This window comes from Sporosarcina jiandibaonis (genome assembly GCF_013184495.1).
Lineage (GTDB): Bacteria > Bacillota > Bacilli > Bacillales_A > Planococcaceae > Sporosarcina > Sporosarcina jiandibaonis.
Map to the genome: position 1 here is coordinate 115,343 of NZ_JAAOIY010000006.1, position 57,671 is coordinate 173,013.

General features: G+C 40.6%; 57 protein-coding genes and 2 riboswitches (2 of these 59 running past the window's edge). Of the genes, 17 read left to right on the top strand and 40 right to left on the bottom strand.

What is annotated here, in order from left to right; genetic code table 11:
* The 4 genes from G8782_RS14910 to rpoN all read left to right on the top strand — a co-directional run.
* A protein-coding gene (locus tag G8782_RS14910; RefSeq protein WP_172372629.1) for a carbonic anhydrase crosses the window boundary here: on the top strand, positions 1 to 402 show its 3' end. Its footprint begins 432 nt before the window's first position; 402 of the gene's 834 nt are visible here — the last part of the coding sequence; the start codon falls outside the window, past its left edge; its stop codon occupies positions 400 to 402.
* 449 nt (positions 403 to 851) lie between these two features.
* A complete protein-coding gene (locus G8782_RS14915) occupies positions 852 to 2,036 on the top strand; it encodes a glycerate kinase family protein (RefSeq protein ID WP_172372631.1) in 1,185 nt (394 codons plus the stop codon).
* A gap of 13 nt (positions 2,037 to 2,049) precedes the next feature.
* A complete protein-coding gene (locus G8782_RS14920; RefSeq protein ID WP_246231708.1) occupies positions 2,050 to 3,489 on the top strand; it encodes an SLC13 family permease in 1,440 nt (479 codons plus the stop codon).
* Positions 3,490 to 3,717: 228 nt separating this feature from the next.
* Positions 3,718 to 5,010 (top strand): RNA polymerase factor sigma-54, encoded by a 1,293-nt coding sequence (gene rpoN / locus G8782_RS14925; RefSeq protein ID WP_172372635.1) that lies wholly within the window; start codon positions 3,718 to 3,720, stop codon positions 5,008 to 5,010.
* A 131-nt stretch (positions 5,011 to 5,141) separates the two neighbouring features.
* Here rpoN and G8782_RS14930 read toward each other — a convergent pair whose 3' ends face one another.
* The 6 genes from G8782_RS14930 to G8782_RS14955 form a co-directional block, all read right to left on the bottom strand.
* Complete coding sequence (locus G8782_RS14930; RefSeq protein WP_172372637.1) at positions 5,142 to 6,773, bottom strand: BCCT family transporter; 1,632 nt, start codon at positions 6,771 to 6,773, stop codon at positions 5,142 to 5,144.
* A 112-nt stretch (positions 6,774 to 6,885) separates the two neighbouring features.
* Complete coding sequence (locus G8782_RS14935; protein WP_216667897.1) at positions 6,886 to 7,968, bottom strand: tartrate dehydrogenase; 1,083 nt, start codon at positions 7,966 to 7,968, stop codon at positions 6,886 to 6,888.
* A gap of 11 nt (positions 7,969 to 7,979) precedes the next feature.
* Positions 7,980 to 9,431 carry an aldehyde dehydrogenase family protein gene (locus G8782_RS14940; RefSeq protein ID WP_172372639.1) on the bottom strand — a complete coding sequence of 484 codons (1,452 nt, stop codon included), beginning with the start codon at positions 9,429 to 9,431 and terminating at the stop codon, positions 7,980 to 7,982.
* A complete protein-coding gene (locus G8782_RS14945) occupies positions 9,424 to 10,515 on the bottom strand; it encodes an aromatic ring-hydroxylating oxygenase subunit alpha (RefSeq protein WP_172372641.1) in 1,092 nt (363 codons plus the stop codon). Before G8782_RS14945 ends, G8782_RS14940 begins: the two co-directional genes overlap by 8 nt.
* Positions 10,516 to 10,588: 73 nt before the next feature.
* Positions 10,589 to 10,837 (bottom strand): ferredoxin, encoded by a 249-nt coding sequence (locus G8782_RS14950; RefSeq protein ID WP_172372643.1) that lies wholly within the window; start codon positions 10,835 to 10,837, stop codon positions 10,589 to 10,591.
* Positions 10,838 to 10,915: 78 nt separating this feature from the next.
* Entirely contained in the window at positions 10,916 to 11,959 is a 1,044-nt protein-coding gene (locus tag G8782_RS14955) for an NAD(P)/FAD-dependent oxidoreductase (RefSeq protein ID WP_172372645.1), read from the bottom strand.
* A 435-nt stretch (positions 11,960 to 12,394) separates the two neighbouring features.
* Between G8782_RS14955 and G8782_RS14960 the strand changes: the two genes are divergently transcribed.
* Positions 12,395 to 13,753: a sigma-54 interaction domain-containing protein gene (locus G8782_RS14960; protein WP_172372881.1), complete on the top strand. Its 1,359-nt coding sequence runs from the start codon at positions 12,395 to 12,397 to the stop codon at positions 13,751 to 13,753.
* Positions 13,754 to 13,910: 157 nt separating this feature from the next.
* On the opposite strand, the gene hutH is transcribed toward G8782_RS14960, so the two are convergent.
* The 6 genes from hutH to hutU all read right to left on the bottom strand — a co-directional run bounded on the left by hutH (position 13,911) and on the right by hutU (position 22,632).
* Entirely contained in the window at positions 13,911 to 15,446 is a 1,536-nt protein-coding gene (gene hutH, locus G8782_RS14965) for a histidine ammonia-lyase (RefSeq protein ID WP_172372647.1), read from the bottom strand.
* Positions 15,447 to 15,487: 41 nt separating this feature from the next.
* On the bottom strand, positions 15,488 to 16,828 hold the full coding sequence (locus G8782_RS14970; RefSeq protein WP_172372649.1) for a Na+/H+ antiporter family protein: 1,341 nt from the start codon (positions 16,826 to 16,828) through the stop codon (positions 15,488 to 15,490).
* Positions 16,829 to 16,962: 134 nt separating this feature from the next.
* The gene (locus tag G8782_RS14975; protein ID WP_172372651.1) at positions 16,963 to 18,132 is read right to left on the bottom strand and encodes a M20/M25/M40 family metallo-hydrolase; all 1,170 of its coding nucleotides are present in this window, start codon (positions 18,130 to 18,132) and stop codon (positions 16,963 to 16,965) included.
* Positions 18,133 to 18,168: 36 nt separating this feature from the next.
* Positions 18,169 to 19,419, bottom strand: coding sequence for an imidazolonepropionase (gene hutI / locus G8782_RS14980; RefSeq protein ID WP_172372653.1), 1,251 nt, complete (start codon positions 19,417 to 19,419; stop codon positions 18,169 to 18,171).
* 36 nt (positions 19,420 to 19,455) lie between these two features.
* Complete coding sequence (locus G8782_RS14985; RefSeq protein ID WP_172372655.1) at positions 19,456 to 20,805, bottom strand: YjiH family protein; 1,350 nt, start codon at positions 20,803 to 20,805, stop codon at positions 19,456 to 19,458.
* 105 nt (positions 20,806 to 20,910) lie between these two features.
* On the bottom strand, positions 20,911 to 22,632 hold the full coding sequence (hutU, locus tag G8782_RS14990; RefSeq protein ID WP_172372657.1) for a urocanate hydratase: 1,722 nt from the start codon (positions 22,630 to 22,632) through the stop codon (positions 20,911 to 20,913).
* A 372-nt stretch (positions 22,633 to 23,004) separates the two neighbouring features.
* Here hutU and G8782_RS14995 point away from each other — a divergent pair, with 372 nt between their 5' ends.
* The 4 genes from G8782_RS14995 to G8782_RS15010 all read left to right on the top strand — a co-directional run bounded on the left by G8782_RS14995 (position 23,005) and on the right by G8782_RS15010 (position 27,402).
* Positions 23,005 to 24,717, top strand: coding sequence for a sigma-54 interaction domain-containing protein (locus tag G8782_RS14995; protein WP_172372659.1), 1,713 nt, complete (start codon positions 23,005 to 23,007; stop codon positions 24,715 to 24,717).
* Between the two features lie 238 nt (positions 24,718 to 24,955).
* Positions 24,956 to 25,000: riboswitch (PreQ1 riboswitch) on the top strand.
* A 7-nt stretch (positions 25,001 to 25,007) separates the two neighbouring features.
* On the top strand, positions 25,008 to 25,508 hold the full coding sequence (locus tag G8782_RS15000) for a QueT transporter family protein (protein ID WP_172372661.1): 501 nt from the start codon (positions 25,008 to 25,010) through the stop codon (positions 25,506 to 25,508).
* 69 nt (positions 25,509 to 25,577) lie between these two features.
* Entirely contained in the window at positions 25,578 to 25,808 is a 231-nt protein-coding gene (locus tag G8782_RS15005) for an excisionase family DNA-binding protein (RefSeq protein WP_172372663.1), read from the top strand.
* A gap of 100 nt (positions 25,809 to 25,908) precedes the next feature.
* The gene (locus tag G8782_RS15010; RefSeq protein ID WP_172372665.1) at positions 25,909 to 27,402 is read left to right on the top strand and encodes a glycine betaine uptake BCCT transporter; all 1,494 of its coding nucleotides are present in this window, start codon (positions 25,909 to 25,911) and stop codon (positions 27,400 to 27,402) included.
* A 48-nt stretch (positions 27,403 to 27,450) separates the two neighbouring features.
* Here G8782_RS15010 and G8782_RS15015 read toward each other — a convergent pair whose 3' ends face one another.
* Genes G8782_RS15015 through G8782_RS15025 form a run of 3 tightly spaced genes read right to left on the bottom strand, consistent with a single transcriptional unit; the run spans position 27,451 to position 30,788 of the window.
* Positions 27,451 to 28,437, bottom strand: coding sequence for a homoserine dehydrogenase (locus G8782_RS15015; protein ID WP_172372667.1), 987 nt, complete (start codon positions 28,435 to 28,437; stop codon positions 27,451 to 27,453).
* The gene (gene metX / locus G8782_RS15020; RefSeq protein WP_172372669.1) at positions 28,395 to 29,468 is read right to left on the bottom strand and encodes a homoserine O-acetyltransferase MetX; all 1,074 of its coding nucleotides are present in this window, start codon (positions 29,466 to 29,468) and stop codon (positions 28,395 to 28,397) included. Before metX ends, G8782_RS15015 begins: the two co-directional genes overlap by 43 nt.
* Positions 29,469 to 29,495: 27 nt before the next feature.
* Positions 29,496 to 30,788, bottom strand: a complete 1,293-nt coding sequence (locus G8782_RS15025) for an O-acetylhomoserine aminocarboxypropyltransferase/cysteine synthase family protein (RefSeq protein ID WP_172372671.1) — start codon at positions 30,786 to 30,788, stop codon at positions 29,496 to 29,498.
* A gap of 117 nt (positions 30,789 to 30,905) precedes the next feature.
* A riboswitch (SAM riboswitch) is annotated at positions 30,906 to 31,021 on the bottom strand.
* 299 nt (positions 31,022 to 31,320) lie between these two features.
* Here G8782_RS15025 and G8782_RS15030 point away from each other — a divergent pair.
* The 3 genes from G8782_RS15030 (at position 31,321) to G8782_RS15040 (ending at position 33,877) form a co-directional block, all read left to right on the top strand.
* On the top strand, positions 31,321 to 31,542 hold the full coding sequence (locus tag G8782_RS15030) for a DUF2187 family protein (protein WP_172372673.1): 222 nt from the start codon (positions 31,321 to 31,323) through the stop codon (positions 31,540 to 31,542).
* A 145-nt stretch (positions 31,543 to 31,687) separates the two neighbouring features.
* A complete protein-coding gene (gene pepT / locus G8782_RS15035) occupies positions 31,688 to 32,914 on the top strand; it encodes a peptidase T (protein WP_172372675.1) in 1,227 nt (408 codons plus the stop codon).
* A 12-nt stretch (positions 32,915 to 32,926) separates the two neighbouring features.
* Positions 32,927 to 33,877: a DMT family transporter gene (locus G8782_RS15040; protein ID WP_172372677.1), complete on the top strand. Its 951-nt coding sequence runs from the start codon at positions 32,927 to 32,929 to the stop codon at positions 33,875 to 33,877.
* A 58-nt stretch (positions 33,878 to 33,935) separates the two neighbouring features.
* On the opposite strand, the gene G8782_RS15045 is transcribed toward G8782_RS15040, so the two are convergent.
* The 4 genes from G8782_RS15045 to G8782_RS15060 all read right to left on the bottom strand — a co-directional run bounded on the left by G8782_RS15045 (position 33,936) and on the right by G8782_RS15060 (position 38,060).
* Positions 33,936 to 35,045: an ABC transporter substrate-binding protein gene (locus tag G8782_RS15045; protein WP_172372679.1), complete on the bottom strand. Its 1,110-nt coding sequence runs from the start codon at positions 35,043 to 35,045 to the stop codon at positions 33,936 to 33,938.
* Positions 35,046 to 35,060: 15 nt separating this feature from the next.
* Positions 35,061 to 35,849 (bottom strand): ABC transporter ATP-binding protein, encoded by a 789-nt coding sequence (locus tag G8782_RS15050; protein ID WP_172372681.1) that lies wholly within the window; start codon positions 35,847 to 35,849, stop codon positions 35,061 to 35,063.
* 4 nt (positions 35,850 to 35,853) lie between these two features.
* Positions 35,854 to 36,591: an ABC transporter permease gene (locus tag G8782_RS15055; protein ID WP_425505498.1), complete on the bottom strand. Its 738-nt coding sequence runs from the start codon at positions 36,589 to 36,591 to the stop codon at positions 35,854 to 35,856.
* Between the two features lie 200 nt (positions 36,592 to 36,791).
* On the bottom strand, positions 36,792 to 38,060 hold the full coding sequence (locus G8782_RS15060; RefSeq protein WP_172372685.1) for an acetyl-CoA hydrolase/transferase family protein: 1,269 nt from the start codon (positions 38,058 to 38,060) through the stop codon (positions 36,792 to 36,794).
* 114 nt (positions 38,061 to 38,174) lie between these two features.
* On the opposite strand from G8782_RS15060, the gene G8782_RS15065 reads away from it, so the two are divergent.
* Entirely contained in the window at positions 38,175 to 38,888 is a 714-nt protein-coding gene (locus G8782_RS15065) for a hypothetical protein (protein ID WP_172372687.1), read from the top strand.
* Here the strand turns inward: G8782_RS15065 and G8782_RS15070 are convergent.
* Entirely contained in the window at positions 38,885 to 39,163 is a 279-nt protein-coding gene (locus G8782_RS15070; RefSeq protein WP_172372689.1) for a hypothetical protein, read from the bottom strand. The genes G8782_RS15065 and G8782_RS15070 overlap by 4 nt on opposite strands.
* Before the next feature lie 69 nt (positions 39,164 to 39,232).
* On the opposite strand from G8782_RS15070, the gene G8782_RS15075 reads away from it, so the two are divergent.
* Positions 39,233 to 39,562, top strand: coding sequence for a CHY zinc finger protein (locus tag G8782_RS15075; RefSeq protein ID WP_172372691.1), 330 nt, complete (start codon positions 39,233 to 39,235; stop codon positions 39,560 to 39,562).
* Positions 39,563 to 39,593: 31 nt separating this feature from the next.
* Here the strand turns inward: G8782_RS15075 and G8782_RS15080 are convergent, their stop codons facing one another.
* A complete protein-coding gene (locus G8782_RS15080; RefSeq protein ID WP_172372693.1) occupies positions 39,594 to 40,673 on the bottom strand; it encodes an AI-2E family transporter in 1,080 nt (359 codons plus the stop codon).
* Between the two features lie 138 nt (positions 40,674 to 40,811).
* Positions 40,812 to 41,648, bottom strand: a complete 837-nt coding sequence (locus tag G8782_RS15085; protein WP_172372695.1) for a VOC family protein — start codon at positions 41,646 to 41,648, stop codon at positions 40,812 to 40,814.
* A gap of 113 nt (positions 41,649 to 41,761) precedes the next feature.
* Here G8782_RS15085 and G8782_RS15090 point away from each other — a divergent pair, with 113 nt between their 5' ends.
* The gene (locus G8782_RS15090; RefSeq protein WP_172372697.1) at positions 41,762 to 42,094 is read left to right on the top strand and encodes a winged helix-turn-helix transcriptional regulator; all 333 of its coding nucleotides are present in this window, start codon (positions 41,762 to 41,764) and stop codon (positions 42,092 to 42,094) included.
* Between the two features lie 26 nt (positions 42,095 to 42,120).
* Here the strand turns inward: G8782_RS15090 and G8782_RS15095 are convergent, their stop codons facing one another.
* From G8782_RS15095 to G8782_RS15155, 13 genes are all read right to left on the bottom strand, one after another.
* Entirely contained in the window at positions 42,121 to 42,639 is a 519-nt protein-coding gene (locus tag G8782_RS15095; protein WP_172372699.1) for a P-loop NTPase family protein, read from the bottom strand.
* Positions 42,640 to 42,705: 66 nt separating this feature from the next.
* Entirely contained in the window at positions 42,706 to 43,110 is a 405-nt protein-coding gene (locus tag G8782_RS15100; RefSeq protein WP_172372701.1) for a Cif family virulence factor, read from the bottom strand.
* Between the two features lie 22 nt (positions 43,111 to 43,132).
* Positions 43,133 to 43,537 carry a flavoprotein gene (locus G8782_RS15105; protein ID WP_172372703.1) on the bottom strand — a complete coding sequence of 135 codons (405 nt, stop codon included), beginning with the start codon at positions 43,535 to 43,537 and terminating at the stop codon, positions 43,133 to 43,135.
* 157 nt (positions 43,538 to 43,694) lie between these two features.
* Positions 43,695 to 44,138, bottom strand: coding sequence for an NUDIX domain-containing protein (locus G8782_RS15110; protein ID WP_172372882.1), 444 nt, complete (start codon positions 44,136 to 44,138; stop codon positions 43,695 to 43,697).
* A gap of 439 nt (positions 44,139 to 44,577) precedes the next feature.
* On the bottom strand, positions 44,578 to 45,777 hold the full coding sequence (locus G8782_RS15115; RefSeq protein ID WP_172372705.1) for a Bcr/CflA family multidrug efflux MFS transporter: 1,200 nt from the start codon (positions 45,775 to 45,777) through the stop codon (positions 44,578 to 44,580).
* Between the two features lie 226 nt (positions 45,778 to 46,003).
* Entirely contained in the window at positions 46,004 to 46,408 is a 405-nt protein-coding gene (locus tag G8782_RS15120; protein WP_172372707.1) for a glycine-rich protein, read from the bottom strand.
* Between the two features lie 38 nt (positions 46,409 to 46,446).
* On the bottom strand, positions 46,447 to 46,902 hold the full coding sequence (locus G8782_RS15125; RefSeq protein WP_172372709.1) for an NUDIX hydrolase: 456 nt from the start codon (positions 46,900 to 46,902) through the stop codon (positions 46,447 to 46,449).
* A gap of 116 nt (positions 46,903 to 47,018) precedes the next feature.
* Positions 47,019 to 47,438 carry a DUF1801 domain-containing protein gene (locus G8782_RS15130; RefSeq protein WP_172372711.1) on the bottom strand — a complete coding sequence of 140 codons (420 nt, stop codon included), beginning with the start codon at positions 47,436 to 47,438 and terminating at the stop codon, positions 47,019 to 47,021.
* Positions 47,439 to 47,582: 144 nt separating this feature from the next.
* A complete protein-coding gene (locus G8782_RS15135; protein ID WP_216667899.1) occupies positions 47,583 to 48,320 on the bottom strand; it encodes an ABC transporter ATP-binding protein in 738 nt (245 codons plus the stop codon).
* Positions 48,321 to 48,338: 18 nt separating this feature from the next.
* The gene (locus G8782_RS15140; protein ID WP_172372713.1) at positions 48,339 to 49,088 is read right to left on the bottom strand and encodes an ATP-binding cassette domain-containing protein; all 750 of its coding nucleotides are present in this window, start codon (positions 49,086 to 49,088) and stop codon (positions 48,339 to 48,341) included.
* Positions 49,081 to 49,893, bottom strand: a complete 813-nt coding sequence (locus G8782_RS15145) for an ABC transporter permease (protein ID WP_172372715.1) — start codon at positions 49,891 to 49,893, stop codon at positions 49,081 to 49,083. Before G8782_RS15145 ends, G8782_RS15140 begins: the two co-directional genes overlap by 8 nt.
* Entirely contained in the window at positions 49,894 to 50,862 is a 969-nt protein-coding gene (locus G8782_RS15150; protein WP_172372717.1) for an ABC transporter permease, read from the bottom strand.
* The gene (locus tag G8782_RS15155) at positions 50,852 to 52,426 is read right to left on the bottom strand and encodes an ABC transporter substrate-binding protein (protein ID WP_172372719.1); all 1,575 of its coding nucleotides are present in this window, start codon (positions 52,424 to 52,426) and stop codon (positions 50,852 to 50,854) included. Before G8782_RS15155 ends, G8782_RS15150 begins: the two co-directional genes overlap by 11 nt.
* A gap of 172 nt (positions 52,427 to 52,598) precedes the next feature.
* On the opposite strand from G8782_RS15155, the gene G8782_RS15160 reads away from it, so the two are divergent.
* The gene (locus tag G8782_RS15160) at positions 52,599 to 52,745 is read left to right on the top strand and encodes a hypothetical protein (RefSeq protein WP_172372721.1); all 147 of its coding nucleotides are present in this window, start codon (positions 52,599 to 52,601) and stop codon (positions 52,743 to 52,745) included.
* A 75-nt stretch (positions 52,746 to 52,820) separates the two neighbouring features.
* On the opposite strand, the gene tatC is transcribed toward G8782_RS15160, so the two are convergent.
* Genes tatC through G8782_RS15180 form a run of 4 tightly spaced genes read right to left on the bottom strand, consistent with a single transcriptional unit; the run spans position 52,821 to position 56,405 of the window.
* The gene (tatC, locus tag G8782_RS15165; protein ID WP_172372723.1) at positions 52,821 to 53,681 is read right to left on the bottom strand and encodes a twin-arginine translocase subunit TatC; all 861 of its coding nucleotides are present in this window, start codon (positions 53,679 to 53,681) and stop codon (positions 52,821 to 52,823) included.
* A gap of 12 nt (positions 53,682 to 53,693) precedes the next feature.
* Positions 53,694 to 53,897, bottom strand: a complete 204-nt coding sequence (gene tatA / locus G8782_RS15170) for a twin-arginine translocase TatA/TatE family subunit (RefSeq protein ID WP_172372725.1) — start codon at positions 53,895 to 53,897, stop codon at positions 53,694 to 53,696.
* 27 nt (positions 53,898 to 53,924) lie between these two features.
* Positions 53,925 to 55,637 (bottom strand): GMC family oxidoreductase, encoded by a 1,713-nt coding sequence (locus G8782_RS15175; protein ID WP_172372727.1) that lies wholly within the window; start codon positions 55,635 to 55,637, stop codon positions 53,925 to 53,927.
* Between the two features lie 15 nt (positions 55,638 to 55,652).
* Positions 55,653 to 56,405, bottom strand: a complete 753-nt coding sequence (locus G8782_RS15180) for a gluconate 2-dehydrogenase subunit 3 family protein (protein ID WP_172372729.1) — start codon at positions 56,403 to 56,405, stop codon at positions 55,653 to 55,655.
* A 154-nt stretch (positions 56,406 to 56,559) separates the two neighbouring features.
* On the opposite strand from G8782_RS15180, the gene G8782_RS15185 reads away from it, so the two are divergent.
* Complete coding sequence (locus G8782_RS15185) at positions 56,560 to 57,576, top strand: PQQ-dependent sugar dehydrogenase (protein WP_172372731.1); 1,017 nt, start codon at positions 56,560 to 56,562, stop codon at positions 57,574 to 57,576.
* Between the two features lie 72 nt (positions 57,577 to 57,648).
* Here G8782_RS15185 and G8782_RS15190 read toward each other — a convergent pair whose 3' ends face one another.
* Positions 57,649 to 57,671 carry the 3' portion of a hypothetical protein gene (locus tag G8782_RS15190; RefSeq protein WP_172372732.1) on the bottom strand. The gene runs 394 nt beyond the window's last position, so the window shows 23 of its 417 coding nt (coding positions 395-417); its start codon lies beyond the right edge, outside the window — the gene reads right to left on this strand; the stop codon is at positions 57,649 to 57,651.

The window sequence follows — 57,671 nt, forward strand, 5'->3', positions numbered from 1 at the left end:
AGCGAACACCAATTCAATAGTCAATACTTGGATATGGAACTACATCTTGTACACCAAGATGCGAACGGTAAGCTTGCTGTCCTTGGATTAATGATTCAAGAAGGAAAAGAAAATGAAGCGTTGGCATCCATTTGGGGTGAATTACCAAAGAATGAAACAGAAAATGAAATCGCCATAAAAGACCCTGTCGATTTACAAGCTTTACTCCCATCAAATCAAGCGTCATTCCATTATAACGGTTCATTAACGACACCACCTTGCGCAGAAGAAGTAAGATGGATTGTTTTCGAAGAGCCGATTGAAATGTCAAAAGAACAAATTCAAGCATATCAGCAAGTTTTCCCTGATAACCAACGTCCTGTTCAGCCTTTAAATGAACGCGAAATCCTTGGAATAAATTAAGAAAGACTCCGTTCACATTGAGGCATCAAGCGCATATGTAAAGTATGGCCTTTCATCAATTCAGTGAATTGTTGAGAGGCTATTTTTTATCTTCTCTTTAATTAACCATTAATCCCATCTAAATTAAATGAGATTTTATAATCTTTAAGAAATATTCAGATATATTTTTATCACCCTCAAAAAAAGACCGCAATACGGATAACTGCTATGTCCACGTAATGACAAAAGAACAACTAGGTAGGTAATCATGCAAAAATGGAAATAAACTCGATCTTCATGAAGCAATAAACGAAAAACAATTGCTTTCTCGGATTTACATAGTAGTTCTTTTTTCCTCAAATGGAAGTTTCCTCATATCCTACCTAATTTTTAATGATTCTCTCAGTATCTTCTAATTTTTGGATAGTATATTTGAAAGTAAGAAAAGTATTTTTTGGAGGAATGTTTAGATGAAAATTGTAATAGTGCCGTCAGGATTTAAAGAGTGTCTAGATGCTGAGGAGGTAGCTTTAGCAATGGAACGCGGAGTGAGACGTGTTGATCAAGCTATCGATATGGATGTTATACCGATGATTGATGGCGGAGAAGGTTTTGCGAAGACAATCGTTAACATAAAAGGTGGAGAATTAATATATAAAAAAGTGACAGGGCCTGTCGGCAAAAAGATTGAAAGTCATTTCGGGATTATTGTTGAGAACGGCAAACGGACTGCCGTCATTGAAATGGCAGCTGTGTCTGGATTAAAACTAGTACCGCGTAATCAAAGAAACCCTTTAAAAACAACTACCTATGGTGTAGGAGAGTTGATTGTCGCTGCGCTTGATTTAGGTGTTGACAATATACTGATCGGCTGCGGCGATTCGGGCACATCGGACGGCGGAGCAGGAATGGCGCAAGCATTAGGGGTTCATTTTTTTGATAAAGAGCGACAAATCGTCGATATCTATGGCGGAGAAGATTTAATGAAGGTGGATTCTATCGTGACGACTCATATAGATAGACGATTAAAGGAAGTTTCTATTAATGTTGCGTGTAACTGGAAGAATATTTTATGCGGAGAAGAAGGTGTTGCCCGCATATTTGGTCCTCAAAAAGGAGCGTCTCCGAAACAAGTTGAACAACTATCATCAGCGTTAGAACACTATGCATCTTTAATTCAAGAAGCGCTTGGGATAGATGTCCGTTCCCTGCCAGGCAGCGGGGCATCTGGCGGATTAGGCGCAGGACTCATTGCATTTACGGGAGCTATGTTACATCCGCGATTCGATATTATTATGGACTACATAAGTATAGAGGAAAAAATTTCAACAGCTGATCTTGTATTCACCGCAGAAGGTAGTTTGGACTTTCAAACGCCAAATGGGAAAATCCCGGCGGAAGTTGCTCGTATTGCCAAAAAAAATAACATCCCGGTCATTGCTATTACCGGAACCATAGGTTTAGGGGCAGATTTAAACTATCATGCAGGTATAGATGCCTATTGCAGTATTATTCAAAAACCGACTTCTTTGGACGAGGCAATAAAAAATGCGCCAAAATGGATTGAAGAGAGCACGGAGTCAGTATTACGGCAAGTCTCGATTGGTTTAGGAATTGCACAAAAAAAGAGAATCTTAGAGAAAGCGTTGATCTAACATGAGGACCAGAATGGAAAAACAACTTGAAAAACAAACTCGAAGCCGCACCTGGATACAACAATTATCGATAAAGTCGTTAGTGATTATTAGTATACATATCCTATTCATGATCGCAGTCTTATTAATTGATGCGCTAGACTACCGTGCAAAGATATCTTTATTTGCATTTTTATCAGCGATGACATTATGGATTGCAACTAAAATTCCAGCTGGTTTTGTAGCAATCGCCCTGATCGCGTTCATCATTTTAATGAATGCGGCAGAACCGGATTTGTTATACCATTCACTTTCTGAAGAAGTTGTATGGCTCATGATAGGCGCTTTTATCATTGGTGAAGCAGTTAAAATCTCCGGTTTAGCAGAACGTTTAACCGATTCAATATTAAGAAAGTCCAACAAAAAAAACAATTTGCTCTTTGGGTTAAGTTCAGTGTTATTTACATCAGCATTTTTCATTCCTTCTACATCTGGCAGAGCAGCTTTATCGATGCCGATCATTGATCAGATGAGTCAAAGGTTTTCGACTAAGGAACGAAGTATTTTAGCAATTCTAGCACCCGTTATCATATTAATGAGTACGTCAGCTACTTTAATCGGGGCAGGCTCTCATTTAATCGGAATAGGTTTACTTGAAAGTACGGTTGATCAAACCATTTCCTATATCCAATGGTTTATATGGGGAGTGCCATTTGCTATTATCATCACATTTCTATCAGTTCTCATAATAAAATGGACATTGTGGCCAAGGGATGGATTAAAGGAAATAGTAAACGTGCAGCCTGAGGAAAAAATCAAAAGTAAAAAACAGTTTAATGGAAAAGAGAAAAAGACAATCATCTTGATTTTGTTTTTAATAGCGGGTTGGATGACAGAGAGCATCCACGGCTATGATATAGCGTTTATTACTATGATAGGCGCGATCTTACTGATGATACCGAATTACGGAATCATTAGTTGGAAACAAGGAATTAGTTCAGTATCCTGGAATTTGATTATATTTGTTGCCGCAGCAACTGCACTTGGAAAGGTGTTAGTTGATACTGGCATAGTCAAATGGATTGAAAAAGAAATGCTAAATGTATTGCATTTGTTTATAGGCGCTCCAGAATGGCTCATTGTGTTGATTATTTTGCTTGTGACCGTGACAAGTCATTTGTATATAACATCGCACACAACACGTGCAATCGTCTTTATTCCAGGTTTATTATTATTTAGTGAAACAATAGGAGTTAATCCTTCAACAGTTGTTTTTTTAAGCTTAATAGGTATGAACTATTGCGTTACAGTTCCGGTCAGCTCTAAAGCATTGCTCCTCTTTTATGAGGAAGGAGAAATTTCATATGATGCTAGTCATCTATTAAAAATTAGCGCAATACTGATGCCTCTTTATATACTAGTCATCATGTTATTTTATTTTACTTATTGGCAGTGGACGGGAATGCATTTATAAATCCCGTGATGAAATGATTCCTGAAGAAAAGCGCCTCCAATTGTTAGATTTCCGTCTAATAATTGAGGCGCTTTTTTGGTTTTGTTGATGAATTACGATTGAATAGCAAACAACATTTCTAAACATTCCTATTTTTCATCGAAAGTTTATAGAAAATATAGTATACTTATATACACCTGCAAAGTAAGCGGTTACAAAAAAAGATTTGGCAATGAAGGAGGAAACATTATGGAACTTGTGCTCAATCAAAAACAGGAACTTGGTTTAGTCATGACTTTTCAGTTAAGACAAGCCATTGAATTACTACAATATTCTACCTATGATCTTTACCAGTATATAAAAGAGCAAGAGTTGGAAAATCCATTAATAGAATTAGAAGAACCGTATAGTTTCCGTGATGAAAAATCGACAGGTAACGCCTCTTCTACTAATTCATACGAAGACCTGATTGAATATGTCAAAAGCCATGATGCTTGTATGAGAGAGGAATTATTCTCTCAAGCAAAATTTTTATATAAAAATGAACAGGACCAACAACTGCTGAACTATCTCATACACAACTTGAAAGACAACGGGTACCTAAGCTTAACTGAAAATGAATACTATACGGAATCGGAGATCGATAGAGGGATTCAACTTCTTCAACAAGTCGGCCCTATTGGAATCGGCGCAAGAAGTTTGCAAGAATGTCTACTCTTGCAAATTACGTATAACTATCCAGAAGAAAGCTTAGCAGCAAGCCTCATTGAAAATCATTTAGACCTACTAGCAAATAGAAAATGGAATGAGATTGCCAGGTGCATGAAGCTCTCATTGGCAGAAGTGAAAAATATTTATGACTTTATTAAAACACTGAATCCAAACCCTTGCACTCTTTTTTCCGACTCTTCAGTCGAGTACTTAAACCCGGATATCATTGTCGAGTTTAAAGATGAAAAACTAGTTCATTACTTAAATGAAGGGTATTTACCTGAAATCCATTTCAACAAGGAATACTCGGGACTTCTAAATGCCAAGGACGAAACATCAAAATACATTAACAATCAGTATAACAGTTACAAATGGTTGCTAAGTAGCATTGAACAGAGACGTCTAACAATCTTGAAAATTGTCGGTGTGCTTGTGGAGAAACAAGAGACGTTTTTCAAAGAAGGATTTCAGTCACTTAAACCGTTAACCTTAAAAGAAGTTGCAGATGAAATCGATATGCATGAGTCTACGGTGAGTCGCGCGACGATGAATAAAGTTCTTCAAACCCCTCAAGGGTCGTTTGATCTACGGATGCTCTTTACATCGAAACTAGATACGAGTGATGGCAGTGCCATCTCACAAACAAAAGTAAAAACTCTTTTAGAGAATTTCATTGAGAATGAAGACAAGTACAAACCGCTTTCAGATCAAAAAATTGCTGATTACTTCAACAAGGAGAAAGGAATCAGGATATCAAGACGGACGATTAGCAAGTACCGGGAAGAACTAAACATTCCTCCTTCTAGTAGACGCAGAGAAATCAGCGTTTGAAAAGGGATAGAGGAAAAAGGCTCCGCGTCCTTCGGACACGGAGCCTTTTCTATGTGGCTTGAACTTAAAATGGAAGCGTTTGCAAACACTATTATAGAACGAGCTACGTTTTTTCACTTCTATTAATCACTTTAGTGGCTGTTAACATTTTTATTTTTAATCGTGACAAGTTGTTCTTTCGATTTTTTACTTTTTTTCGGAATCGACAGTATCAAGTCTTTTCCTTCATCTTTACTCTTTTTATTGACCACTTCTTTTGTCTCCTCATTTTTTTGCAATGGAGATAATGCGAGTTCTTCTACCAATCCTTTATATGTGGAAAAACACATTACAAGCAGCAATACCGCCAACGGTATGGATGTCGCCACGAGGATCGACTGTAATCCTATCAAACCGCCTGTCATGATTAATATGGCAGAAATGATCGCAATAATGACTCCCCAAACAATTTTTGTGAAATGAGTAGGATTAGGATTTCCATTTTCACTAATCATCCCTAATACAAAAACCGCCGAGTTTGCTGAGGTGATAAAGAAAATGAGCACCAGTAGCATTGCTAAAACACTTAAAAATGCACCCATTGGGAAATACTCAAAAAACATGAATAAAGCAGAGGTGACGTCTGCTGAAACAGCTGTTGCAAGCGCTGTTTGACCTGCATTCTGTATAAGATCGATTGCTGAACCACCCATGACTGCAAACCAAAAGAAAGACCCAAGGACAGGTATAAAAATTGCACCCATCATGAACTCTTTAATCGTTCTACCCTTCGAAATTCGAGCTACAAAACTTCCAACAAGCGGGGCCCAGGCAATCCACCAACCAAAATAGAACAATGTCCAACTTGCTATCCAAGATCCATCACTATACGGTTCCGTTCGAAAGGACATACTTACAAAATTTTGTGTGTAATCGCTAATGCCTTGCAGGAATATTTTCATGATCATTTGGGTCGGGCCGAGAAAGAACACAAAACCTAACAATGCAAAAGCTAACAACATATTTAGATTAGATAAATGTTTCATCGCCCCTTGCAGCCCTGAAACAGTAGAGCCTACATAAATTAAACTCACGATGATTATAATTATCGCTTGAGTAGAATAACTTATCGGGATCCCCCAAAGGTGATTCATGCCACTATTCACTTGCAATGTTCCAAAGCCAAGGGACGTTGCAATTCCAATGACAATCGAAAGGATGACAATAACATCGATAAATTTTCCAAAGGATCCCCTAACTTTGTCTCCCAGTAAAGGATAAAAAACGGAACTCAACGAAGCTGGAAGCTTCCTTCTAAACTGAAAAAATGCCAAAGAAACACCTACAACTGCGTAACACGCCCAAGCAGACACTCCCCAATGCAGGTAAACGAACTGCATGGCTAGCTTGGCTGATTCTTCCGAAGATCCTTTTCCGTATGGAGGCGTAATATAGTAAGAGACTGGTTCCGCTACACCCCAAAATACGAGACTAATCCCGATAGAAGCACTAAATAGCATCCCAACCCAAGTACCGGTTTTATATTCTGGACGATCATCATCGTCGCCTAATCGTATATGCCCAAACTTTGAAAGTCCAAGGTACATACAAAAAGCAAAGAAGATGAAAACGCTGCATAGAATAAACCACCCTAAATTATTATAGATAAAACTAAGGGAGGACTCAGAAAAATTCTCTAACTGCTTTGGAGCAAAGATACCAACACTTATTAAGGCTAGGCTAACAGCCAGCGAGGAATAAAACACCGTTTTTTTGCCTTTCATGCACACACTCCTTTTGCCGAATATTGTTCTTGGCTGTTTTTGCCCCTTTATTTCATAGCAAGTACTTTTAAAATTTAATCGGCGTTATGGGAATAACACCGATTAAATTTCCTTATACGTTCAATGTTTGGGAAGTAGCGATAATATCAATGAGTCGATCTCCCACTTCGGATGTTGAAGCTGAACCTCTCATATCGGGGGTCAGTGTATGCCCTTCTATTAAAAGCTGTTCGATCGCGTCAATAATCATTTTACCATATTGCTCATAGCCAAAATGATCGAGCATTTGACTCGCTGACCAGATTGATGCAAGCGGATTCCCTATCCCCTGTCCAGCAATATCAGGTGCAGAGCCGTGTACAGGCTCGAACATTGAAGGAAACTCTCGTTCAGGGTTTATATTCGCGCCTGCAGCTAAACCAATTCCCCCCGCAATTGCTGCGCCTACATCTGTTAATATATCTCCAAACAAATTAGACGTCACGACAACTTCAAATCGCTTAGGATCTGAAATCATGAGCATCGCGGCCGCATCCACGAGATAAGACGACGTTTCCACTTCAGGATACTCTTTACTCACTTCTTCAAATACTTGATCCCAGAAAACCATCGAATAGTTTAATGCGTTTGCTTTACTAATGCTCGTTAAGCTGCGCCCTTGCTTTTTCGCGGTTTCAAATGCATAACGGATGATTCTTTCCGTTCCTTTTCTAGAAAACACGCCATTTTGTAGCACGACTTCATTTTCTTTCCCTTTGAATAACCAGTCCCCTGCGCCGGAATATTCTCCTTCCGTATTTTCCCGGATAAACAACATATCAATGTCTTCGCGATTTACTTCTGATAATGGACAATGGGCGCCTTCTAGTAGCTTGACTGGACGAATATTGACGTATTGGTCGAATTCTTTACGGATAATTAATAATAAATCCCATAATGAAATGTGGTCTGGAACGCCCGGGAAGCCTACAGCTCCTAAATATATTGCGTCAAATGCTTTTAGCAGTTCCATCCCGTCGTCTGCCATCATTTTCCCATGTTCACTATAAAACTCACATCCCCATGGAAAATACGTAAAGTCAAATTCAAAATTACCGGCCAGCGCGGCAACCTTATTTAATACCTTGACACCTTCATCAATCACTTCAGGCCCAATGCCATCGCCTGCGATAACCGCAATTTTATACTTTTTCATGATAATCCCCTTTACCCTTGATTCCAGACGACCAGCTTTAATTCCGTCATATCTTCCACGGCATATTTAATACCTTCCCGGCCCGTCCCACTGTCTTTTACGCCTCCATATGGCATTTGGTCGACTCTAAACGTTGGAACATCATTAATAATAACGCCGCCGACTTGCAGATTTTTTGACGCATACAGAGCGTTTTTAACGTGATTCGTATAAATACCAGCTTGAAGACCAAAGCGCGAATCATTCACCTGCTCTATCGCTTCCTCTATCGACTTAACTTTGTTCACAATGACGAGTGGAGCGAAAACTTCTTGGCATGAAACTTTCAGGTCAGAAGCCGCATTCGCAATAATTGTCGGTTCAAGCACATTCCCCTGTACCTTGCCACCCGCGAGAATCTCTGCTTGACCTTGCTTTGTTTCCTCGATCCAACTAAGCGTTCTATCTAATTCTTCTTTTGCAATGAGGGAAGATACATAAGTATCCGGATTAAGTGGGTCACCCAGCTTTAACTGTTTTGTCGCTTCTACAAATTTAGTGATAAACTCTTCATACACATCTTCATGGGCATAAATCCGCTGTAAAGAAATACACACTTGGCCCTGGTTAGAAAATGCACCCATCGTACAACGTTCAATAATCTCATCGATTTCTACATCTTTATCAATAATCAGTGCCGAGTTCGACCCTAATTCTAACGTTGTCTTTTTCAATCCTGATTTGTTATTAATGCCAATCCCGACACTTGGACTTCCTGTAAATGTTATCATATTGACTCGGTCATCTGCTACGATCGTTTCTCCAACAATGCGACCCGACCCAGTCACAACGTTTAAGACACCCGCTGGAAGACCCGCTTCTGCAAAAATCTCAGCAATAAAGAGAGCTGAAAGAGGTGTTTGCGATGCAGGTTTTAAAACAATTGTATTTCCCGCCGCAATCGCAGGACCTACTTTATGTGCAACAAGATTCAATGGAAAGTTGAACGGAGTAATGGCTCCAATGACGCCAATCGGTTCTCTTAACGTATAACCAATTCGGCCAACACCGCCAGTTGCGGCATCAAAAGGAATCATTTCACCGTGAATTCTTTTAGCCTCTTCAGCTGCAAACTTATACGTTTCAATTGTTCTTGCAACTTCCGCTTTCGCAAACATAATAGGTTTAGCAGATTCAAGTGAAACAATCGTCGCTGCCTCTTCCGCTTTCTCTTTTAACAATTCGACAACCTTTTCTAAAATTTCTGCTCGCTCATGCGCTGGCATATCGCCAATTCGTTGCCGCGCTTCATATGCAGCCTGAATTGCTTGTTTCGTTAAGTCTTCATTCGCCATCGCAATCTCTGCAATTTTCTCTTCCGAATAAGGAGCGTACAGGGGGGCATAATGATCTGCCCCTACCCGTTCCCCATTAATGATTAAATACTTTTTCTCCACTTTTACTTCATTCGCTACTTTACTCATCGAGAGCCTCCAATACCATTTCATGAAATTGTACAATTGCTTGTTCCGAAGAAGCGTAATGCCCTTTGTTGAACGCACGGGAACGGAACCCGATTTGCTCAAGTTCAACAAGTTCTATATCTTCAGCCCGAACCTGCTCGGCAAACGTCATTAAATCTATTTCGTCTTGGCTCAAGTCCTCCAAACTATCCTCACGGAAATAGTATGTATAAACAGCCAACGTCGTTTCGTGATCAATCGGAATCATTTCGATGGATGCCATATTCCCTGGACCCGGGTAAATCGTCAACATCAGATTCGGCCAGAGCCAAAAGAAGGTGCCGCCTTTCATTTCCGCTTCGTTTAAGTCTACCTCTCCGTATTGCTTGTCAGCTTTAACAACCGTTCCTTGAATGGAATAATTTTCACACATCGTAATTTGATAATCTTTCATATCAAGCGTGTCCACAAAACTCGGATGCGCGATATGACAATGGTCGCATTCCAAATAGTTATCGATATACGCTTTCCAATTCGCCTTAATAACACGTGATTTTCTATGAGTTCGTTTCAATTCGCTCAAGAACTCAAACTGGCTCAACCTGTCGAAAAAATCGCCATACGACTCGGCTAGCGGCGTCGCGTCATCATCAATGTTAACAAAAATCAAGGACTCTTGTACTTCCATTCGTACAGGTCTTAGACAAGCGTCTTGTACGCAAGCTGCATCTTCACCGCGAAAGTTCGGCGCTCTGTTTAATGCTCCATCTGTTTTGAATGTCCAGCCGTGATACATGCATTGCAAAATTTTCTTTTGACCTGAATCATTTCTTTCAAGCTTCGTTGCGCGGTGCGGACAAACATTATAAAATGCGCGAAGTACTTCATCCGTGCCTCTGATTACAATAATTGGCTCATTCGCGACATCAGCCGTAAAGAAAGCACCTGCTTTTTCTACCTGGCTTACATGTCCTACGAGTTGCCATGACTTCGAGAAAACCAACTCCATTTCCTTTTCCAATACTTTTGGATCTGTGTACTTGTCATACGTCAATGTTCTTTCAAATGTTTTCTCCGTTGCATTCATTACTGTTTTGTAAACCATTTTTATTCTCCCCCAAATTTATCATTATTTTTTAAAATTAAACTAAGAAATCCTATACGGTTTTCAACACTTTTCAACTAGCAGCAACATTCTTACAGCCAAAAGGTTGCTCTGCCACTTTGATTGAGCCAGTTGGACAACTTTCGTAAGCATCCTCCAAGTCATCTGACAAATCCTCCGACACCTCTGTAATTCCTTCATTGTCATCAAGGACTGCAAAGGCAATTCCTTCATCATCATAGTCAAACAGATCAGGTGCAGTTGCCCCGCAAGTACCACAAGCGATACATGTATCCTGATCAACCATCGTATATTTGCCCATCTTGACTCCTCCTCATCTAGGTGCTGATCCACTCTTCTTTTCGATTTCCAAGGAAGAATGCTGTTCAATTCTTCCCTGTCATACTGCACCGGCGGTTGATTTTACTTTTTCTTTCTTCTGCTCTTTTTCTCTATCACCCATTACAGTCGTACTGTGAGGGGCTTGCACCCTTACAGTCGGATCTATATACACTTTCGCGTTACTGACAGCGATAGGCGACTCGCCGAAGCCAGTGGCAATTAACTTCACTTTGCCTTCATATGTGCAAATGTCTCCAGTCGCATAAATCCCTTCAATATTCGTTTCCATTTTGGAATTTACGACAATGGAATTCTTTTCAATCTCGAGTCCCCAATTATTAATAGGCCCAAGTGAAGAAACAAATCCATAATTGACAAGTACATCGTCTACTTCAAGTTCAAGTAATCCGTCACCCTTCGCTTCCTTAACAATTACTTTTTCAATCTTTTCGTCACCTACTAATTCTACCGGTACGTAAGGTGTTAATACTTCGACTGTAGATTGCTTTAACAACTCCACACTATGCTCATGAGCACGGAATTTGTCTCTTCGATGAATGAGCCTAACTTTTTTTGCAATCGGCTCGAGCATTAACGCCCAATCAACCGCTGAATCCCCTCCACCGAATAACACAACATTTTTCCCCGCAAATTCATTTAGATTAGTAACAAAATAATGAAGGTTTTTATCTACAAATTTCTCTTCACCTTCAACATTCATTTTTCGAGGTTGGAAAGCTCCATTGCCTGCGGTAATAATAATTGTTTTTGTATAATGTGTTTCTTTATTTGTCGTTAATTTAAATACGCCGTTTTCTTCTTTTTCAACAGTTTCTACAGACTGTCCAAGACAGATGGTAGATTCAAATTGATTCATTTGTTCCGTTAAATTATCAATGAGCTCTTGCGCTCCAATTTTAGGAAATCCAGCAATGTCGTAAATATGCTTTTCAGGATACAGTGCTGTTAACTGCCCACCTAATTGAGGGAGGCTTTCGATGACTTTTACCGATGCTTGACGCATACCAGCATAAAAAGCGGTAAATAAACCTACAGGTCCGCCACCGATAACCGTTATGTCAAATACTTCAGATTTATCCATATTCATTCCTCCAGAATACTCGTGTATGTTTTACTTGATGTTCCAATTAAACGAACACATGCGGTCAGTCCAAATAACTTCCACTTTGTCCATTTTCCGCCTTAACAACACTCACCTCTTTCTTATATAATCAACATGACAGCACTCAGGATTTAAGTAGGCTATTTGAATACCCTGCAAGCCTGCTAGTCTAGGTTTCCTTAGTCTATTATTAATGCTAGAATTAGTGCTAGACGTTTTTCCGCCTCGTCACTTATATATAATGCAAGTCCCGTGCCAACTTTTAAAAACAGTGAGTTCTAGGCAAGTTTTAAAAAATAATGTATGCCAAGAAGTTGTTCTGAATCATAATTGACTCAAAATAAAAACGGTTTTATTCAAAATTAACTCACTACTCAAAATAGAAAGGAAGGTTTATTTGTGAGAAACAGTCCAATGGAGAAGAAAGTTGAAATAACCTTAGAATCGATTTTGAGGATTCTGGACTATTCTTCGGATGAGATATATGTTCTTGATGGTGAAAGGCAGATTGTTTATGTGAACAGGAATTGTGAAAAACATTATGGCTTAAAACAAGATGAGATCTTGGGAAAATATAATAACGACCTATATGAAAAAGGATATTGGAAACCATCAATCGTACCTGAGGTTTTTGAGCGGAAAGAGCCCGTCCACTTGAAACAACAAACCTATATCGGCGCTGAATTATTAACTTCAGCCATCCCGATTCTTAATGACGAGCAAGAAATTGAATTTGTTGTCATCACCTCTACTGAGCTCAATAGCTTTAAGAGGCTCATTGAGAAAAAAAACACTGAAGAAGAAATAGCACATCAAGATGAACCCCACAGCAAATTCATTACAAATAGCCGCAAGGTCGGCAATATTATAGACTTTTGCAATAAGGTGGCACCCACCGATTCCACAATCCTGATTCAAGGCGAATCAGGAACAGGCAAAGGCGTACTCGCTTATTATTTACATCAAATTAGCAATAGAAAAGATGGCCCTTTCTTAACTGTCAATTGCGCTGCAATTCCCGAAGATTTATTGGAATCAGAACTGTTTGGTTACTCCGGTGGCGCATTTACAGGAGCAAACAAAACAGGTAAATCTGGATTGTTAGAAGCTGCAAATAATGGAACAATTTTTCTAGATGAGATTGGAGAGTTAGCTTTATCTCTACAAGCGAAAGTACTACAAGTTATTCAGGATAAGCGATTTATCCCGATTGGGAGCAGCGAAAGTAAAACAGTAGACATTCGGATTATCGCGGCCACGAATCAGAATTTACTCGAAATGGTTGAAAATAAAAGTTTCCGCGAGGATTTATTTTACCGATTAAACGTAATTGATATCCATATGCCTCCGTTGCGGGAGCGTAAAGAAGATATCATTCCGCTCACATACAGTTTTTTAAATAAATTCAATGAAAAATACAATACAAATAAAGTCGTCTCCCCGGGTTGTTTAGATGCACTGTATTACTATTCTTGGCCCGGCAATATACGCCAACTAGAAAACTTGATCGAACGGTTAGTCATCATTGGTGGTTCTGTTATTCAAATAGATGACTTACCCCAAGTAATCCTTGAACAAGTTAAGGAAATCCCTCAACTAGTTCATCCAAATTCCTTGGACGACGCTTTGGAAAATGCCGCCCGGATGCTGGTCAGAAGATCTTATCGTAACAATCCATCTTCCCGCGGAGTCGCCAAAGACCTTGATATTAGCCAATCCCGGGCATCCAGGTTAATTCGGGAACATTGCCAGGATATCGTTCAAGAAAAATGAGCGAACCAAGATAGGTAAAGAATGAAAAGAAAAAGTTCAGCCAGAGAATCATTGGCTGAACTTTTTCAAGTTTTCGGGATCGGCGCGGTAGCGTTAACTACAGGACGTCCTGTCTTCTATCAGCATACAAGCTGATAGGCTTGATAATTTTGTGCCTTTATCGTAAAACATCTTCGCGTAAAACAAATTGCGCCAGTTCCTCCATTTGATCTGAAATTGCACGATCGCCTTCCAATGGCGGACATATTTCCCTCACTTTTTCCAGATAGCTCTTTGTTGCTGGCGCTAGTTGGTTTTCTGCTTGTTCCAAATAAATCGCTTGTGAGGCGCAAATCAGTTCAATCGCAATCACCCGGGCACTGTTATGGATAATCTCCCTTGCTTGACGCGCGCCAATTGTTCCCATACTTACATGGTCTTCTTGGTTTGCGGATGTTGGAATTGAGTCAACGCTTGCCGGGTGTGCTAATACTTTGTTTTCTGAAACGAGTGCAGCTGCTGCATATTGGACGACCATCAAACCACATTCTAATCCCGGATCTGTCGCTAAGAAAGGTGACAAACCGCTGAGTTGTGGATTGACAAGTCGTTCCGTTCTTCGTTCGGAAATATTTGCCCACTCTGCTGCACCAACTTTCAAAAAGTCCATCGCTAAAGCAATCGGTTGACCGTGGAAATGTCCACCCGAGATAATTTCTCCATTTTCTAAAATAATTGGATTGTCCGTTGCTGAGTTAATTTCAACTTTTAGTCTATCCTCTGCATAATTAAATGCTTGCCAAGATGCTCCATGTACTTGCGGTATACATCGAATGGAATAAGCATCCTGCATTCGAATTTCCCCTTGATGCGTAATCCTTTTGCTGCCTTCTAACCAATTTCTCATTCGCGAAGCGACAAATTCCATTTCAGGATGCGGACGGACAGCTAATAAGTCACTATCAAATGCTGTAATGATTCCTTGCAGTGCTTCCATCGTTAAACACGCCGCCATATCTGCAGCTAATCCAACACGTTCAGCCTCATTCAGCGCAACTACTCCTACCCCAGTCATTGCCTGAGTTCCGTTAATTAAAGCAAGACCTTCTTTTGCCTCTAATACAACCGGTTCTAAACCCGCCCGGTTCAAAGCTTCTCCGCCCGAAATAACTTCTCCCTCGTATTCCGCTTTTCCTTCACCAATTAAGACAATTGCAACGTGAGCAAGCGGCGCCAAATCACCACTTGCACCAACTGAACCTTTACTAGGAACAACTGGGTGAATACCTTTATTAATCATTTCAACTAACAATTGAAGTGTATCTTCTCTAATTCCGGAAAATCCTTTGGCAAGTGCATTGGCGCGTAGCACCATCATCGCCCTGACAACTGATCTTGGCAATGGATCTCCAACCCCTACAGCATCTGCACGCAGTAGATTTAATTGTAATTTAGCGATATCGTCTTTTTCAATTTCAATATCACTTAATTTACCAAATCCCGTGTTCACACCATAGATTACTTTTCCGTCATTCAGTTGCTTTTTAATTCGATCACGACTTGCCCGAACCCGTACTAAGGCTGCTTCAGGCACGACCACTTTTGCATTGCCATAAACAACACTATCTATTTTACGTCTATCCAATGTAAGCCCATCCAGCTCAACTTCTTTAGCTTCTACTTCAATCCGATCCAATAACTTTCCACTTTTCATATATGCCCACTCCTTCTACCTTTTAAGAACTTGAAATCGTCTTATAGAATCATCGCTGCCGCTATTCCAAAGATAAATAATGGAATATTGTAATGTAGGAATGTTGGCACACATGTATCCCAAATATGATTATGTTTGCCATCTGCATTTAGTCCAGACGTTGGTCCAAGTGTACTATCCGACGCAGGTGAACCCGCATCTCCCAAAGCACCTGCTGTTCCGAGCAAAGCAATCGTGGCCAGCGGACTAAAGCCCATTAAGATACATAACGGAACAAATACTGCCGCCAAAATGGGAATTGTTCCAAATGATGTACCAATTCCCATCGTTACTAAAAGTCCAATTGTTAGCAATACTATAGCACCCAATAGTTTATTATCGCCAATAACAGAATCAACGGCAGTTACTAATTCTATGACCGCTCCTGTTTCTTTTAGGATTGTTGCGTAGCCTGATGCGATAAGCATAACAAAGGCAATTGCCCCCATTAGTTTCACACCGTCTTGAACGACAACGTCTCCGTCTTTTAATGTAACAATTCGACCGACAAACATAACGATAATACCACTCATGGCGCCAACGACAAGCGAACCTGCCCAGATTTGGGCTACAAGTGTGACTACAATGGCAAATAACGTAATAAGATCTCTTGCTTCAAACTTTCGTTTAGCGCTACCACTGGTTGCGCTCATCTCGGCTAAAGCACTTGAAAATGTTATTTTTTCTTCCTGCCCCAGTCCACCGTCGTAATCACGCGGCTTACGATATGTGATAAAGACCGCAATAAATAAGCCAACAAACATTCCCACGGCTGGAATTGCCATTGCCACTGGAATCTGAGAAAGAGAAACCGGCATTCCGCTCGCTGTCATTTCGCCTACAATAATCCCATGGAAAATAAGCCCATAACCTGCTGGAATTAAAATGTACGGCATTTTCAATCCAAATGTTAACGCACACGCCACAGCCCTTCTATCAAGCTTCAAATAGTTAAAGAAAAGTAATAACGGTGGAATCAAGATTGGAATAAAAGCAATGTGAACGGGAATTAAGTTCCCTGACAAGCAAGTAAGTCCCGCAATCATTAGCAATAGCACAATTTTACTAGTCTTTTTCATAGCAAGTAACTTATCTATTAAAATCTTTGTAATTCCCGATAATGCAATCATTGCTGCAAAAACCCCAAGTAAAATATAACTTAAGGCCGTTTCTGATTGTCCACCCATGCCGCCAATAAAAGTAGAAACCGTTTCTGTTAATGTTAAATTTGCTACCAGACCAGCGACAACTGCCGCCATTAACAATGCAAAAATAACATGTACCCTCGCCAAACTCAAAATCGTCAATACAATGACAGAAATTAATACTGGGTTTGTTAGCATAGAAAATCTCCTTTGTGTTTGGATAGATTTTTATTACTTATCATGGAATATACATCGAATTAAGATTCATTAAAGACAACTTTTCCCGTCTTAATTTGGTTACCGCCATGCAGCGCTATTTATATTCCCAATAATTATGCTTGTTTGTGGTTTTCATACCATTGTTCAATAAGCGCTGCCGTTAATCTGCCTGTGTTTATTAGGTTCTCCACGCTAATGAACTCTCTAAATGAGTGAATGTTCTGAAATCCATTTCCTAGTGTAATACATGTCAAACCATTTTCATTTAACACATTCGTATCTGCGCCGCCTAATGTTTCTGTTAAATATGGTTTAACTTTTATATTATTGGATGCTTTTTCAACAGTTTTTGTTAAGATATGATCTCTTGGGATATCAAATCCACTGTATTTCTTTTCGAATTTCACAGTCACTCTTCCACCGTTTTTATCGGCGGCGTCTTTCATTGCTTTCGCCATTCGTTCCAATTGTTTATCTAATTTCTCTTTCGAAAAACTGCGAACTTCTCCACCGACTGTTATAGCGCCTGGTATTATCGATGTCAATTCTCCGCCTTCAATAACACCGATGTTAGCAATTGTCTCTTCATCAATTGTCCCAAGTTTCATGTTCAATAATCCCTCGGCTGCTATTAAAAACGCGCTATTTCCTTCTTCCGCATTAAGTGCAATATGTGCGGCATTACCCCCGACCTCCATCCAGATTCGGCTGCTGTATGGTCCTTTCAAAATAATTTGACCAACATCTCCACTACTGTCGAAAATATAACCTGTTTTACTTTTGGCTTTGCTGTAATCCATATACGTTGCACCAACAAGTCCGGGTTGCTCATTAACCGTTAAAATAAATTCTATCGGTCCGTGTGGAACCCCGCTTTCAATCAGCGCCCTAATTGCTTCCAAATATGACGCTAATGCCGCCCTGTCGTCGGCGCCAAGGATAGTTGTACCATCCGAGTAGATGACGCCATCTTTAATAACTGGTTTCAGCCCTTCAGTTGGCAGCACTGTATCCATATGTGTCGAGAAAAACAGCGGTGGAATCGTTGAATCTGTTCCTTCACGCCAAGCAATTAAATTACCAACTTCTCCGTCGAAATTTTTATGTGCTTCATCAAACTCCAGTGTGAAACCAAGTTCAGGTAATACTTTCATTAAATAATCAGCTACGAGTTGTTCTTTTGTACTTGGCCCATTTATTTTTGCGAGTTCAAGAAATAAATCGAGTAAGCGTTCCTCATTTACTTGTTCAGCGGCAGTAATAGAAACTTGATTTTTTGTCATTATAAATTCCTCCATTTTTCTATTTCCCATCCAACATTAACGGCTTACAACGACTTTTCCATTCTTAATAACTGTTTCAACAACATTTGTACCAAACTCATATGCAATATGCGCATATGACGGAATATCCCATATTTGCAAGTCCGCCAATTTCCCTGCTTCAATCACGCCACGATCATCTAAATCGAGCGCTTGTGCACCGCCATACGTAGCAGCTTTAATTGCTTCTTCTACCGAGAATTCATATAAGCGACATGCAAGATTAATAACAAATTGCATGGATTGTGTATAACTTGCAGGACAAAGATCAGTTGCAAGCGCGACTTTGACGCCTAAATCGAGCATTTTTCGCGCATCGAAAGGCTTTTTATGACCAACAGCAAAGTCCAACGCGGGCATTAATACAGCGATAACGTCTGACTTTGCAAGCTTTTCCATAACTTCAACAGGTGTATAATTCATATGATCTACAGACACCATATCCATTTCTACTGCCAAGTCGGAACCGCCAATGTATGAATACGCATCCGCATGTAATTTCGGTTTCATTCCATACTCCAATCCAGCCGTTAAAATTTGTTTCGACTCTTCAGCTGTGAAATAACCGTCATCACACCATGCATCACAAAATTCTGCAAGTTTGAGTTCCCCGACTTTTGGAATCATATCATTAATAATGATGTCAAGGTATTCACTTTTTGACATACCATCTGGAAATCCGTGCGCACCAAGAAAAGTATTTACTACGTCAACTGGCGTTTCTTCTCCAAGTCTTCTGCCGACTTCAAGGATTTTGATTTCACTTTCCGTCGTCAAACCGTAGCCGCTTTTACTTTCAATTGTCGTAATGCCATAATCCAGCATCGTCAACATTCTTTCCTTCGCTTGCTGAAATAACTCTTCTGCTGAAGCGTCGCGTGTTAATTCGATGGTCCGATTAGGACCTGTTGTAATGCCGAGTTCTTTCAATTTCTTAGGATCATTTCCAGTTACCTTAACCGCGTATTCTTCAACTCGCGTGCCATTGAAAACTAAATGTGTATGTGAATCAACAAATCCTGGTGCAACAACTTTTCCAGTCGCGTCAATGATTTTCGATTTACTCGTGTCAAAATTAGCGTTAATTTCTTCTTCGGAACCGACTCCAACAATTGTTTCATCTTTAATCGCAATCCAAGCATTTGTTACAACGGCAATACCCGCCGCGCCTTCACCTGTATTCGTAACCGCTTCAGCAACATTACTAATGAGTAAATCAATTTTAGTTTTCATTTTTATTTCAACCATTATTACAAACCTCCAATGTAACAAGTTTTCCTTACTTTAAATGATTAAAAATGCAAGTGGCGTCATAATGATTAATGATAAAACAGTTCTTATAAACCAGATTGACAGAATATGACTCATCTTGATTGGTATTTCCGTAGAAAGAATACAAGGGATCAACGCAGAAAAGAATAAAATTGTCGAAATTGACAGTGAACCAATAATAAAGCGCGTGTGTAAACTTGCTTCCAAGACGATTAACGAAGGCAAAAACATGTCGATCAAGTTTATTGCGGCTGCTTTTGCTGCAAGAAGTGGTTCTGGGATTTGTAGAATCCATGTTAACGGATAGAAAATGTAAGCAAGGTAATCGAATACTGGCGTATGGTTAGCTAGAATCAAACCAAATAATCCGATTGACATAATCGATGGTAAAATACCCATCGCCATCACTAATCCATCCTTAACGTTTCCACCTATATTCTCCATTAACGTTGGTGCATTCTGGGCCGTAGCCATCGCTTCTTTCCATGCATGTCTAATGCGTTTTCCCTTAATAACTTCCTCCGGAAACCCGACTTCTGTATAGTAATTATCACTCATTTTATTAATGGGGTAAATCCTCACTGTAATCGCTGTCACAATGAATGTAACTAAAAATGTAAGCCAGAAATATAGATTCCATATATGCATAAGGTCTAACGTATTCGCTACAACAATCATAAATGTCGCTGAAACGGTAGAAAAACCTGTCGCAATAATGGTCGCTTCTTTTTTTGTATATTTCCCCTCTTTATAAATACGGTTAGTAATCAATAACCCGATTGAATAACTACCTACAAAAGATGCAACGGCATCAATAGCCGATCGCCCCGGTGTTCGCCAAAGCGGTCGCATAATTGGCTGCATGAAAATCCCAATAAACTCAAGCAATCCATATCCAACGAGCAGCGCTAAAAAAACCGCCCCTATCGGAACGAGAACCCCAATTGGAATGAGCAGACTGTAATACCAATAAGGCCCCATGTCTTCAGCCATTAACCATGCTGGACCGATTTCAAATAAAACAAGAAATGCGGCAATCGCCCCTAATATTTTAAATCCGGACAACGCCATTTCAACTTTATTTTTATTCCAAGTTTTGGTGTAAATTGGATATGCTGCTCCCAATAGGACAATAGCCATCGCATAATAAGCAGCGGCAGCGCCCGCGGATGTCCGCATCCATGTAACTAAATGGTCTAACGGGATTGAACTCCTCCCACCTAATTCAATGGGAATGAAAAACATGAAAATCCCAATAGCACTAAAAAAAACGAACTTAAATACATTACGTAACGAGTAAATATTCTGGTCCTTTTCCTTAGCAAGAAGATTAGTCTCTGGTGACTCCTGAATTTCGTTCAAAGTTTCCACCCCACGAATTTTGGTAGACTATTAAAAGAGAAAAGGAGAGTTCTCTACGTGCAAAACTTCTCCCCCTATACTTAATCTCTTATTTCTTATTGCTCGTTACACTTGCACTTTGTTTTTCTTCAGATCTTTCGGACCAAATGTCGCTTCCGGTGTCCACCAAAGTGGAATTTGAATGCTTTCATCTGTTAGTTTCCCTTTACCATTTGCGACATCTACCGCAGTTTCATACCCCGCTTGTGCGTGACGGACGACACCAATTCCCGAATCGACTGTCATCGCAACTTCAAGTCTCATATTCGCTTCTTCTGTTCCATCCGCAACCATTGTTACGCCTGTATGAACCGCTTCACCCATCGAGTAGTTCGCCTGGATTGCGATTAAATCACACATACCAACTGCGTTTAGAAGACCGTTCAACATCGGCCAGTCAGAAATTAAATCACTGCCATCTTTCATATTTTCTGATTCGAATGTTGGGTTCACGATTGAACCAGAGTCTAAGTTGTCACGTGAGAACGCAACCGGTCCTGCTAATTCTCCGCGTTTAATCATGTCGTTCACTTCAAGTGCGAATGCTTTACGTTGACCGAAGCCCATATAACAAATACGAGCCGGCAACCCTTCAATTGGAATATGTTCTTTCGCAAGTTTAATCCAACGTGTGACAAGCTCGTCTTCACTGAATTTCTTCAAAATCATATCGTCAATTTTGCGTAAGTCTTCTGCTTCACCTGACATGCAGACCCAACGGAATGGTCCGCGACCTTCACAAAATAACGGGCGAATGTATTCAGCGACGAAGCCTGGTAGACGTGTTGCTTCGACTTTATCCATACCCGCATCAACACATTCTTTACGGTGACTTGTCCCATATTCAAATGAGTGAACACCTAGATCCATAAATTTAATCAGTGCTTCTAATTCGCGAATCATCGTCGAACGTGCTTTTTCTAGATACAGATCACGGTCTGAATCACGCAGTGCTTCTGCTTCATCCACTGTATAACCAGATGGCAAGTATGAAATCGGGTCATGTGCAGGCGTCATCGAAGTTGTAATATCCGGCATGAAATCGCTTTCAAGAACCGCTTCGAAAATGTCAGCAGCGTTTCCAACAACCGCAACGCCAAGTGGCTTGCCTTCTTTCGCTGCTTTTTGCGCCATTTCAATTGCTTCATCTAACGAACCTGCAAGGACGTCAATAAATCCTTTATCAATGCGTCGATTAATAATATCTACGTTCGAGTCACAGAGAATCGCAACACCACCGTGCATAGTCATCGCGCGTGTTTGGTTTCCACCCATACCGCCTGCACCCGCAGTGAGTAGAATTTTACCAACAAGTTTATCATCATAATGTAGACGAGCAATCGCGGAGAGCGTTTCAAACGTTCCTTGAATAACCCCTTGCGTTCCAATATATTCCCAAGGTGCTGCTGTATAGTTTGCATAAATCGTTAAGTTTTTATCTTGTAGGTCATAAAACGTCGGCCAATCGGCTTTCATAATGTTTGTCGTTGCCATGACAACAGTCGGTGCATATTTATGTGTTTTGAAAACCGCTACCGGCATTCCGGATTGTACAACGAGTGTTTCATCATCTTCGAGTTCTTTTAACGACTTGACAATCGCATGATACGATTCCCAGTTTCGTGCCGCTTTACCGATTCCGCCGTAAATGACAAGCTCTTCCGGTTTTTCCGCGTTTTCCATATTGTTTTCTAGCATTCTTAGAATCGTCTCTTGTCTCCAACCTTTACAACGGAGTGTGTCGCCTCTTTGTGCTTTTACTGAATATAAAATTTCTGGTGCTGTCATGAATAATTCCTCCTAATATAATATAATTTGTGTTTCTCACTACTCTATATTGCAATTACCATGCCAAGTTTCTTTAATTCGGAAAGATAATCTGGTTTTATATGTAGAAACTGCTTATTGTCGATATTTGTCTGAGTTTTCTACCTCCTTCCTATTAGCTTCTAGTTTGATTTCGATCTATTTATTAATCAATTACCGCAGATAAAATTATTACAACTACTCGGTAAATCATCACTTCAAAATGAGAATGCCCATAGCCACACCATCTAAAGCCTTCTACAAGGTGCAGATAAATTAATCATGCAGTCTATTCGAATTGTTCTGTATATGTTACACTAGTAAAAATTGATAAGTGAAAGTGAGAAGAATACTATGTTTGCTAAGTCAATTGGATCTATCATAAGAAGTTTTGTAGACGGCGTTATCGCTTTAAATGAACAGCATGAAATTGTCTGGCATGATATTGATGTAAAGATTCCATTGGAAATTACAAAAAAAACTACGATCTCTAGTCTTTTAAATTTCAATGATTCAAGTTTTACAAACGACGAAATCTTTCCACTCGTCATAAATGAAAAATTTATTTCTATAGAGGTCAAGGTGTTTTCTGCTGATTGTAAATACATTTTTCTTTGCCTAAAAGATTCGGAACTTGAATCGGCGAATACAGCGACACGCCTTTATAGTTTGGAAAAAATAATTGACTCCCTCGATGAAGGCATAGTGATGAGCAACGCTGAAGGTAAAATTACTTTATATAATAGCGCACAGGAAAAGATGGAAGGCTTAAATAGCCAAGACATTCTCGGCAAACACTTATGGGAAGCTTATAACTACAATCCGCAATACTCTGAGCACAAGCATATATTTAAAACGGGGAAACCAATTTTCTCAAGATATCGGGCACACTCCACGGTTAACGGCGTACCTAGATACGTGAATTATAGTACATTTCCAATTCAAAAAGATGGAAAGACCATTTCCGTCTTCTCGATAAGTACAAATGAATCTAAACTTAAAAATCGTCTTCATCAAACGATTGAGCTAAAAAGACAAGCAAATAATACCGATCAAGAAGAAGTTGCTACAAAGAATGGAACGGTTTTTACCTTTAAAGATATTAAAGGTAAAAGCCTAGTTCTTAAAGAACTAATAGAGGAAGCACAAAATGTTTCTATGTATAACGCGGATACTTTAATCATTGGGGAGACCGGAACAGGTAAAGAGCTATTTGCGCAAAGTATGCATAATCATAGTCCCAGGGCCAATAAACCATTTGTTGCGATCAACTGTGCAGCAATCCCAGAAAACTTGTTAGAAAGCACATTGTTTGGAACAGTAAAAGGGGCATTCACTGGCGCAACGGATCAAATAGGTCTCTTTGAATTCGCACAAGACGGAACACTCTTTTTGGATGAGATTAACTCTATGCCCATCACATTACAATCGAAGTTAATGCGCGTATTACAGGAGCGACTTGTTCGAAAAGTAGGTTCTAATGAGGTAACACCTGTAAATTGTACGGTTATTAGTGCATCCAACGAAGACCCTGAAAAACTAATTGCTGATGGGAAAATGAGAATTGACTTATTTTATAGAATTGCACATACAAGTCTCCACATTCCCCCTCTAAGGGAGCGTACAGAAGATGTCCACTTTTTTATTAATTACTTTCTTAAAACGTATCAAACAAAGTTAGCCAAAGAAGTGCCGGAGTTTTCCGAGACGCTACAAAAAAACTTACTCAGATATCCTTGGCCAGGAAATATACGTGAACTTGAACATTTAATCGAAAACTTAGTTATTCGAGTACCCGAAAATGCTGAAGCAATTGAAGTGGAACATCTCCCCTCGTATATGCGGGGAAAAATAATTACTAAGCATTCCACTGATACACCAACTCAGGAGGACGTGATTCAAAGACCCCTTAAGAAAATCTTCAAAAACTCAGAGAAACATTTTATTGAAACAACGTTGAATCAGACTAACTGGAACGTTTCACTGGCCGCAAGAAAACTCGGCATCACCCGGCAAAGCCTGCAGTATCACATTAAAAAACATGAGCTTGAAAGACCGACCATTTAAATAAATATAAAAGCACAGAAGGGAAGTTTATAACTCAAATAGCAATGCCTTCCTATTAACGTACATTCATTGAAAGGTAGCAAATTAAAGTTAAAACCTTCTAATCTGTCTTTATTACAAGAAAAGCAATAGGACGCCTTAGAGGAAACTTTCAGCTACCACTTCTTGGGTGTTTTTCATAATGATTACTCCGCACATCTTCTGCAAAATGTGTATAATAGATAAGGTTATGCTATAAGACTACGTGGTTCGTAACCATCCCACGAAAAAAAACTAAGGAGAAATGAATCATGAACGTTAGAACTATGGCAACGAGTGGCGTTATTGCCGCTTTGTATGTTGCTGTTACATTTTTGATTGCCCCTTTTGGATTTATGCTCGTTCAATTTCGAGTTTCAGAGATATTCAATCATCTCGTTGTCTTCAATAAGAAGTATATTTTCGGGATACTTATCGGCGTTTTTGTCGCCAATTTTCTTTTCTCACCAATCCTAGTTGATGTCCTTTTTGGAGTGTTTCATTCATTGCTGGCGCTATCTATAACGATACTTTCAGCGAAATTCATTAAAGGCGTAATTAAACGAATGTTCATTAACACTGCAGCTTTTACAGTTTTAATGATTATCATCGCCTATCAACTTAAGATTTTTGCGGATATTCCTGATTACAACGGAATTCCGTTTCTATCAGTGTACCTGATTCTTGCGCTTGGTGAATTCATTATTATGACGATTGGAATACCAATCATGCATGCTTTGGACAAGCGATTGAATTTCAAGAAACTTATTTAATCTTTAATACCCACCCTTTCAGTTTATTCAATTGAAAAGGTGGGTATTTTAGTAAGGAGGGATTTTCAAATGTACATAACTATTCAAGAAACAGCTGATTATTTAGGAATGCCTATCGAACAAGTGCAAAAATACGTCTTAGAGGGTAGAATACGGGCAATTCATGACGGCGAACAATTTCTTATTAATAAAGATCAATTCGGACTTTATTTCAAACAGCTGGAAAAATTAAAACAGCAAATCGAGGATTGGAAGAACGAACCACTTCCGCCGGATCGTGATATAAAAGATGAGGATTAAATACGTTTTTTGAATGGTTCACCACCACAGCGGTTGTATTTAATAATGAATATGATATAGTTGGAAACTATGTCTAATCCGTATTTCTATAGGAGGAACTATGAGGAAAATATCAAATGTATTTTACATAACAATCGCGCTGATCATATTGGCGGTTGGATACGGCGCATTTGCACCAGATAGCTTTGAAGCTGTTACAACGAACGTTAAGGATTTTGTTGCGTCGACGTTTGGTTGGTATTATATGGTGCTCATGTCGTTCATGGTAGCGCTATGCGTATTTATTATTTTAAGTCCATATGGGAAAATCCGACTTGGTAGAGATTCCGATCGACCACAATTTTCGACGGTCACTTGGATTGCCATGTTGTTTTCTGCCGGTATGGGTATCGGTCTTGTCTTCTACGGGGCTGCGGAGCCATTGTCACACTACGCTATAAGTCCAGCCACAGAGGATCCAAACACAGCAGCTGCATTTAAAGAAGGTTTACGGCAATCATTTTTCCATTGGGGATTCCATGTTTGGGCTATGTACGCCATCGTTGCCTTATCCCTAGCATTTTTTCAGTTCCGTAAAGGGGAACCGGGTTTAATTTCAGCAACATTGAAGCCGATTTTCGGTAAAAAGATGGAAGGTCCATGGGGGGTTCTCGTCGATGTTCTTGCCGTTTTCGCTACAACATTCGGGGTCGCTACTTCCCTCGGCTTCGGTGCTGTTCAAATTAATGCCGGCTTGAATTATCTATTCGGTGTGGAAATCGGAATTATACCCCAGCTCATTATTATTGCAATCGTTACTGTCCTGTTCGTTTCATCCGCTTGGTCAGGACTCAGTCGCGGAATTAAATACTTGTCAAATATGAATCTCATTTTAGCAGTTGTTCTACTATTATTCGTCCTTGTTCTGGGACCGACATTGCTAATTTTGAATATGTTTACGGATTCGTTTGGCGGTTACTTAGCAAACCTTGTAGAAATGAGTTTTCGGACAGCGCCTCTTGATGAAGGAAATCGAGAATGGCTTAATGGTTGGACGATATTCTATTGGGCTTGGTGGATTGCTTGGGCACCGTTCGTTAGTATGTTTATCGCCCGTGTATCAAAAGGACGTACAATTCGAGAATTTTTAATAGGCGTTCTACTCGCGCCAACAATTCTAGGATCGTTCTGGTTGGCGACATTCGGAACAACCGCCGTTAATATGCAAATGAACGGTGTTCGCGATCTAGCCAGTTCATCGACAGAACTAACAGTTTTTGTGATGTTTAGCGAAATGCCTTGGCCGTGGGTATTATCAATCGTAGCGGTCTTGTTAATCGCTTCATTCTTTATCACATCGGCAGACTCTGCGACATTCGTTCTCGGTATGCAATCAACATATGGCTCGTTAACTCCGCCAAATATAGTGAAACTCGGTTGGGGAATCATCCAGTCGACGATTGCTGTCATCTTATTGTCAGTGAATGGATTAACTGCTTTGCAAAACACCATAATTATTGCAGCATTGCCATTCTCGTTCATTATATTACTGATGGTTTTCTCGTTAATTAAAGGGCTCAAAGCCGAAATGCTACTAATCAAGAGAAGAAAATAAAAAAACGACTTACATTTGGTTTTAAAATGTAAGTCGTTTTTTCTGTTATTAACTTGGTATCAGTACTTTTTCGCGTTTACCTACAATGTGGAGAAAATCGCTAATCATCGCGCTTGCGGTTGGGTACATACCAGCACCTGGACCGATGAGCGTTAACGCGCCGAGGTATTCAGTATCAACAATGATTGCATTGTCGACGCCGTCAACACCGTAAAGCGGATGCTCGGGACCAATAAGAACCGGGCCGACGCTTCCTGACGGGATTCCGTTTTCATCGATTGAAATGTCTGCGATATGTCGATAACGAAGACCTTTTTCGGTTGCCACTGATACATCATCAGAATGGATTTTGTCAATTCCATTTATTTGGATGTCCTCCCATATCGGCTGACGCCCGAATGCTAAATCACTCAAAATCATCAGTTTTCGAAACGCATCTTTTCCGCCGATGTCATCAGAGGGATCCGCTTCCGCAAAACCGTTCGCCTGCGCCTCTTCAAGTGCGACTTCAAACGGCACATTGTCTTGCCTCATTTTCGTCAAGATAAAGTTTGAGGTGCCGTTTAAAATTCCTTGTATGCGTTGAACTCGATCCGCCTGCAATAGATTTTTAAGCGTACGAATAATCGGTACACCGCCAGCTGTTGTCGCTTCGAATCCGATTTGCACATTTTGATTTTCCGCTTGCTTTATGAGTGCTGGACCATGCTTGGCAAACATCGCTTTGTTTGCAGTAATCACATTTATTCCTTTCGAAATCGCTTTGGAAAGATACGCGAATGCTGGCTCTTCTCCGATGATCGCTTCAAAAATGAGGTCTATATCTGGATCTGCAAAAACATCTTGAATGGAATCTGTAATTTTGATACCAGGCGTTTCAATCCGGTTTTTCGTGACATCTCGAACTACTATTGAGGAAATTTCAATAGTATAACCCGTTTGCAACTTAATTTCGTTCTTTTTTTCATTTAAAATTCGATATACGCCTTCACCTACAGTACCGAAGCCAAGTATAGCGACTTTGATTGTTGACAAGTTGCCACCTCCATGGACTGTTTGATGAAAAGTCCCCATTTATTATATTCCGTTAAAAATCCATCATGACCAAATTCCGTATTAATCAAACAAAAATTAGCATTCGGCAGTTGATGAGCAAATGCTCGAATTGATTCTGGCGGGTAAATTAAATCATGCGTGAATCCTAATATGACCGTTTTCGCTTTAATTTGTTTTGCCGCTTCTCCTATTCCACCTCTGCCGCGCCCAATATCATGCGTGTTCATGGCTCGCAGAAGTGTGCAATAACTATTTGGATCAAAATGCGTCGTTATTTTTTTCCCGATATGATGAAGGTACGACTCAACTTCGTACTCCCCGCTATTCGCCTCGTCACGCGCAAAGCGCTCATTAAACAATTGACTGGACCGATAAGTCACCATTCCAGCCATTCGAGCAGTTTCAAATCCTTTTACATCAGCTGGCTCTGCGTAATTTCCACTCGCAAAATCTTCATCACTTTCAATCGCATGCAACCCAATGCAATTAAAAGCAATCCCATATGCGCTGAGAGACGGCGTCACCGCAAGCGGCAACAGGAGATCCATATCCTCGGGATAAAGGAAACCCCACTCCAAAACACGCATTCCGCCAAGTGAACCGCCAATGACTGTATGCAATTTATCAATCCCGAGAACCAACAACGCTTTTCGCTCCGCATGCACCATATCACGGATTGTTATTTCCGGAAATTCCTGTCGATATTGCCTGTTGGTCTTGGGGTTAATCGATAATGGCCCGGTAGAACCATTACAACCTCCGAGAACATTAAATGAGATCACGGAAAACTCTTTCGTGTCAATGCTTTTTCCGTCGCCCACTAAACCGTTCCACCAGCCCGGCTTGTCTTTTGTACCGATAACATTATGGTTACCGGTTAATGCATGACAGACAAGCACGGTTGGCGCATGTTCATTTTTTGTCCATTCGTACGCGAGATGGACTTGGTCGAGCACAACACCGGACTCCAACGATAAGTTTCCAATCTCTACAATTCCAGTCTCTACCACGGTCTCACCTCGTTTACTAACTTCAAATTATTGTGCGGCAACTGGAACAGCTTTTTCAATTGCTTGTGCAAGATCCGCAATAATATCATCCACTGATTCGAGTCCCACTGCCAGACGGATTAATTCTTCTGTAACGCCTGACTTTTTCAAGTCTTCAGGTCCTAGTTGTTGATGTGTTGTCGAAGCCGGATGAATAATGAGTGACTTCGCATCACCAACGTTTGCGACATGAGACCAAATATTGACGTTATCAATGACTTTACGTCCCGCCTCGCGACCGCCTTTAATGCCAAAGTTGACGATTGAACCAAAACCGTTTTTCAAATATTTCTTCCCTAATTCGTAAGAAGGGTGTTCTTCAAGGCCGTTGTACGTGACCCATTCAACAGCTGGATGTTCCTTCAAATATTTTGCAACTGCAAGTGCATTTTCATTATGTTTCGGTACACGTAAATGAAGCGTTTCTAATCCTTGAAGGAAATTGAATGCATTGTCCGGGCTCAAGCAAGGTCCGAAATCACGTAATAGCTGTACACGAAGCTTCGTCGCAAATGCTGCTGCCGCTGCATCAATACCATAGCGAAGACCATGGTAAGTTTCGTCTGGCTCAGTAAATCCAGGGAACTTACCCTTAGTCCAATCAAATTTACCCGCATCGACTACAACTCCACCGATTGATGTCCCGTGTCCGCCAATCCATTTCGTCGCGGAATGAATGACCACGTCCGCGCCAAATTCAATTGGATTTCCACCATACGGTGTTGAAAATGTGCTATCAACTAGAAGTGGAATGTCGTTTTCATGTGCAATGTTCGCCACTGCTTCGATATCAAGAACGTGAAGACTTGGATTTGCGATTGATTCCGCAAAGAGTCCTTTTGTTTTGTCTGTAATCGCCGCTCGGAAGTTTTCTGGATTCGTCGCGTCAACAAATTTTACGTTTATTCCGTAACGAGGAAGTGTTACAGCAAATAGATTGTATGTGCCTCCGTATAAATTTTCTGCAGCAATAATTTCATCGCCTGCGCCTGCAATATTTAAGATTGAAAACGCGATTGCCGCCATTCCAGAGGAAAGCCCTACTGCAGCTGTTCCGCCTTCAAGCAAAGCGATACGTTGTTCGAATACATCCACTGTCGGATTTGTAATTCGCGTATAAATATTTCCTGCTTCCTTTAATCCAAATAAGTTTTGGGCATGGTCCGTATCACGAAAAACGAAAGATGTCGTTCTATGAATCGGAACCGCTCGCGATCCAGTATTCGGATCAGGTTGTTGACCCCCGTGTAATAGTTGTGTTTCTGGTTTTAAGTTTGTCATTTTTCATTACCTCCAAGTTTTTTGTTTTGATGGAAGTGCAGTGACGATTGGGGAAATTTGGATATAAAAAATAACCCCCTTCGTGTAAGAAGAGGGTTATGCTTTCGCTAATTCCTCCTCTCATCTTTCAGATCGTTTGCACGAATCTGTAGGAAGTAGCACCTTTGCAAGTTGGTCGCTTGCTGGTTGCCGGGCATCGCAGGGCCTAATCCCTCCGCCGCTCTAGATAAGAGTATGATTGATTCTGTTTTCCATCTTGTTACACAGTATAGAACTGACTATACAGAAAAGTCAAGGGATTTTTAAATGTTTTTTTATTTTTTTATTAAAAACTTTTAATTTATCAGAATCCAAGTTTTATGAAGATAAAAATATGAATCCTGCAAAGTTCGACGAAATATGGTATACTAGTAGTAGACTTTCTACGTCTTATCGTTTACCGTTTTTACATCTTCAACTCTCGATGCTTAGGGCATTGCCTAAGCTTTTTTTAATAGCGTCGAAGATAATCGTATCAATAGGAGGGGTTCACATGGCTTTTCCACGTAAGGAAAGACCAGTATCGGACTTTGTAGCAGCTCGCAAAGTTGATGAAGAAATTTCATTTGTTCGCAATGACCATAAGGTTTACGGGACTATTTATAAGATCCTTGAAAACTCTGTTATCGTACAAATTTCTAATGAAGATGCAGACTTAATCGGTGCAGCCTCAAATCTTACTGTTGTTTCACACAAAAACTATTCTGTCGATTAATTTATATAAGAAGACATCGCTAAATAATTGCGATGTCTTTTTTTATTCTTTATTCTTGGGGTTACATCGTCAAATATTCCGTAAGTCAAAAAAGTCTGATAAGATAATGAGATATACATACCACTTTTATAGGAGGACTTTTACCATGAAAGAAAAATTAATCGAGCGGCTTATTCGCTATGCAAAAATCGATACCCAATCTGATGTTAAAAGTACGGAATGTCCAACTACACCTGGCCAATGGGATTTGCTTCATGTGCTACAAAAAGAACTTGAGGAAATAGGAATGAAAGAAATTACACTTGATGAAAACGGCTATTTGTTTGCGACACTTCCATCGAATACCGATCGCGATGTTCCTGTCATAGGATTTTTAGCGCATGTTGACACGGCAACTGATTATACGGGGAAAAACGTCAAGCCGCAACGAATCGATGATTATGACGGAAAAGATGTGCAGCTGAACGACAGTACCTTTATGGCTGTTAAAGATTTTCCTGAACTGACAAATTACGTTGGCCACACACTGATTACAACAGACGGCACTACCCTGCTCGGGGCGGACAATAAGGCGGGTATTGCTGAAATAGTAACTGCGATGGAGTATTTGATTCAAAACCCGGAAATTAAACATGGGAAACTTCGAATCGCGTTCACTCCGGACGAAGAAATCGGAAGAGGTCCACATAAATTCGATGTCGAGAAATTCGGTGCGAAATACGCCTACACGATGGACGGCGGACCGCTTGGCGAACTTCAATATGAAAGCTTCAATGCAGCGGGGGCAAAAGTAACATTCCATGGAACAAGTGTCCACCCAGGTTCCGCGAAAGATAAAATGGTGAATTCAATTTTAATCGCGAGTAAGTTTCAAGCCGAAATGCCAGCGGAGGAAATTCCAGAAAAAACGGAGGACTATGAAGGGTTTATCCACCTCATGCAGTTCGACGGGTCTACCGAAGAAACGACTCTTGGCTACATCATTCGCTATTTTGACCGTGAAACATTCGAAGCGAGAAAGCAGCTAATGGTTGAAACTGCTGACAAACTGAAGAAGGAATACGGCGATAACGCAGTCACTCTTGAAATCGAAGATCAGTACTTCAATATGCGAGAAAAAATTGAACCGGTTATGGAAATCGTCGATATCATATCCGATGCGTTCAAAAAACTCGATATTGAACCGAATATTGTCCCCGTTCGCGGCGGGACAGACGGTTCCCAACTATCCTATATGGGCATGCCGACGCCGAATATTTTCACTGGGGGTGAAAACTACCACGGAAAATACGAATACATCTCTGCAGATAATATGGAAAAAGCAACGAACGTCATCATCGAGGCAGTCAAATTGTTTGAGGAACGCGCATAAGGAGGTAACAATTTGAGGGAAATTTGGATTGGAGTCCTCTCTTCAGTGTTTTTTGCAGTGACATTCATCTTGAACAGATCAATGGAATTGTCGGGAGGAAGCTGGCTTTGGAGTTCCTCGCTTCGCTATTTTTTCATGATTCCATTTTTGGTTGCCATCGTTACTTATCGTAAGGGATTTACACCGATGAAGAAAGAAATGAAGGAAAATACCCTTCCTTTCTTCATCTGGAGTGTTGTCGCCTTTGTATTTTTCTACGCGCCGCTTACATATGCAGCTGCATACAGTCCAGGTTGGTTGCTTGCAGGTACTTGGCAATTAACAATCGTCGCCGGAGTCTTGCTTGCGCCCTTTTTCACATTAGTCATGAATGGAAGGAAAATCCGGCAGAAGATACCGGCTGTATCGTTCGGAATAACATTGATTATTTTAGCAGGAGTCGTCCTGATCCAAATTCCACATGCGCAAAGTGTTGAGGCACGAACACTTTTATTCGGAATAATACCGATTTTATTTGCTGCATTTGCTTATCCGCTTGGCAATCGCAAAACGATGGAACTTCTCGGAGGCCGGCTTGATACATTTCAACGGGTTCTTGCCATGACATTAATGACCATGCCCGTCTGGATTGGGATTGCAATATACGCATTCATCACGGTCGGACCGCCTTCAACCAATCAACTCGTTCAATCGTTTATTGTGGGGGTAAGCTCCGGTGTCATCGCCACGACGTTATTTTTCATGGCGACAGACCGGGTTCGAGATGATCAAAGTAAATTGGCGGCAGTCGAAGCGACACAGTCAACGCAACTTATTTTCGTCATCCTCGGCGAGATGGCTATACTCGGTATCGCTCTTCCTGGACCAATTTCCCTTGTTGGCATTGCGGTCATTATTGCAGGAATGGCGTTGCATAGCTATCATTCGTCCCTTGCCAAAAAGAAACAAATGCATGCGCTTTGAAATAAAAAGGGTCAACTCATATAGCGAGTTGATCCTTTTAATAAATATCCAATATAACTCAATCGCGGTCATATTTACCGATAACTTCAACAGCTTTTTCAGTTATCGACGTATCAATCGCTTTATCCAAATCGACATCGCCGCGGATTGCATCGTTTTCTTTGTAAACATTAAATTGCTTTTCAATGTCTTCAATAAACATCTTGCCATCCGGATCTAATCCCGTTACATACACCTTTTCCCATAGTTCCTGATCTTTCAGCGCTGTATGCAATGTCATAATCTCGATGATTTCGTCTTTGCCGATTCCTTTAATAAATGCGTCGTTGTAGTCTCGGACACCTTTTAAGTAAGCCGCCATAAATCGCAACGATACATCTTGTTCTTCCGTCATAAACTGCGGCGATCCGAGCACCATCGCAATTTGTGACTCCGGTGCGTAATCTGTCGCATCACCGAAACGCTCGTGAAATCCTTTCTCAACACCTTGGGTGATGAGCGGCTCAATATTTAGCGCGACATCAATCGTCCCTGCTTCAATTGCACCTAACATACTTCCAAAGTCAGCCATCAGCACAAATTCGATGTCATCCTCAGTTAATCCTGCGTGCTTAAGCATCTCTTGGTAGATATACCAGTCAATCGAATATAGGGATGATACAGCAATTTTCTTGCCTTTCATATCAGGATAATCTTTTATTTCATCGACCATATGATTTCCGATAACAAATGTAAAATACGATTTACCGGGGTTATTATGCCCTTTGTCCGCAATTATTTTTACGTCAATCCCCTGTGCAATTGCGTTGAAGAATGATGCCGTCGAAACACCCCCCGCGATGTCCACTTCTCCGGCTGCCAAGGCAGGCAGCATATCATCACTGTTTGCGAATTTTGCAAATTCGACCTCGATGTTATAGTCTTCAAAATATCCTTTTTCTTTCGCAATGTAAAATCCTGCGCCGGATGCAGCACCATCTTCAGCAATAACAACCTTAGTTTTTTTCGCAAGTGGACTTAAGTCCCCTGATGGATTTTCCGCACTAATCTCATCATCGACGCCAGTAGTCGGATCAGTCTTCCCCGTCTCTTTTGGTGAACAGGCACTAATGATTAACATTAACAAGAATAGCGGAATCAACCATCCGCATTTAACCCGTTTAGCCATGAAATCTCTCCTTTTTCAATCCTCTTCTCGTCTTGACCGTTGAACTTCTTCTTGCAAATGGTGCCAGATTTCAATAAATTGCGCCGCCATGACAGAATCTTCCCGAATGTCTTCGATTCTTCGAGGTCTCGGCATCTCAACATTAATCTCACGGATGATTTTCCCCGGCTGTGAGCTCATCAGAAGAATTCGATCGCCGAGTAGCAACGCTTCATCGATACTATGTGTTATGAAAAGCACGGTCTTTCCTGTTTCCTCCCAAATGGATAGAAGTTCCGCTTGTAATATAAATTTGTTTTGCTCATCGAGCGCGGCAAATGGTTCATCCATCAGAAGGATTTCAGGATCGTTCGCAAAAGCCCTCGCGATGCTAACCCGCTGTTTCATGCCCCCTGATAACTCTTTCGGATAAAGGGATGAGAATTTGTCGAGTCCTGTTTTTTTCAAATAATAAGCAGTTCGTTCTTTAATTACTTTTTTCGGCATATGGCGCATCTTAAGACCAAATGCAACATTTTCTTCTACTGTTAACCAGGGGATAATTCCTCTTTCTTGAAAGACCATTGATTGTAGCGGCCGATCCTCGTTGTCTGTCGCAATCGTGAAATCGCCAATACTCGGATTTTCAAGCCCCGCTAATATTCGCAGAAGCGTCGTCTTTCCGCATCCGCTTGGTCCTACTAGACACACAAATTCACCTTCATTGATAGTAAGTGTAATATCATCCAGCGCCGTAACGCTTCCCTGCTTTTTATAGAATGCCTTGGTTAAGTTAGTGACTATAATTTTCGGTTTGTTACTCATCTGTTCACCTCCATGGCAACATCTTTTTCTGGATTCCTCGAAGCAAGATTGAGAACAGATAGCCAAAAAACGAGATTAGAATGAGCCCCACATACATTTCTTGCAATAAGAATGCTTTATACGATGTCCAGATCAGATAGCCTATTCCAGAAGTTGCCCCCATCATTTCTGCTGCGACAATCGTCAAGAGCGCAATCGCCTGCCCCATTTGGATTCCTTCCAACATAACTGGCAGTGCTCCCGGTAAAGCGATTTTCAAGAAAAAGTTTACCCGACCTGCGCCGTAATTTTTAGCTACATCCAAATAAATTTTGTCGATGTTAATGACACCCGCAACGGTATTGATCACTACTGGGAAAAATACACTTCCTGCGATTGTCACGACTTTCGACATATCCCCGATCCCGAAAATAATAATAATGATTGGCAGTAAGGCAAGTGTCGGAATTGGCATGAGCGCCATCACGATTGGCGAGACAAAATGCCTGACCGGCGAATAGAGGCCCATTAGAAGTCCGATGATGACGCCAGGTATAACGCCTAGTAAAAAACCCGCGAAAATCCGGTACATCGAAATGCCAATATGGCTTACGATTTCACCACTTGCGATTAAGGAGAAAAATGTACTGACGATGGCAGAGGGGGGCGGGAAAAACCGAATATCAATTAACCCTGTTCTCGACAGAAATTCCCATAATAGTAGTAGAAAAACAGGTGACGCAATCGTCAACATCTGTTTCATCCGCTCATTTCTTTGCCTCTTCTTCCATTCACGCTGTTCGATTTCGAACGGACTATAATGACTTTTTGTGTCTTCCAACGTTCACCACCTCTTCTATAAATATATGTGAACGCCTAAAAATGTGTGTTGGGCTCTTGCCGTCAATCCTTGTTTTTCGACACAAAAAAGCACTCTCCAACAGAGAGTGCCGCGCAATTATATTATAGAATACCGTCCTTCTTTGCAGTAAACCGTAACTCTTCTCGAAATTTTGGATGCGCAATATCAATTAGTGCATTGGCACGTTCTTTAAGGGATTTTCCGTACAATTTTGCAATGCCATATTCGGTAACGACATTGTCGACAGCATTTTTCGACGTTGTCACGACAGAACCAGGTGTTAGTTGTGTTTTGATCCGCGAAATTGTATCATCTTTCGCTGTTGAATACATGCAAATAAAACCTTTTCCATTTCGAGCAAATCGAACGCCTTGTGCAAAATCAGCTTGTCCGCCAGTTGATGAATAATAGCGTCCCGCGACTGTTTCGGATGCGCATTGACCGTACAAATCAATTTCAGTCGTTGCATTTATTGAAACGATTCGTTCTTCTTTCGCAATTTCTCTAGGATCATTGACAACGCTCACCGGCAAAAATTCAACCGCAGGATTTTGATGGACGAAATCATAGAGGCGCTGTGTTCCATACGCAAAGGTTGCAACAATTTTCCCTTTATGCGTGAATTTCTTTGTTCCATCAACTGCACCCGCTGCAACTAAGTCGACAATGCTATCCGTCAACATTTCAGTATGAATACCAAGGTTTCGATGGTTTTTCAGCATAGCCATTACCGCATTCGGAACCGCACCAATACCAACTTGAAGTGTATCGCCGTCTTCAATTTCATCTATAACAAATTTAGCAATCGCCAAGTCTTTTTCTGTAACTGGCGGTGATTTTTCTTCAGCCAATTTCGAATCATTTTCCACAAAACCAACAATTTGACTAATGTGAACTTGGTTTTTACCGTATGTTCTTGGCATAAGATCATTCACTTCCAACATGAATGGAACATGGCCAATAAACTCAGCTACATAGTCAGCACCTGTTCCTAACGAAAAATAGCCGTGCTCATCCATCCGGGATGCAACAGCCATCACCATGGACATCTTTGTTTTGTTTTTCAAAAGACGCGGAACATCATGAAAGACGTTCGGGATTAACTCAATATGTCCATCATGATATGCTTTACGTGTTGCACCGCTTAAAAAATAGGAAACATGTGAAAGATGCCCTTTCATTTTCCCTAAAATATAATCTCGTTCTTTAATAGCTAACATTTGATGCACGTTAACATGATCTAATTTCAAATAATTTTCTTCCAATATATCTAGTAATCTATGGGGTTCCCCATTGCCAATCGGGATGATAATATCTGCTTCTTTGTCAATCAGCTCAATCACTTCTTGTTCATTCAACAGTTTTGTCATGAAATCTCACTCCCGCAATATTCAGTTCAACCCATAGTATATACCAGACTGAGCGCTCGCTCAACAAAATTCAGTTCTGTTTTAGTTTACACTGGGAAACGATATACTAAATACATGATAAAACTTACAGCCGATCAAATTAACCAATTGAATATGTATAGCATTTATACAGGTAAACCTGAGCATAGCCTTTTTACGCTTGCCGACTATATGGGGCATGAAACTGAAGATGCTCTTAATCTAGTTAAAACGATTAGTCGCTGTCCCAATAAAACAGTCACCGCTTCTTACTTCATCCGTCGATTCGGGATGTTTATTGCCATGCAGTTTTATAATTTAGCAATGTATGATGAAATATGGGATGCCGGTTTTGACCGATTAACTTTCGGAGCGAAAGAGGAGTTTGGAAATCTGACAGTCAGCATGTTTGCGAATGGCGAAGATTGGCGAAGCGTAGAAGATGACGAGCGCAGTGAGGTTATTCAATATATTTTGAAAAACCAATGCGATGCCATCATCCGTCAAACCCGGACCGCCGCAAACGTATCTTCGTTAACTTTATGGGAAAATGTTTTTGGATTTCTACTCTGGCACTATCATGTTTTATTGGAAAATCCGGGAACAGTTGATGAAGCACGCGCAGATCTAAATCTACTCAAAGACGATGCGCTCTGGGAAGGAATTGCACCGCGGTCTTTATTTGCTGTGTATTTAAAAGGACTTAAGCCGACTGCACTCTTAAACACAGTCGTACGCAAGACATGTTGTTTATCAAAAGATGTCCCGGGACTCATGCAATGCGGATTTTGCCCGCTACTGAAAAATTAGCCTTCGCGATATGCTCTAAATGATGCCTTCATTGAATAAATTGCGCCAATTGCCGCGCCGCCGTAAAAAAAACCCATAAAAATACCGGCCGATAAGTTCCCCCAATGGCTAATGAAGATGGAAATGATCAGTCCAATGGCAACCGCAACGGTCGATAACCAACTAGAAGGAACTTTAAAGAGTGCTTTGATTAAAATGATGACAACAACAATTACAGGAATTGCCCAAACGGCATCCCATATATTTGTGTGGATAACCGGAAATTCAGTGAGCATAGAATCAGTCCCTTTTTACAAAAAAGGTTACCCCAAATTTATGATTCCATACATTAAGGAGGAAATATATTGCTAATTAAAGGACATCTTGTAAAAGGTGCTGTACTTGATGACGAAACACGCTGTGTACATTATCATTCTGAAATGGATCGGATTGCCATTAAGTTTTATTGTTGTGATACTTATTTTCCTTGCTATAAATGTCATGAGGAAAGCGGCTGTGGAGCTCCTAAAGTTTGGCCTAAAGAAAAATTTAATGAGTTAGCGATTCTTTGCGGCGCATGCGGCCATGAGCTGACCGTATCGGAATACTTGAAATGCAAGTCAGAATGTCCAAAATGTGCTACCGCTTTTAATCCAGGTTGCAATTTGCATCGCTATTTATATTTCCAAACATAAAAAATGCATCCCTTAACAGGAATGCATTTTTTTAAACTGTTTTCGTTGCAGTTTTCCCTATTTCCCGCCGCGCTTCATAAATATTCTTCACAATCGCTTTACCGACAGCGTATGTTGGAATTGCAATGATAATACCAAGGAACCCAGCAATATTGCCCGCTGCCAAAATAACCGTTATGACGGTGAGCGGGTGAATATCGAGTGATTTCCCCATGACATTCGGCGTGATTAAGTTACTTTCAATTTGTTGGGCAGCAATTGTGATGACTCCTACCCAAATAACTAATGTCGGGTCTTGTACGAATGCAATAACAATCGCCGGCGTGACCGCAATCCAAGGGCCGATGAAGGGAATCAGATTCATAAATAGTCCGAAGATCGCGAGCAATAATGCATATTTCAACCCAATTGCCCAGTATCCGATGAGTAGTAGAATGGCTAAGAGAAAACTAATTAACAATTGCCCTTGAATATAAGAACGTAAAACGTTATCGATATCGGAGAGCGTTTTCTTTACCCACATCTGTTTTTTCCCTGTGAAAAAACCATAGACAAACGGCGCAAGTTTTTCATGGTCCTTCAACATAAATATAAAGAAAAACGGCACGAGCACTAATAAGAACATCGCTTGCAAAAATGACTGTATAAATTGGACAATCCATTTTCCAAACTTGACCGCAATCGATTGAATCGATGCTGCTGCACTGTCTATCGATTCTTCTAGATTTTCCGGAAGTTCATTTTTTTGCTTTAAAACATAATTTGTAATTTCATTAATTTCCGCAGTAATCGTAGGTGAGTTCTCAACTAATTCATTCACTTGTTTCGTAAGGGGCGGCCCAATTATTGCTGCAAAAATCCATATGACCCCGATAAGACCTGCAAAAATCGTTAGAATACTTGCCCATCTAGGTAACTTTCTGTTCTCAAGAAATCGCTGAATCGGTTCGGTCATATAGTAAAGGACTCCCCCGAGCAGGAGTGGCAGGAAAATCGTTTTACCTATAATAAAAATCGGAGAAAAAATTCCTTTGATTTCTAAAAAGTAACGGATGATGAGAATTGCGAGTAAAATACCTATGCCGACTTGAAACCATAATTTCTTTATCATCTAATCAACCCCTTTTGATACCACTTTTAATGGATCTTTTTAGTAAGTATACGCTTTTATACGCCTCACGTCGAAGAAAGTTTCAAAATCCTTTCCATTAAAAAAAGGACTACCTTTGTTAGGCAGCCCCCTGATATTTTATTCGACCCGGAGGAAGATCCGATTTCCTGAAGGATCTTCTGTAGTAAATCCTCTGTCCGTCGTCTCGACTTTAGCTTCTAAATTATTTATTGTCTTATCCAACTCAACGTCATTTGGATAAATAAGTGTGTATCCTTTCATCCCGGCACTGTTCGTATAAGGACGTGGTGCCCCTTCCCCGTTCCATATATTGAGACCTAAATGGTGATGATATTTCCCTGTAGACATGAACAATGCTCCTGGATAATTACAAACAACTTCAAATCCAAGTGCGTTATAGAATTTCTCAGTTTCCGTCAAATTCGAAACGTGTAAATGGACATGCCCCATAATTGTGTCCGCGGGAAGGCCATTCCATGTCTGTCCAGCACTTTCTGCAACAACACTTTCTCCATCAAGCGGATCCGTACTCATCGCAACTTCGCCATTTTCCCAATTCCATTCAGATGGCTCACGGTCGGTATAAATTTCAATTCCATTTCCGTCAGGGTCTGATAAATAAAGAGCCTCACTTACTTTGTGATCTGATGCTCCAATCGCAACATTATTCGCCACAAAATGCTTAATAATATTCCCTAAGTCAGCTCTTTCCGGTAATAAAAGTGCAAAATGGTAAAGTCCTGTTCTTCGTGGTTCTTTAGGTGTCACATTTTCTGGTTGCTCGACAATAAGAAGCGGTGTTTTCCCATCCGCTGTCAATACTGCACGCGTCGCGGTTTCTTCAAGTACGTTAAATCCAATAATTTCTTTATAAAAACGAACAGATCTATCTAAATCCATGACATTAAGATATACCTCTCCCGTATACGTATGCGGTGCTTTATGAAAATTCATCTTCTATTCCTCCTGTGCTCGTTTAGTAAGTTACTTACTTTATGTAACTAACTTTATATGTTACAATGATAATTGTCAACAAAAAGATTCCGGCGAAAGGAGCCGATAAAAATATGAACGAATTTGAACTTTGCCCACGCTTTGAAAAAGCTACAGCAATCCTAAGCCAACGCTGGACCGCGCTAATTTTGTATCAGTTAATGACGGGACCCCAGCGCTTTTGCACAATGACCGATAAACTGGGCATCAGCGGAAAGACATTAACGGAACGACTAAAAGACCTCGAACAACAGGATTTCATCATACGTAATGTTTACCCGGAAACGCCAGTCCGCATTGAGTATTCGTTGACCGAAAAGGGTATATCCCTTACTCCGATTATGAAAGAAATTGAGAATTGGTCGAAGACATGGATTGAGCCAGATGAGGTTGCTAAACAAAAATAATGCCGGTTACATATTAGAAACCGGCTTTATTCCTTTTTGTACGTATTCAGAAATCCCTTCATCTGCTTCGGCGTTTTCAAGTAATGCACAGTCTTCCCTTCATTCGCATATAATTGCATGCGTTTCTTCATTTTTTCTTTACGAGGACGATAGGTCGTCAATATGAATCTCAGGAATGCCCAATCAATCTTTTCTTCACAACCTTCACCAATATCATCGCGCGTTTTCCCGTGATACTGCATTCTTCGTTTAAACACTCGATATAAACAGACATAAAGCGGAAGTTCTAAATAGATTATGGTGTCTGCATGCGGTTCTCGGATAGTGAATGTGCCAGTATAATTCCCTTCAATAATCCATTTCTCGTTTTGGACGACTTGCTGCTGAGCTTCCCGAAATTCTTCAAGCCGAGCCTCCACCCAGCCCGGTCTCCAAAACAACCGATCCAAATGAGTGACTTCAATCCCGGTCAATTCGCCAAGCCTACGTGCAAATGTGGATTTTCCGACGCCTGAACCTACTCCGATGACCATGATTTTATTCATGACTCCATTCACTTCCTCATAGTCGTTTTATCACAACCAACGCCACCTTAAAAAATCATCAAGACATTACAATATTTCCCCTTTTTCTTCATACCACCGTATCATTCTCAACTGCCCGTCTGACTCTTTCTTCCAGACTTCGAGCGATAACGCCCTGACTATTTTATTTTCATTTTCATGAGTAATCTCATAAGAGACTGCCACTTGGTTCTCCATTTGGGGAACAATTGTTAATCCAGAATGAGTAAACTTAATATCTTTATTCCGATAATATTGAGCTGCACCTTTGTTTCCTTCCCTTATTTGCTCCGCATTATAAAGTTCAACTTTTCCCGTACTAGGCATAAAAAGCCAACCTTGAAAATCCTTCGAATACAAAGCATTCATTTCTTCGAACTCACCAGCAGAAAATCCCTCATGTAGCGCTCGCATTCGATAAACTTGAGTTGCTACTTCTACCTCAATATTCATCGCATCATCCCCTGATTCATTATTAGATTTCAATTAACCCATTTAAATAAGCTTCAGTAATGCCGGTTTCTATATAACTCCGGACATGCTGCCACTCTTGTTCTTTACGGAAGGTATCAAAGAACAAATTGTAAGGACTTACGGCCTTTCCATCAATTTTAATCGTTGCGGCAATTACCGCCATGTATTCATTTGAACGAAGTGGATATGAATTCAATAGTTGAATTTCCCATTCAGCATTGTTTTCCCTGACATATTCAAATCCTTTATCCCATCCAATTATCGATTCATCATAACCGAAGTCTTCGATTTCTTCTCCTCGAATCTCACGTCCTGCATATTTCTTGGAAATCATCTGTTCCATTGCTTCAATCGAAGAGTCTTTCCAGCTTGAAATAAATAAATCCAAGAAATCCTTAAATTCCATATCGTTCATCCTCTCTTTAAACCAAGTATTTGCAAGTAGACTTGCTTATTCCAAGTACTCATTCTTGCGGACTAGATATCAATGCTCATATTTGTGTAGATGACCCAACTTTGTTTATGCTTGATTTCTTCACCAACGGGACCTAGATTATTTATATTCATTCATTTAGCCTTCCAAGCAAATTATATGGTCTAACTTCCCATGTTTCATAGGGTACAAAACTTTTCGCCTTCATAGCATCTAATGTACGGGATCTCATATGAGGGCGGGTTATAAACTCGTGAATGTTTTGTTCAGTTAGTTCAACAAATTTGGCTTCTTGTATTTCTTCAGGTTGTATGATTATTTCGCCGCTCACGTATTCGGCTTTAAAAACTACCGATAATAAATTCATTGTTGCGTTATAATAAACACCCGTTATTCCTATCGGTCGGACGACAATGCCAGTTTCCTCTATTATCTCCCTACAGACCGCTTTATCTAATGGTTCCCCTTCTTCCACCTGTCCACCAGGCGCTTCCCACGTATCCGATCTCCAATGAGTTTTAACTAGCAAAGCTTCGCCTTTTTCATTCGTGACATAAGCTGAAACTGCGATAATATGTTTGGATGTTCATGTCCCAATTTAATGTTCCCCCTTTAAGCAGCACTTCATCTACTTAATGTAAGTATGCATTCGCATCAACCACTTAAACGCCCCGGATTCCTTAAAAAAATTGTTTTATAAGATGAACGTGGCTGCCGCCGATAAATATCCTTTTCGTCAAGGTTATTAAAATTGCTATTATTCTTTCAATTGTTTTAATATTATCACAAAGTCCATCTAATTGGCTTATTCCTCACGTAAAAAAGAAGTTTGCTTGCACTTATTCGGGATTTCCTTGCACTCGCGGCTTGTTTGCTTGCACTGCAGTCGGGTTTGGTTGCACTTATCAACCGTTTGCTTGCACTTAAACACTTTTGCTTGCAAGTCGGGACTATTAACCTATCGGCAATATAATAAAAAAATGTGGAACGCTTTTGCAGCAGCGTTCCACATTTTAAATTACTTCTTTTTTAGTTCTAGCAAGTCCAACATAAGATAAAACAGCGAACAACGCCGATACAAAGATGATGGTGCCCAATGGAATCGCCGTTTCTTCACCCGCGATTCCAACAAGTGGTGCTGTAATTGAGCCCAAAATGAAAGGCAGTAAACCGAGTAAAGCCGATGCACTTCCCGCAATATGTCCTTGCGACTCCATTGCCAATGAAAAAGACGAGGTGGCAATGACACCAATGGACATAACAAAAAAGAAAATCGGAATAAGAATAGATAGGAACGGACCATTCACCAATACAGCAATGAGCAACGCCGTTCCTGAGGATATCGACAATAGCAAACCGATTTCCAAGAATTGTTTCTCGGTTAATAAGCCCGTCAGCCGACCTACGGTTTGCGTTCCGATGATAAGGCCGATTCCATTCATTCCAAATAATAAACTAAACATTTGCGGCGATACTTCGTAAATGTTTTGATACACAAATGGTGTTCCCGCAACATAGGCAAAAATTCCGGCCATGATAAATCCTTGCGCCATCGCATACCCCATAAACTCGCGGTTTTTAAGTAATGAGAGAAAGTTTTTAAGTGTATTTGATAGATTACTCGGCACACGCGATTGTTCTGGCAATGTCTCATCCATTCTCCACATGACCGCTGCAAATAGCAATAAGCCGATTGCGCTCAATACCACAAAAATGCCTTTCCAATCCGTAAACGCAAGAACGCCGCCGCCAAAGACAGGCGCGAGGATCGGCGCTAAGTTATTAATGAGCATGAGAAGAGCGAAAAACTTTGTCAATTCTCTCCCGCTATAAACATCGCGAACAATCGCTCTTGAAATAACGATTCCCGAAGATGCTGCAAAGCCTTGTAAAAATCGAGCTACAATAAAAAATCCGATACTCGGTGAAAAAACACATAATAATGACGCGATAAAATAGACAATAAGTGCAATCAGCAAGGGCTTTTTGCGGCCATGAACATCACTCATTGGCCCAAGGAAGAGTTGACCTAAACCGATTCCCAAAAGACTTGCAGTTAAACTCACTTGCACAAAGGAAGCTGTCGTATCGAAATCTTCCGCAATTGTTGGAAATGATGGTAAATACATATCAATTGTAAATGGACCCATCGAAGCCAACGTTCCTAGAAGCAATGCAAATCGTAAGCGTTTAGATCCTGTTAATGTTTCCATGATTGACAACCTCTTTTCTCTATCAAAAAAACAATTGCATCCGCAATCGTTCAAAATCAACTTTAATGCACAGAAGTATACCATTATATCATCTAGTCACAGCACTTCATAGAATTCGAAACTAAAAACAGCTGCCCACTCGTTTGAGCTAGCAGCTGTTTATTTTGTCAACATGATAGTATAAATCTAACTGACCGCGAGATGTTGTAAAAACATGATGCTTCTTCTATCTGTTATTAAAAGGTTTCATCATTAGAATAGCGAATCCAAATGTACATACAGTAATAATCATCAAAATAAATTTCAAGTCAATCGCAGGCTTAAACTTAACTTTGTCGGACGATATTTCATAAACCCCTAAAGGTTTGACAGAAATAAAGCCTCCGCCTCCCTCGCCTTGCGCGACTGGAGAGTTTTCACTTCCACCAGAATAGCCACCGCCGCCCCCTACATAATAATCCACTTTTGCCACAGGAAGCACTTTTTTATTTTCCAGTTCGATCGGTTCTCCGTACACCAATGAAACATCCTTTTGTTTCGCGAATTTATTAAAAATCATGCCAATTGGAGAACGATAGATCGGCTTTGTTGCTGTTGAATTTGTAGTTGCTTCTATCTTCTTTGTCTCCATGTTTTCATTCCCCCTTTATAAAAGTTATTTGAATATATTCACCAATCTTCTAATCTAGACAAATAAGGTTCAATATAACTTCTAGACCCAGACGCAAGATCTTTCGGCAGTTCTCTAAGTGGAAAATACTGAAGATCCAAAGACTCAATTCCATCTATGACAAGTTCACCTTTGATATCTCGTGTTGCATAAACAGCCGTGACAGAATACAATTCATCACCGTTCGCGACTTTAAGGAAATAATCCTCTCCGGAGAAAATACCCATTAATTCCAATTCTCCTACTACAAGCCCCGTTTCTTCTTGCACTTCGCGCCTTGCAGTTTCCTCCATGCTTTCCCCGAGTTCCATTATTCCACCCGGTAATCCCCACCCGCCGTCTGATCTATGCTGCAGTAGAATCTCATTTTTTTCGTTTAGTATAATCACAACTGCCCCCGGTAATATTAGCGGCCGGTTCCCGACTAACTTACGTAACTCTTTAACATAACCCATTATTTTATCTCTCCTTAAATTTATGCGAATGAAAAAGGATTCGAGATTTGTATCCCAGAATCCTTTATTTCAGGAGTTTATTAGTTGGAATGGATTGTAACTTTCTTTTCATTAATTTAATCCGGATATGTTTCTTTCAAAAACTTAACCGATTCGACGATAAACTCTCTTAACACTTCAACATCTATATCCGCCACTTTATTAACATATACGCACATTTTTCCTGTCGTATGTTTTCCTAATTCCTTTAATAAATTTTCCCGTACCTTCTCATTTGTCGTTAAGTACAGGCTAATTTTTGCCTTTCGCGGCGAAAAACCAACTAATGGTGCATCCCCTTCATGACCGGATGCATATTTATAATGATAAGAACCAAAACCAATAATACTCGGACCCCACATCTTCGCTTGAAAACCAGTTGTTTCCGTAAATATGTCCAACAATCTATAAGCATCCTCGCGTTTCTTCGGGCTATCGACATTCTCGATAAATTCAATAACGCTGTTATCGGTTTCCTTTGTTTTTAATTCATACATAAGTAAAATCTCCCCTTTGCGACATTAGTCAATTTCATATATTGTTGTCTTCTTTCATTACCAATCAAAACCCTTTATATATGTAGATGTTTTCCAAAAATAAAAGCCCGGAGCACATCTCTCCAGACTTTACAGTTCAATCTATTATTTTGCTTCGCTGCCCAACATTGCTTGAAAAAGTTTCTTTGAATACGGATGCAAAAAGTTAAATTGATGATCAACTTTCGTGCTTTCATCAACAATTTCACCATTCTTCATGACGTATATTCGGTCACACATATAGGTAACGACTTTTAAATCATGCGCTATGAACAGAATCGCCATGCCTGTTTCACGGTTAATATCGATTAGTAAGTCAATAATCTCTTTTTGAATGAGCCGATCGAGGTTTGAGACGATTTCGTCGCATATTAATAATTTTGGACGAACGAGAATCGATCTGAGCAAGTTAACTCGTTGTCGTTCGCCGCCACTTATTTCAGAAGGGAGTTTATTCAAATGCTCTTCTGACAGCTTTACTTTTCCAAGCATGTTCAGGATATACGCATCGCGGTCTCCTTTCATTTTTCGAAGTGGTTCTAGTAGAATTTCTCGAACAGTCCACGATGGATTAAGCGCAGCTGAGGCGTTTTGAAAAATGATTTGGCACTTTTCGTAAAAGGCTTTCGATTTCGTCACAGGTACTTCATTCAAAAAAATGGCTCCGTCGTCCTGTTTCTCCAATTGCATAATCACGCGAGCAAGCGTACTTTTCCCGCTGCCACTTTCACCAATGAGCCCAACAATTTCTCCATTTCCAACCGTCAATTTGATGTTGCGGAGAGCCTGTTTCACATTGCCCTTATCTCGATATGTTTTTGAAACATTTTCTACTGTCAGCAATGGGATCTCCTCGCTTCCTCAAAATCGACTTTCCAGCAATCTTTTTGTATACGCATTTTTTGGTCGTTCAAACACTTCCGCTACATTTCCAACTTCGACAACCTTGCCTTTATGCATGATGACCATTTTATCGGCAACTTCTGCCACAATGTCTAAATCGTGCGTGATTAAGAGAATGGTTGTTCCTTGTTTCTCATTTAACCCTTTCAATAGCTCGATGAATTCCTTTTGTAAGAGTGTGTCGAGTGCGGATGTCGGTTCATCAGCTATGAGTAACCTAGGTCTGACATATAGTGCACATGCAATCATGCATCTTTGCAACATCCCGCCCGATAATTCGAAAGGATACTGTTCCATGATTGCTTTTGATAACCCAAGGTCGTTCAATATATCGTCCATCTTCAAGTGGAATTCTGCAACACTGTGTCTAATCCTCCTGCCTGAAAACTCGTATAACTGCTTACCCATTTTCACAGAAGGATTAAAACTATTTAAAGCGTCTTGAAAAACCGTAAAGATTTGCGACCCCCGTATTGCGGACATTTCTTTATTCGATATTGCTAGCAAGTCTTTATTGTCAAAAAATGCTTGTCCCGCAGCCTTGGAGCCTGCGGGCAGGATATTTAACAGAGCGGAAATTGTCATGCTTTTCCCACTGCCGCTTTCGCCAATTATCGATGTTATTCTTCCACGTGGAACAAAAAACGAACTTCCATCGACAATTCTTTTCCCGTTGATCTCAATTGAAAGTTGATTTACCTTAAGCACTGAACCGCCTCCGTTCCGGATCTTTCAACGCTTCTCCGATAAAGTTAATGGCAAGAATGGTTATGAAAATCAGAATTCCTGGATACAGGCCTATCCACCAAGCGCCAATTAAAATATCGTTTTGCGCATAGTACAACATATTTCCCCAAGAAGGAATAGCGGGTGGTACCCCGATGCCGAGAAAGCTTAATGACACTTCGATAAAAATTGCGTTCGCGAAGTTAAACAGGGTTACGACGAATATTGCGGGTACACTATTCTTGAGCAAATGACTAATAATGATTTTCCAAATCGGCGTTCCAAACATTTTGGCCATCTGAACGAATTCAGCTTCTTTTAACCGAATGAATTCAGAACGGACAATCCGTGCAGTCGAAAGCCAACCGGTTACCCCGATAATTAGCGCCATACTCCACATGCCGCCTTGCATAAATGCTTGAAACGAGAGGATGATGATAAGAGATGGGATTGTAATGAAGACCTCCAGAAGCCGCATCAACGCAGTATCGACAATTCCGCCGACATATCCGCTAAATCCGCCATAAAGTACGCCAAGAACGAGCGATAAAAGTACAGATACAGTCGCTACGGTGAGTGTCACTTTACCGCCTCCCAACAAACGGGAAAAGACATCGCGCCCAAGATGATCCGTACCCAGCAAATGGCCATCTCCAGGGGATAAATAGACTTCATCGAGATTCATATCGTTCGGTTCGTAAGGCGCGAGATTACCGGAAAACACAGTTGAAAATACGATAATTCCTAGGACAATGCACCAAAAAGCGAGCATTTTTCTCGATTTCATTTATTGTACGCCCCCTTTTCGCAGCTTGGGGTTCAATGAATACATAAGGAAATCTATGATAAAGAGACTGATGACAACGAGCATGCCAATCAAAAGAATGCTTCCCATAAGAAGCGGAAAGTCTTTCGTTACAACTGATTTAATGGTTAACTGTCCGAGTCCATTCCATGAAAAAAGAGATTCGACAATAATCGACCCTCCGAAAAACGATGGAATCGTCATTCCGATATAATTCAAATACGGAAAAGAGGCATTGTGCAAAATTCCTTTCCGAATTTCGCGTTCCGTTACCCCGTTGGCACGTGCTACAGTCACATAGTATTTACGACTTTCGTCTTTAATATTTTCCTGAAGAAAACGGGCGAAAATGCCGACATGAGTGAAGATAATAACGGTTGCCGGTAAGATGAGATAGCGCAGTTTATCCCAAAAACCGCCCTCTCCTCCAATTTCTCCAGTTCCCGAAGACGGAAGCACGCCAAGTTTGACCGCAAAAAATGAAATAAATAAAATACCGAGCCAAAAAGCAGGGATTGAAGATGTCGCGATGCTTAAGATTGATAAGCCTTTATCCAAAATGGAGCCTGCTTTCATCCCCGCTATCGTTCCGAGCCAGACTGATCCGACAATGATGAAAAACATCGTCACGCCAAATAGCAGCAATGTGTTTGGCAGTCTCTCCCTAAGAATGGTTATGACAGGTCTTCCTTCCTTATAGGATATCCCTAAATTTCCTTTCAACGTTTCCACAAGCCACGAGCCGTATTGTGCTGTAATAGGACGGTCGAGCGAAAAAACACGGCTGATTCTTTCCTTTTCAGCCGCATTCAATGTTTGTGCATTGCCACCGTAGAAAGCCGTCGCAGGGTCTCCAGGCGCAGCATGCATGATAAAAAAAGAAAGGAAGCTGACGACGAGAAGAACTACTACCCCCATCATCATTCGCTTCCCGATCCACTTAACGGTCATTCCACGTCCACTCCTCGACATTCCAAAGGAAACCTGAACCGTGATGGCCAAGGACCCGTTCTTTCACGCCGCTTATTTTTTTATTCATGCCGTAAACCGCATTTACATAGGCGATGAAGTCATACGGCGGATCTTCCGCAAGCTCTTCTTGAAACTCCCTATATAATTTTTGGCGATTTTCAGGATTTATCTCCAAACGACCTTGTTCAAGGAGTTTATCGACTTTTGGATTTGAATAACTTCCGTAGTTATAGCCCGTGCTTGTCAAACTCGACTCCTCCGAGTGGAATAGAATATGCGTGTGATGATCGGCATCATTCGGACTTCCCCAACCAATCATAAAAGCATCTGTATCTTCAATTGTAATGGCACTCCAATCAAGCGCAGCGACTTTCACATCCGCGCCGATTTTCTTGTATCCTTCCGCAAGATAGTTTGCCATGTTCACGCGCACTGCATCCGATGCGGGAGAAGTTATCGTAAACGCCAGCTTTTCGCCGTCTTTATAACGGAAACCGTCATTCGTTTCTTTCCAACCCGCTTCATCTAACAGCTGTTTTGCTTTTTCCAAATTGTATTCATACTTCTCGATGTCTTCATTTTTAAAGGCATGTTTTTGAAGCGGTGAATAGGCTTCGGTTCCGAACCCTTTTAAAATACCGTTGACTATTCGGGCACGGTCTGTCGCATAACTAAATGCACGCCTTACATTTATATCTTTCCAAAGATCTTTGTTCATATTATATAAAAGAGCACGGTAATCGGCGGAATCCACATTGTAAATCTTAAGACGCTCCACCTTTTCCATTTCTGCAACTTGAACAGGATCTAATAATGCAATATCGACTTCGCCTGATTTCAACTGCAATGCACGAACATTACTATCTGGAACAAACTTAAAAATCACTTTTTCAATCGATGGTTTTGTTCCATGGAAATTCTGATACGCTCTCAACGTCAAACTGTTTCCACGGTCCCAATTGTCGAACATATATGGACCAGCACCAATAGGTCGGCTATTAAATACAGCCGTTCTCATATCCTTCCCCTCGAATGCATGCTTTGGAAGAATCGGAACCGTTAGCTTATCCAAAATCGGCGTGAATTGGTGTATTAGTGTTAATTCGAGTTCGTAATCATCCAGTTTTGTTATCGAATCAACTTCTGTGAAGTCCGATTTCAGAAATGATGCATTGTTGTCGTCCAAAATGCTTTCAATTGTGAAAATCACATCTTCAGCCGTAAGTTCCTCGCCGTCGTGAAACTTGATGCCTTTTTTTAATTTGATCTTATATGTCAGACCGTCATCTGCTATGTTGATGGAATCCGCAATATCAGTAACGGGTTCATTTTTTTCATTAAAACGCATTAATCCACGAAATAACAATGCATCCAGATTCGTCTCCTCCAGAATCGGATTCAGTCCATCGAATTCTGCTTCAGATGCATAAACTAGTCTATTTTCAGTTGGTTTAGGGTCATTCGCGCCTTTGCTCCCGCAACTCGATAATAATAATAAAATCACAAGAAAGATTGTGAATAAGTTCAATTTATTTTTAAACATAATATCCTCCCGAAATACGATTCCTCATCTATATTAATTATAATCTTCCCATGTACATGATGTCTATGAGTACGCAATTCACCGCAACTTATTCATTTTACTCAGGATAAGATAGTAAAAATTGGGGAAAATAATAGTTGATCGAAACTATAGTGAATGAGGAGGAATTTATGTGAATGGAAAATGGGCTCTTACAGCGCTAGGTGTCGGTGCGGCGTACTTGATGAGAAACAAGAACGCACGAGATAAACTGATGAAACAGGTTGAATCGTTCACTGGCATGTCAATGGGAATGAACAGAAACTCCAGTTCTTCTTAAAACATAGCCAATACCTCTTGTCATTTTTCGATCAACAAAGAAATCGGCATCCCTAGTGGATGCCGGTTTTCTAATTTAAGTTGGAGCTGTAGCTCGTTGCTCGGAACGCCTCACAATATAGATGCTGATTTCATAAAGCAGCGCCATAGGAATGAGCACAATTAATTGGCTAATGAAATCAGGAGGCGTGATGAGCGCCGAAATAATGGCCAGTGACAAATACGACCATTTTCGAATCTTTGTCATCGAGTCCGCGGTTAACAATCCAATTGTCGCTAGAAACATCGCAACGATGGGCAATTCGAATAATAACCCCAACGGCACCGTCGTCATGAGAAGAAAACTAGCGTATTCTTGCGCAGATACCATGACGTTGAAATTCATCGCCCCTAAAGATACTAAGAAGTTATAGCTGAGCGGATTCACAACAAAGTAGCCAAAAGAAACGCCACCTAAAAAAAGTAAAAACATGATTGGCGAATACAGACTCAGAAACTGGCTTTCGCGTTCATTCAATCCAGGCTTCACAAATTGCCAAAGAAAATGACATAAAAACGGCAAGGCGAGACCTATTGAAAGTGCTGTTGAAATCGACATGTAAAACTTGACCACTTCCAAAGGACCAAGAACAATTAACTCATGATCACGTGTCACATATGGGAACCAAAGATTAATGGTCGAAAAGACGACGATAAAAAAGAGTAGAAAGGTAAATATACTTTTAATTAGCTGCTTTCTTAAATCTGTGAGATGATCGACAAGTGTAGAGTTATTCTCGGAGCTAGTATTTTCATCCATTTCGGATTTGATTTTTTCTTCAATCTCCGTTACTTTTTGCAGCTTTTCTACAGTTGTTATCTTTGATACTTCTTTTTGATCGATTGGTTTATCCAGCGGGCTAATTATTTTACGATTATGATCACCATATGGGTCCATAAAATCACCTGCTTATCCTTGATCGGGTTTCTTCGGTTCCTTCACAGTTATTTCATCTTCATCGTCCATGATATCTTTTGCCGATTTCTTGAATTCGGAAAGTGTTTTTCCCACTGCGGAACCAACTTCAGGCAATTTTCTCGGTCCGAATAAAATCAGCACAATCACCAAAATAATGATCAAGCCCGGTACACCAATAGATGCTAATCCTCCCATTAGATAAGCCTCCTCTCTATTTCATACTTATACAAGTGAACCGCCGTTTTTACTGTATTTAATAATCCCTTCCGCAGCTCGATACGCAAGCGCGCCGACTGTTCCTGTTGGATTATAACCGCCGTTATGCGGAAAGTTTCCTGCGCCTACAACGAACAGATTATCAACATCCCAATGTTGCAAGTAATTGTTAACAACACTGTCATCCGGGCTTGCCCCCATAATTGTTCCGCCCGTATTATGTGTTGTTTGGTAGGGGACTATATCGTAATCAGTAATTGGATTTCCGGGCATAACCGTTTTTGCGCCCATCTCTTCCATAATGGTTTTTGATTTTTCCGTTAAATACTTGTGCAAATTACGATCTTGTTCTGTAAAGTTATACGTCAATTGAAGCAACGGCACGCCGTATGCATCTTTATAATCTGGGTCGAGCGACAAAAAGTTTTCCTTATGCGGGATTGACGCTCCTTGCCCTCCGATATTTAATGTCCTAGAATAATTATAAATTGACGCTTTCTTAAACTCTGCCCCCCATGAAGGAGTATCCGGCGGGACTGGATTTGTCTGAATCGGACGGACACCTGGCTGGGTAATCGAAATGCTCGCCCCGTGTATGAAATCTAACTCGCTATGATCGTAATTGTCTCCGTTGAGATCATCAATTGTCATTCCGAGAGAACCCGCTCCCATGAAGACATTCATCTGTTCATCGAAAAATCCTGTTGCCCCTGGAAGGATTTGATAGGCATAGTTTTTGCCGAGCGTCCCTCTTCCCGTATCAGGGTCATACATTTCTCCGATGCCTGATACCATGAGAAGCTTTGCATTATTCATGACATAACTCGTGAGTACGACAACATCCGCAGGCTGGATGAATTCCTCACCCGTTTGTGTGTCGACATATCTTACGCCTGTAGCCTTTCCGCCTTCTTTCAACACCTCAACGACATTCCCATGGAAGCGAACCTGATAATTCCCTGTTTTTAATGCCGTTGGAATAACCGTAATCTCCGCAGATGTTTTTGCCCCGTATTCACAGCCGAACCGCTCGCAAAAACCGCAATATTGACAAGCTGCAATTGTTTGACCATCGGGGTTCTCATAAGTCTCCGACAAGTTAGCGGAGGGCAACATGAACGGCGTATATCCAAGATTACTTGTCGCCTTTTCAAACTTTTTTAAGATTGGTGTTTTTATCATCGGAGGTGTGGGAAAATCGTTTGCTCGCTTCCCCGCAAACGGATTTTTGTCTTCTCCTGATATGCCGGCTGTCTTTTCAAATGTATCGAAATAAGGCTCCAACTCGTCATATGTAATGCCCCAGTCTTGAAGAAGATAATCTGCCGAAAGCTTGTCTTTTCCGTATTTTTTCTCGGTTAAAGTTTTAATTTCAAAATCATACGGCAGGAAACGCCAAGTATGCCCATTCCAATGGGTTCCAGCTCCTCCGAGCCCTTCTCCTAGAAGGAATGAGCCCATTTGGCGCATCGGAAGCGCTCGCATCTTACGGTTGTTTCTGAATGTAATCGTTTCTTTTGAAAGATCTTGCATCAATTCATAACGGATTGCGTAGCGATACTCATCATGCACCATTAAATAATCTGCTGTACTTCTTTCTCTTCCGCGCTCAATTCCAACAACTTTCATCCCTGCCTTCGCGCACTCAGCACCGATAATACCACCCAACCATCCTACCCCGACAGTAACTACATCCACTTTATCAAGCGTCTTAACCAAATGTTGTCCCCTCCTTTAATGTTCCATGCTGCTAATTGACTGTGGTTCGATTTTCATGTACTCTTCATTTTCAATCTCGTTAATATAAGCCATCTGATGACCTGGGAAACCCTTCATGCGCCAACCATCCATATTGATATTTCCGCTATAAATCGGGTCCGCGTACGCTCCTTCAAGTGTTGCCTGTCTCAGTAATTTAAAAAAGAATTCCGATGCGACCCCTTTCATTTCAATTTCATTCTTTTGAAATGCGGTCAGGATTTCGTCCATCTGATTGCCTTCAAGGGATGCAAATCCTGTATCGAACCTCTTTTTAGCTTCCTCATCCATTTTAGCCAGACCTTGTCTGAAGATTTCAGCACGTGTTAGCCTACTTTGGTACCCTTGCGTTGATTCACCGGCAAAGAACGGTCCTTTCATGTATTCTTTCGCATTACTTCCATAATTACCGGCTAATTGGTTGTCGATAAAGTACGGAACACCAAGTCCAATTGCACCGGGTCCAAGATCGTCTTCCGGAAAAATACGTTCGACTGCTTCCGATAATACATTGAACTCATTTAAGTTCGTAAAAAACATTCGACCCCGGAATACATCACCGACATGCTCGCCGCCACCTTGATTCTTCCCGGTTCCAGCCACATTTTCCTTTGTAACATTATGAGTTATAAGGCTTCCGAGCAAACCGCCGCCCACTAATGCACCAGTCGCAATTCCAGTCGTCTTAAGAAAATCGCGTCTCGATAAACCATTGTTATCTTTCGACATTTTTCATTCTCCTTTACTAATATTTCTCTTATAAATAAAGCATGCCAATTTTTACCCTTTTTCATACAATCAGGGGTTTATTCTAACTGATATTAACTCAGAATATTTGGTGTATAATAGAAAGCATATTATGGATTCTGGAGGGGGGTAGGACATGAGAAATTGCATCTTATTATTGTTACTATTTCTAATTGGGGGATGTTCGAAATCCGTTACAATTCAAGACGTCGAAAGTACGGTGTTTGCGGAAAAGATTGCAACAAACCTGGAGGCCCCATGGTCGATTGCAAAGAATGGCGGTACCTTTTTCATTTCAGAACGAGGCGGCACAATCGTTAAAGTAACTCCTGATGGCAATCAAGTTCGAGAAAACGTTAAGTTGTCGAAACCGTTATCGAATGCTTCCGAAGCGGGATTATTGGGATTTGTATTAAAAGAAGATTTCAGCCAATCAAGTGAGGCCTATGCTTATTACGTCTATGATGTCGATGGTTCTCCCGTGAATCGGATTATTAGTCTTCAATATGACGGTTCTTCTTGGAACGAAAAAGATATACTTCTAGACGGGGTTTCTTCTGGTTCTGTTCATCACGGAGGTCGCTTAGCACTCTCACCTGACGGTAATCTTTTTGCCACCATTGGGGATGGGGCTAATCCAGAAGCTGCACAAGATTTGAACTCATTGAACGGTAAAATTTTGGCATACGTTGAAGATGACAATTTTCATATTTATACGTATGGACATCGAAATCCACAAGGGCTTGCTTGGGATTATCGAGGTGTCCTTTACGCCTCTGAACACGGACAATCTGCAAATGATGAAATAAATATTATTATAGAAGGGAATAATTATGGATGGCCGATCATTGAAGGTGTTGAAACCGCCGAAGGCATGGTAACGCCTATTTTAACTTCTGGTTCTGATGACACATGGGCACCATCAGGAATGGCTTTCTACAAAAAACTTTTATATGTTGCGTCACTTCGCGGTCAAGAAATACTTATCATAGATACAGAAAAACGCCAAATCCTTAATTCCATTAAAGGGTATGGCCGTATACGTGATATTTACTCGGATGGTGATTCGTTGTACTTTATTTCGAATAATACGGATGGACGTGGAAATCCTTCTAATGACGAGGATGTTTTGTATCGATTAGCGCCAAACTGAAATATGGCAATCATAAAAGGCAATCCATTGCACGGACTGCCTTTATCTAATATGATCATATGCCAACTGCTTCTAAATTCTCTCATAAAGATCTT

Coding starts and splice junctions, on each gene's coding strand:
- G8782_RS14915 (WP_172372631.1), top strand. CDS start 852: ATGAAAATTGTAATAGTGCCGTCAGGATTTAAAGAGTGTCTAGATGCT.
- G8782_RS14920 (WP_246231708.1), top strand. CDS start 2,050: ATGGAAAAACAACTTGAAAAACAAACTCGAAGCCGCACCTGGATACAA.
- rpoN (WP_172372635.1), top strand. CDS start 3,718: ATGGAACTTGTGCTCAATCAAAAACAGGAACTTGGTTTAGTCATGACT.
- G8782_RS14930 (WP_172372637.1), bottom strand. CDS start 6,773: ATGAAAGGCAAAAAAACGGTGTTTTATTCCTCGCTGGCTGTTAGCCTA.
- G8782_RS14935 (WP_216667897.1), bottom strand. CDS start 7,968: ATGAAAAAGTATAAAATTGCGGTTATCGCAGGCGATGGCATTGGGCCT.
- G8782_RS14940 (WP_172372639.1), bottom strand. CDS start 9,431: ATGAGTAAAGTAGCGAATGAAGTAAAAGTGGAGAAAAAGTATTTAATC.
- G8782_RS14945 (WP_172372641.1), bottom strand. CDS start 10,515: ATGGTTTACAAAACAGTAATGAATGCAACGGAGAAAACATTTGAAAGA.
- G8782_RS14950 (WP_172372643.1), bottom strand. CDS start 10,837: ATGGGCAAATATACGATGGTTGATCAGGATACATGTATCGCTTGTGGT.
- G8782_RS14955 (WP_172372645.1), bottom strand. CDS start 11,959: ATGGATAAATCTGAAGTATTTGACATAACGGTTATCGGTGGCGGACCT.
- G8782_RS14960 (WP_172372881.1), top strand. CDS start 12,395: ATGGAGAAGAAAGTTGAAATAACCTTAGAATCGATTTTGAGGATTCTG.
- hutH (WP_172372647.1), bottom strand. CDS start 15,446: ATGAAAAGTGGAAAGTTATTGGATCGGATTGAAGTAGAAGCTAAAGAA.
- G8782_RS14970 (WP_172372649.1), bottom strand. CDS start 16,828: ATGCTAACAAACCCAGTATTAATTTCTGTCATTGTATTGACGATTTTG.
- G8782_RS14975 (WP_172372651.1), bottom strand. CDS start 18,132: ATGACAAAAAATCAAGTTTCTATTACTGCCGCTGAACAAGTAAATGAG.
- hutI (WP_172372653.1), bottom strand. CDS start 19,419: ATGGTTGAAATAAAAATGAAAACTAAAATTGATTTACTCATTAGTAAT.
- hutU (WP_172372657.1), bottom strand. CDS start 22,632: ATGACAGCACCAGAAATTTTATATTCAGTAAAAGCACAAAGAGGCGAC.
- G8782_RS14995 (WP_172372659.1), top strand. CDS start 23,005: ATGTTTGCTAAGTCAATTGGATCTATCATAAGAAGTTTTGTAGACGGC.
- G8782_RS15000 (WP_172372661.1), top strand. CDS start 25,008: ATGAACGTTAGAACTATGGCAACGAGTGGCGTTATTGCCGCTTTGTAT.
- G8782_RS15005 (WP_172372663.1), top strand. CDS start 25,578: ATGTACATAACTATTCAAGAAACAGCTGATTATTTAGGAATGCCTATC.
- G8782_RS15010 (WP_172372665.1), top strand. CDS start 25,909: ATGAGGAAAATATCAAATGTATTTTACATAACAATCGCGCTGATCATA.
- G8782_RS15025 (WP_172372671.1), bottom strand. CDS start 30,788: ATGACAAACTTAAAACCAGAAACACAACTATTACACGGGGGTCAACAA.
- G8782_RS15030 (WP_172372673.1), top strand. CDS start 31,321: ATGGCTTTTCCACGTAAGGAAAGACCAGTATCGGACTTTGTAGCAGCT.
- pepT (WP_172372675.1), top strand. CDS start 31,688: ATGAAAGAAAAATTAATCGAGCGGCTTATTCGCTATGCAAAAATCGAT.
- G8782_RS15045 (WP_172372679.1), bottom strand. CDS start 35,045: ATGGCTAAACGGGTTAAATGCGGATGGTTGATTCCGCTATTCTTGTTA.
- G8782_RS15050 (WP_172372681.1), bottom strand. CDS start 35,849: ATGAGTAACAAACCGAAAATTATAGTCACTAACTTAACCAAGGCATTC.
- G8782_RS15055 (WP_425505498.1), bottom strand. CDS start 36,591: ATGAAACAGATGTTGACGATTGCGTCACCTGTTTTTCTACTACTATTA.
- G8782_RS15060 (WP_172372685.1), bottom strand. CDS start 38,060: ATGACAAAACTGTTGAATGAACAAGAAGTGATTGAGCTGATTGACAAA.
- G8782_RS15065 (WP_172372687.1), top strand. CDS start 38,175: ATGATAAAACTTACAGCCGATCAAATTAACCAATTGAATATGTATAGC.
- G8782_RS15070 (WP_172372689.1), bottom strand. CDS start 39,163: ATGCTCACTGAATTTCCGGTTATCCACACAAATATATGGGATGCCGTT.
- G8782_RS15080 (WP_172372693.1), bottom strand. CDS start 40,673: ATGATAAAGAAATTATGGTTTCAAGTCGGCATAGGTATTTTACTCGCA.
- G8782_RS15085 (WP_172372695.1), bottom strand. CDS start 41,648: ATGAATTTTCATAAAGCACCGCATACGTATACGGGAGAGGTATATCTT.
- G8782_RS15090 (WP_172372697.1), top strand. CDS start 41,762: ATGAACGAATTTGAACTTTGCCCACGCTTTGAAAAAGCTACAGCAATC.
- G8782_RS15095 (WP_172372699.1), bottom strand. CDS start 42,639: ATGAATAAAATCATGGTCATCGGAGTAGGTTCAGGCGTCGGAAAATCC.
- G8782_RS15100 (WP_172372701.1), bottom strand. CDS start 43,110: ATGAATATTGAGGTAGAAGTAGCAACTCAAGTTTATCGAATGCGAGCG.
- G8782_RS15105 (WP_172372703.1), bottom strand. CDS start 43,537: ATGGAATTTAAGGATTTCTTGGATTTATTTATTTCAAGCTGGAAAGAC.
- G8782_RS15115 (WP_172372705.1), bottom strand. CDS start 45,777: ATGGAAACATTAACAGGATCTAAACGCTTACGATTTGCATTGCTTCTA.
- G8782_RS15120 (WP_172372707.1), bottom strand. CDS start 46,408: ATGGAGACAAAGAAGATAGAAGCAACTACAAATTCAACAGCAACAAAG.
- G8782_RS15125 (WP_172372709.1), bottom strand. CDS start 46,902: ATGGGTTATGTTAAAGAGTTACGTAAGTTAGTCGGGAACCGGCCGCTA.
- G8782_RS15130 (WP_172372711.1), bottom strand. CDS start 47,438: ATGTATGAATTAAAAACAAAGGAAACCGATAACAGCGTTATTGAATTT.
- G8782_RS15145 (WP_172372715.1), bottom strand. CDS start 49,893: ATGAAATCGAGAAAAATGCTCGCTTTTTGGTGCATTGTCCTAGGAATT.
- G8782_RS15150 (WP_172372717.1), bottom strand. CDS start 50,862: ATGACCGTTAAGTGGATCGGGAAGCGAATGATGATGGGGGTAGTAGTT.
- G8782_RS15155 (WP_172372719.1), bottom strand. CDS start 52,426: ATGTTTAAAAATAAATTGAACTTATTCACAATCTTTCTTGTGATTTTA.
- tatC (WP_172372723.1), bottom strand. CDS start 53,681: ATGGACCCATATGGTGATCATAATCGTAAAATAATTAGCCCGCTGGAT.
- tatA (WP_172372725.1), bottom strand. CDS start 53,897: ATGGGAGGATTAGCATCTATTGGTGTACCGGGCTTGATCATTATTTTG.
- G8782_RS15180 (WP_172372729.1), bottom strand. CDS start 56,405: ATGTCGAAAGATAACAATGGTTTATCGAGACGCGATTTTCTTAAGACG.
- G8782_RS15185 (WP_172372731.1), top strand. CDS start 56,560: ATGAGAAATTGCATCTTATTATTGTTACTATTTCTAATTGGGGGATGT.